The sequence below is a fragment of the Halarchaeum rubridurum genome, from assembly GCF_014647115.1.
Lineage (GTDB): Archaea > Halobacteriota > Halobacteria > Halobacteriales > Halobacteriaceae > Halarchaeum > Halarchaeum rubridurum.
Window position 1 is genome coordinate 378284 of the sequence record NZ_BMOO01000001.1, and the last position, 54965, is coordinate 433248.

Annotated in this window: 58 protein-coding genes and 1 tRNA gene (2 of these 59 running past the window's edge); 23 read left to right on the top strand and 36 right to left on the bottom strand. The window is 69.9% G+C overall.

The window, feature by feature from the left end; genetic code table 11:
- Positions 1-462 carry the 3' portion of a glucose-6-phosphate isomerase gene (locus IEX84_RS02085; RefSeq protein WP_188869314.1) on the top strand. It extends 822 nt beyond the left edge of the window, so 462 of the gene's 1284 nt are visible here — the last part of the coding sequence; its start codon lies off the left edge, out of view; it ends in the stop codon at positions 460-462.
- Positions 459-1193 carry a CPBP family intramembrane glutamic endopeptidase gene (locus tag IEX84_RS02090; RefSeq protein ID WP_188869315.1) on the top strand — a complete coding sequence of 245 codons (735 nt, stop codon included), beginning with the start codon at positions 459-461 and terminating at the stop codon, positions 1191-1193. Before IEX84_RS02085 ends, IEX84_RS02090 begins: the two co-directional genes overlap by 4 nt.
- Before the next feature lies 1 nt (position 1194).
- Here the strand turns inward: IEX84_RS02090 and IEX84_RS02095 are convergent, their stop codons facing one another.
- From IEX84_RS02095 to IEX84_RS02105, 3 genes are all read right to left on the bottom strand, one after another.
- Positions 1195-3066 (bottom strand): CocE/NonD family hydrolase, encoded by a 1872-nt coding sequence (locus IEX84_RS02095; RefSeq protein WP_188869316.1) that lies wholly within the window; start codon positions 3064-3066, stop codon positions 1195-1197.
- A 105-nt stretch (positions 3067-3171) separates the two neighbouring features.
- Positions 3172-3630 (bottom strand): NOB1 family endonuclease, encoded by a 459-nt coding sequence (locus IEX84_RS02100; RefSeq protein WP_188869317.1) that lies wholly within the window; start codon positions 3628-3630, stop codon positions 3172-3174.
- Complete coding sequence (locus IEX84_RS02105; protein ID WP_188869318.1) at positions 3630-3875, bottom strand: PRC-barrel domain-containing protein; 246 nt, start codon at positions 3873-3875, stop codon at positions 3630-3632. The genes IEX84_RS02100 and IEX84_RS02105 overlap by 1 nt, the downstream gene beginning before the upstream one ends.
- Before the next feature lie 169 nt (positions 3876-4044).
- Between IEX84_RS02105 and IEX84_RS02110 the strand changes: the two genes are divergently transcribed.
- Both IEX84_RS02110 and infB read left to right on the top strand, forming a co-directional pair.
- The gene (locus IEX84_RS02110; RefSeq protein WP_188869319.1) at positions 4045-4935 is read left to right on the top strand and encodes a DMT family transporter; all 891 of its coding nucleotides are present in this window, start codon (positions 4045-4047) and stop codon (positions 4933-4935) included.
- Positions 4936-5003: 68 nt separating this feature from the next.
- Entirely contained in the window at positions 5004-6797 is a 1794-nt protein-coding gene (gene infB, locus IEX84_RS02115; RefSeq protein WP_188869320.1) for a translation initiation factor IF-2, read from the top strand.
- Positions 6798-6889: 92 nt separating this feature from the next.
- Here infB and IEX84_RS02120 read toward each other — a convergent pair whose 3' ends face one another.
- Complete coding sequence (locus IEX84_RS02120; protein ID WP_188869321.1) at positions 6890-8224, bottom strand: DNA methyltransferase; 1335 nt, start codon at positions 8222-8224, stop codon at positions 6890-6892.
- 215 nt (positions 8225-8439) lie between these two features.
- On the opposite strand from IEX84_RS02120, the gene IEX84_RS02125 reads away from it, so the two are divergent.
- The 3 genes from IEX84_RS02125 (at position 8440) to IEX84_RS02135 (ending at position 10003) form a co-directional block, all read left to right on the top strand.
- The gene (locus IEX84_RS02125; RefSeq protein WP_188869323.1) at positions 8440-8790 is read left to right on the top strand and encodes an ArsR/SmtB family transcription factor; all 351 of its coding nucleotides are present in this window, start codon (positions 8440-8442) and stop codon (positions 8788-8790) included.
- Positions 8791-8904: 114 nt separating this feature from the next.
- Entirely contained in the window at positions 8905-9663 is a 759-nt protein-coding gene (locus IEX84_RS02130) for a hypothetical protein (RefSeq protein ID WP_188869325.1), read from the top strand.
- A 97-nt stretch (positions 9664-9760) separates the two neighbouring features.
- Complete coding sequence (locus IEX84_RS02135) at positions 9761-10003, top strand: hypothetical protein (protein ID WP_188869327.1); 243 nt, start codon at positions 9761-9763, stop codon at positions 10001-10003.
- Here the strand turns inward: IEX84_RS02135 and IEX84_RS02140 are convergent, their stop codons facing one another.
- From IEX84_RS02140 to IEX84_RS02185, 10 genes are all read right to left on the bottom strand, one after another.
- Positions 10004-10384 (bottom strand): DUF5811 family protein, encoded by a 381-nt coding sequence (locus IEX84_RS02140; protein WP_188869329.1) that lies wholly within the window; start codon positions 10382-10384, stop codon positions 10004-10006.
- A 51-nt stretch (positions 10385-10435) separates the two neighbouring features.
- Positions 10436-10912, bottom strand: a complete 477-nt coding sequence (locus IEX84_RS02145) for a pyruvoyl-dependent arginine decarboxylase (RefSeq protein ID WP_188869331.1) — start codon at positions 10910-10912, stop codon at positions 10436-10438.
- Between the two features lie 49 nt (positions 10913-10961).
- Positions 10962-12188, bottom strand: a complete 1227-nt coding sequence (gene pan2 / locus IEX84_RS02150; protein ID WP_188869333.1) for a proteasome-activating nucleotidase Pan2 — start codon at positions 12186-12188, stop codon at positions 10962-10964.
- 96 nt (positions 12189-12284) lie between these two features.
- The gene (gene pepF / locus IEX84_RS02155; RefSeq protein ID WP_188869335.1) at positions 12285-14078 is read right to left on the bottom strand and encodes an oligoendopeptidase F; all 1794 of its coding nucleotides are present in this window, start codon (positions 14076-14078) and stop codon (positions 12285-12287) included.
- A gap of 37 nt (positions 14079-14115) precedes the next feature.
- A complete protein-coding gene (truA, locus tag IEX84_RS02160; RefSeq protein ID WP_188869337.1) occupies positions 14116-14946 on the bottom strand; it encodes a tRNA pseudouridine(38-40) synthase TruA in 831 nt (276 codons plus the stop codon).
- 6 nt (positions 14947-14952) lie between these two features.
- Complete coding sequence (hisS, locus tag IEX84_RS02165) at positions 14953-16251, bottom strand: histidine--tRNA ligase (RefSeq protein ID WP_188869339.1); 1299 nt, start codon at positions 16249-16251, stop codon at positions 14953-14955.
- Between the two features lie 48 nt (positions 16252-16299).
- A complete protein-coding gene (locus IEX84_RS02170) occupies positions 16300-17172 on the bottom strand; it encodes an EamA family transporter (protein ID WP_188869341.1) in 873 nt (290 codons plus the stop codon).
- Positions 17173-17212: 40 nt separating this feature from the next.
- Entirely contained in the window at positions 17213-17578 is a 366-nt protein-coding gene (locus tag IEX84_RS02175) for a DNA-binding protein (RefSeq protein WP_188869343.1), read from the bottom strand.
- A 498-nt stretch (positions 17579-18076) separates the two neighbouring features.
- On the bottom strand, positions 18077-18532 hold the full coding sequence (locus tag IEX84_RS02180) for a 30S ribosomal protein S19e (protein WP_188869345.1): 456 nt from the start codon (positions 18530-18532) through the stop codon (positions 18077-18079).
- A 38-nt stretch (positions 18533-18570) separates the two neighbouring features.
- A complete protein-coding gene (locus IEX84_RS02185; RefSeq protein WP_188869347.1) occupies positions 18571-19596 on the bottom strand; it encodes a lysylphosphatidylglycerol synthase transmembrane domain-containing protein in 1026 nt (341 codons plus the stop codon).
- Positions 19597-19764: 168 nt separating this feature from the next.
- On the opposite strand from IEX84_RS02185, the gene thiL reads away from it, so the two are divergent.
- Positions 19765-20625: a thiamine-phosphate kinase gene (gene thiL, locus IEX84_RS02190; RefSeq protein WP_188869349.1), complete on the top strand. Its 861-nt coding sequence runs from the start codon at positions 19765-19767 to the stop codon at positions 20623-20625.
- A gap of 10 nt (positions 20626-20635) precedes the next feature.
- Here the strand turns inward: thiL and IEX84_RS02195 are convergent, their stop codons facing one another.
- From IEX84_RS02195 to IEX84_RS02210, 4 genes are all read right to left on the bottom strand, one after another.
- Positions 20636-21748: a site-2 protease family protein gene (locus tag IEX84_RS02195; RefSeq protein ID WP_188869350.1), complete on the bottom strand. Its 1113-nt coding sequence runs from the start codon at positions 21746-21748 to the stop codon at positions 20636-20638.
- A gap of 24 nt (positions 21749-21772) precedes the next feature.
- The gene (locus tag IEX84_RS02200; RefSeq protein ID WP_188869352.1) at positions 21773-22729 is read right to left on the bottom strand and encodes an AEC family transporter; all 957 of its coding nucleotides are present in this window, start codon (positions 22727-22729) and stop codon (positions 21773-21775) included.
- Positions 22730-22842: 113 nt separating this feature from the next.
- Positions 22843-23097 (bottom strand): DUF7123 family protein, encoded by a 255-nt coding sequence (locus IEX84_RS02205; protein ID WP_188869354.1) that lies wholly within the window; start codon positions 23095-23097, stop codon positions 22843-22845.
- A 275-nt stretch (positions 23098-23372) separates the two neighbouring features.
- Complete coding sequence (locus IEX84_RS02210; protein WP_188869356.1) at positions 23373-24164, bottom strand: molybdopterin synthase; 792 nt, start codon at positions 24162-24164, stop codon at positions 23373-23375.
- 99 nt (positions 24165-24263) lie between these two features.
- On the opposite strand from IEX84_RS02210, the gene pyrH reads away from it, so the two are divergent.
- Together pyrH and lysS are read left to right on the top strand one after the other, a co-directional pair.
- Positions 24264-24992, top strand: a complete 729-nt coding sequence (pyrH, locus tag IEX84_RS02215) for a UMP kinase (RefSeq protein WP_188869358.1) — start codon at positions 24264-24266, stop codon at positions 24990-24992.
- The gene (lysS, locus tag IEX84_RS02220) at positions 24989-26641 is read left to right on the top strand and encodes a lysine--tRNA ligase (RefSeq protein WP_188869361.1); all 1653 of its coding nucleotides are present in this window, start codon (positions 24989-24991) and stop codon (positions 26639-26641) included. The genes pyrH and lysS overlap by 4 nt, the downstream gene beginning before the upstream one ends.
- A 402-nt stretch (positions 26642-27043) precedes the next feature.
- On the opposite strand, the gene IEX84_RS02225 is transcribed toward lysS, so the two are convergent.
- The 4 genes from IEX84_RS02225 to twy1 are packed head-to-tail and all read right to left on the bottom strand — an operon-like array spanning position 27044 to position 30434.
- The gene (locus tag IEX84_RS02225; RefSeq protein ID WP_209590276.1) at positions 27044-27988 is read right to left on the bottom strand and encodes a branched-chain amino acid transaminase; all 945 of its coding nucleotides are present in this window, start codon (positions 27986-27988) and stop codon (positions 27044-27046) included.
- 39 nt (positions 27989-28027) lie between these two features.
- Positions 28028-28753, bottom strand: coding sequence for a 3,4-dihydroxy-2-butanone-4-phosphate synthase (gene ribB, locus IEX84_RS02230; protein WP_229732287.1), 726 nt, complete (start codon positions 28751-28753; stop codon positions 28028-28030).
- Positions 28740-29435, bottom strand: a complete 696-nt coding sequence (locus IEX84_RS02235; protein WP_188869363.1) for a DUF120 domain-containing protein — start codon at positions 29433-29435, stop codon at positions 28740-28742. The genes ribB and IEX84_RS02235 overlap by 14 nt, the downstream gene beginning before the upstream one ends.
- Before the next feature lie 57 nt (positions 29436-29492).
- Complete coding sequence (twy1, locus tag IEX84_RS02240; RefSeq protein ID WP_188869365.1) at positions 29493-30434, bottom strand: 4-demethylwyosine synthase TYW1; 942 nt, start codon at positions 30432-30434, stop codon at positions 29493-29495.
- A gap of 109 nt (positions 30435-30543) precedes the next feature.
- On the opposite strand from twy1, the gene IEX84_RS02245 reads away from it, so the two are divergent.
- From IEX84_RS02245 to prf1, 3 genes are all read left to right on the top strand, one after another.
- On the top strand, positions 30544-31257 hold the full coding sequence (locus tag IEX84_RS02245; RefSeq protein WP_188869368.1) for an MBL fold metallo-hydrolase: 714 nt from the start codon (positions 30544-30546) through the stop codon (positions 31255-31257).
- A gap of 55 nt (positions 31258-31312) precedes the next feature.
- A complete protein-coding gene (gene argS, locus IEX84_RS02250; protein WP_188869370.1) occupies positions 31313-33064 on the top strand; it encodes an arginine--tRNA ligase in 1752 nt (583 codons plus the stop codon).
- Positions 33065-33334: 270 nt separating this feature from the next.
- On the top strand, positions 33335-34591 hold the full coding sequence (prf1, locus tag IEX84_RS02255; protein WP_188869372.1) for a peptide chain release factor aRF-1: 1257 nt from the start codon (positions 33335-33337) through the stop codon (positions 34589-34591).
- Between the two features lie 263 nt (positions 34592-34854).
- On the opposite strand, the gene IEX84_RS02260 is transcribed toward prf1, so the two are convergent.
- Both IEX84_RS02260 and IEX84_RS02265 read right to left on the bottom strand, forming a co-directional pair.
- Entirely contained in the window at positions 34855-35100 is a 246-nt protein-coding gene (locus tag IEX84_RS02260) for a glutaredoxin family protein (protein WP_188869374.1), read from the bottom strand.
- Between the two features lie 48 nt (positions 35101-35148).
- The gene (locus IEX84_RS02265; RefSeq protein WP_188869376.1) at positions 35149-36123 is read right to left on the bottom strand and encodes a transcriptional regulator; all 975 of its coding nucleotides are present in this window, start codon (positions 36121-36123) and stop codon (positions 35149-35151) included.
- Positions 36124-36216: 93 nt separating this feature from the next.
- Here IEX84_RS02265 and IEX84_RS02270 point away from each other — a divergent pair, with 93 nt between their 5' ends.
- The gene (locus tag IEX84_RS02270) at positions 36217-37497 is read left to right on the top strand and encodes a tRNA(Ile)(2)-agmatinylcytidine synthase (RefSeq protein WP_188869378.1); all 1281 of its coding nucleotides are present in this window, start codon (positions 36217-36219) and stop codon (positions 37495-37497) included.
- A gap of 202 nt (positions 37498-37699) precedes the next feature.
- Positions 37700-37921, top strand: a complete 222-nt coding sequence (locus IEX84_RS02275; RefSeq protein WP_209590317.1) for a DUF7511 domain-containing protein — start codon at positions 37700-37702, stop codon at positions 37919-37921.
- Between the two features lie 78 nt (positions 37922-37999).
- Here the strand turns inward: IEX84_RS02275 and IEX84_RS02280 are convergent, their stop codons facing one another.
- The 3 genes from IEX84_RS02280 to IEX84_RS02290 all read right to left on the bottom strand — a co-directional run bounded on the left by IEX84_RS02280 (position 38000) and on the right by IEX84_RS02290 (position 40637).
- Positions 38000-38956: a succinylglutamate desuccinylase/aspartoacylase family protein gene (locus IEX84_RS02280; RefSeq protein ID WP_188869381.1), complete on the bottom strand. Its 957-nt coding sequence runs from the start codon at positions 38954-38956 to the stop codon at positions 38000-38002.
- An 88-nt stretch (positions 38957-39044) separates the two neighbouring features.
- Complete coding sequence (locus IEX84_RS02285) at positions 39045-39323, bottom strand: amphi-Trp domain-containing protein (RefSeq protein WP_188869383.1); 279 nt, start codon at positions 39321-39323, stop codon at positions 39045-39047.
- 75 nt (positions 39324-39398) lie between these two features.
- Entirely contained in the window at positions 39399-40637 is a 1239-nt protein-coding gene (locus IEX84_RS02290; protein ID WP_188869385.1) for a potassium channel family protein, read from the bottom strand.
- Between the two features lie 190 nt (positions 40638-40827).
- On the opposite strand from IEX84_RS02290, the gene citZ reads away from it, so the two are divergent.
- Positions 40828-41970, top strand: a complete 1143-nt coding sequence (citZ, locus tag IEX84_RS02295) for a citrate synthase (RefSeq protein ID WP_188869387.1) — start codon at positions 40828-40830, stop codon at positions 41968-41970.
- A 218-nt stretch (positions 41971-42188) separates the two neighbouring features.
- Here citZ and IEX84_RS02300 read toward each other — a convergent pair whose 3' ends face one another.
- A complete protein-coding gene (locus tag IEX84_RS02300; RefSeq protein WP_188869900.1) occupies positions 42189-43508 on the bottom strand; it encodes an MATE family efflux transporter in 1320 nt (439 codons plus the stop codon).
- Between the two features lie 236 nt (positions 43509-43744).
- On the opposite strand from IEX84_RS02300, the gene ilvA reads away from it, so the two are divergent.
- Positions 43745-44956, top strand: coding sequence for a threonine ammonia-lyase (ilvA, locus tag IEX84_RS02305; protein WP_188869389.1), 1212 nt, complete (start codon positions 43745-43747; stop codon positions 44954-44956).
- Here the strand turns inward: ilvA and IEX84_RS02310 are convergent.
- The gene (locus IEX84_RS02310; RefSeq protein ID WP_188869391.1) at positions 44945-45961 is read right to left on the bottom strand and encodes a hypothetical protein; all 1017 of its coding nucleotides are present in this window, start codon (positions 45959-45961) and stop codon (positions 44945-44947) included. The two genes, ilvA and IEX84_RS02310, sit on opposite strands and share 12 nt — an antisense overlap.
- 90 nt (positions 45962-46051) lie before the next feature.
- On the opposite strand from IEX84_RS02310, the gene IEX84_RS02315 reads away from it, so the two are divergent.
- From IEX84_RS02315 to IEX84_RS02325, 3 genes are all read left to right on the top strand, one after another.
- Positions 46052-46435 (top strand): Rid family detoxifying hydrolase, encoded by a 384-nt coding sequence (locus IEX84_RS02315; RefSeq protein WP_188869393.1) that lies wholly within the window; start codon positions 46052-46054, stop codon positions 46433-46435.
- 6 nt (positions 46436-46441) lie between these two features.
- Positions 46442-46624, top strand: coding sequence for a hypothetical protein (locus tag IEX84_RS02320; RefSeq protein ID WP_188869395.1), 183 nt, complete (start codon positions 46442-46444; stop codon positions 46622-46624).
- Positions 46625-46670: 46 nt separating this feature from the next.
- A tRNA-Ser gene (locus IEX84_RS02325) sits at positions 46671-46752 on the top strand.
- Between the two features lie 86 nt (positions 46753-46838).
- On the opposite strand, the gene IEX84_RS02330 is transcribed toward IEX84_RS02325, so the two are convergent.
- Together IEX84_RS02330 and IEX84_RS02335 are read right to left on the bottom strand one after the other, a co-directional pair.
- Complete coding sequence (locus IEX84_RS02330) at positions 46839-47711, bottom strand: transmembrane domain-containing protein (protein ID WP_188869397.1); 873 nt, start codon at positions 47709-47711, stop codon at positions 46839-46841.
- A 51-nt stretch (positions 47712-47762) separates the two neighbouring features.
- Entirely contained in the window at positions 47763-48002 is a 240-nt protein-coding gene (locus IEX84_RS02335) for a hypothetical protein (protein ID WP_188869399.1), read from the bottom strand.
- A 101-nt stretch (positions 48003-48103) separates the two neighbouring features.
- Here IEX84_RS02335 and IEX84_RS02340 point away from each other — a divergent pair, with 101 nt between their 5' ends.
- Both IEX84_RS02340 and thsB read left to right on the top strand, forming a co-directional pair.
- Positions 48104-48292, top strand: coding sequence for a hypothetical protein (locus tag IEX84_RS02340; RefSeq protein WP_188869401.1), 189 nt, complete (start codon positions 48104-48106; stop codon positions 48290-48292).
- A gap of 104 nt (positions 48293-48396) precedes the next feature.
- Positions 48397-50064: a thermosome subunit beta gene (thsB, locus tag IEX84_RS02345; protein ID WP_188869403.1), complete on the top strand. Its 1668-nt coding sequence runs from the start codon at positions 48397-48399 to the stop codon at positions 50062-50064.
- Positions 50065-50163: 99 nt separating this feature from the next.
- Here the strand turns inward: thsB and IEX84_RS02350 are convergent, their stop codons facing one another.
- Both IEX84_RS02350 and lrp read right to left on the bottom strand, forming a co-directional pair.
- Positions 50164-50451: a hypothetical protein gene (locus IEX84_RS02350; RefSeq protein WP_188869405.1), complete on the bottom strand. Its 288-nt coding sequence runs from the start codon at positions 50449-50451 to the stop codon at positions 50164-50166.
- A gap of 39 nt (positions 50452-50490) precedes the next feature.
- Positions 50491-50952 carry an HTH-type transcriptional regulator Lrp gene (gene lrp, locus IEX84_RS02355; protein WP_188869408.1) on the bottom strand — a complete coding sequence of 154 codons (462 nt, stop codon included), beginning with the start codon at positions 50950-50952 and terminating at the stop codon, positions 50491-50493.
- Positions 50953-51076: 124 nt separating this feature from the next.
- Between lrp and glnA the strand changes: the two genes are divergently transcribed.
- The gene (gene glnA / locus IEX84_RS02360; protein WP_188869410.1) at positions 51077-52447 is read left to right on the top strand and encodes a type I glutamate--ammonia ligase; all 1371 of its coding nucleotides are present in this window, start codon (positions 51077-51079) and stop codon (positions 52445-52447) included.
- An 18-nt stretch (positions 52448-52465) separates the two neighbouring features.
- Here glnA and IEX84_RS02365 read toward each other — a convergent pair whose 3' ends face one another.
- The 3 genes from IEX84_RS02365 to IEX84_RS02375 form a co-directional block, all read right to left on the bottom strand.
- Positions 52466-53296 (bottom strand): phosphatase PAP2 family protein, encoded by an 831-nt coding sequence (locus tag IEX84_RS02365; RefSeq protein ID WP_188869412.1) that lies wholly within the window; start codon positions 53294-53296, stop codon positions 52466-52468.
- A gap of 3 nt (positions 53297-53299) precedes the next feature.
- The gene (locus IEX84_RS02370) at positions 53300-54508 is read right to left on the bottom strand and encodes a YihY/virulence factor BrkB family protein (protein WP_188869414.1); all 1209 of its coding nucleotides are present in this window, start codon (positions 54506-54508) and stop codon (positions 53300-53302) included.
- Between the two features lie 74 nt (positions 54509-54582).
- Positions 54583-54965 carry the 3' portion of a tRNA (guanine(26)-N(2))-dimethyltransferase gene (locus tag IEX84_RS02375; protein ID WP_188869416.1) on the bottom strand. Its footprint extends 727 nt past the window's final position, so the window shows 383 of its 1110 coding nt (coding positions 728-1110); its start codon lies off the right edge, out of view; it ends in the stop codon at positions 54583-54585.

Sequence of the window (54965 nt, forward strand, 5' to 3'; positions counted from 1 at the left end):
AAGGAGGGCCTCGGCCAGACGCCGGTGCGCGCGCTCGGTGCGACCGACCAGCACAGCCAGCTCCAGCTCTATCGAGCCGGCCCGAACGACAAGCTCGTCACGTTCGTCCACGCGCGCGACGGCCCCGACGTCGACATCCCCGAGACGGAGCTGGCGGGCCTCGACTACCTCGCGGGCGCGTCGCTCGGCGACCTCCGCGACGCCGAGTTCGAAGCGACGGAGGCCAGCCTCGCCGACGTCGGCCTCCCGAACGTCCGCGTGGAGATAGAGCGCGTCGACGCCGCCTCGCTCGGCGGGTTGCTCTACGGCATGGAGGCCGCGACCGTCCTCGCCGGCGAGCTCTACGGCGTCGAGACGTTCACCCAGCCGGCCGTCGAGTGGGGCAAGGAGGTCGCCCGCGACCTCCTGGGCGGCGCGGAGGCGCTCGACGAAAAGGAGACCCTCCGCGTCACCCGCGAGTGAGCGCCGCCGCGTCGACCCCGGACCGGCGCGCGCGCCTCGGCGCGCTCTGCGTCGTCGTCGCCCTCGCCGTCACGGGCCTGCTCGCGGGAACGCTCGTCCAGCTCGTCGTGACGTCCATCCTGCGGGCGTTCGCCCCGCCCGACGCCCTCCGGCTCGCCGTCGCGCAGTCGGGGTTCGCGCTCGCGCTCGCGTTCACCGCGCTCGGCTACGTCGTCGTCACGCGCCGACCCCTGACGTACTTCGACGTCCGCCTCGATAAGCGCGGCGCGCTCTGGGCGGGCGGCGGCCTCCTCGCCATGTTCGGCGTCCTCGCCGCGACGGGCGTCCTCGCGGGCGCGCTCGGCGTCGGAAACGCGACGCACGGTACCGTCGCCGCGATACGCGAGACGCCGTGGCTCGGCCTCCTCCTCGTCCCCGTCTCCCTGCTGTTCGTCGGGCCGGGCGAGGAACTACTGATGCGCAACGTCGTCCAGAAGCGCCTCTACAGTGCCTTCTCGCGTCGCGGCGCGCTCTTCGTCGCCAGCGTCGTCTTCACGCTCGTCCACCTGCCCGCGTATGCGACGCCCGGCGCGGGCGCGCTCGCCCTCGGCGTCACGCTCGCGCGGCTCTGCTGTGTCGCGCTCGTCCTCGGCGTCGTCTACGAGCGCACCGACAGCGTCGTCGCGGCCGCGCTCGCCCACGGCGGCTACGACGCGGTCCAGTTCGGCGCTCTGTTCGTCGCCTCGGTCTGACTCAGAGCGTCCCCGCCGTCACCGGAATCTCGATCCGCGAGGGCCGGTCCTCGTCGTGGTAGACGCGCTGGTCGGCCGTCGTGAGGTCGCGCTCGCCCGCGGTCGCCGGCACCGCACCCGTGTTCGGGTTCCGGTCGAAACGCGGGAAGTTGCTGCTCGTGACGTCCAGCCGGATGCGGTGGCCGGCGTCGAAGGTGTGGGCCGTGTGGCGGATGCGGATCGAGAGCTCCTGCACCGAGCCGGGCTCCATGAGCTCGGGGTCGGTGAGCGAGTCGCGAAAACGCGTCCGCACGCCGCCCTCCGCGACGTTCAGCGCCGTGCCGTCCGGGTGGACGTCGACGAGCTTCGCCGTGAAGTCCGTGTCGGGCGCGGAGCTGGAGACGAACAGCGTCAGCTCGCTCCGGCCGGCGACGGAGACCGGGCCGTCGAGGGCCGGCGTGCTGTAGACGAGCACGTCCGGGCGCCCCTCGATGCCGGACTGGTCGCTGATACCCGGCGAATCCGCCTGCAGGAGGACGCTCGTTCCCCCGGTCGTCGGTACGGGGTCCCGGGGGTCGTAGGTGTACGCGTCGGCCGGCTGGCGTTCGAGGGGCATGTCCCGTTCGAGGGTCCCGTCGTCGGCGCTCGCGCCCGCGTCGCCCCCGCTGTTGAGGTAGAGGTCTGTGCGGGTGGGGGACGGTGGCCACTCGTCGGCCTCGCGCCACTCGTTCTCGCCCATCTGGAAGTAGCGTACCTTCGGGAGCGACGCGACGCGCTCGCTCGTCGAGTCGGTGAGCCAGTGGTCGAACCAGTCGAGCGCGAGGCCGGCGACGGCGGCCTGCGACGAGCTCCCCTCGCCGAACTCGTGTGCGCCGATGGCCGTCGCGTCCGTCCCGTAGGTGAGGTGCGTCCACGGCCCCATTATCATGTGGTGGTTCTCGCGGACGTCCTCGTCCGCCGCCGACTCGATGGCGTCGTAGACGTCGCTCATCCCGCCCTTGAAGGCGTCGTACCAGCCGCCGACGTGGAGAATCGGGACGGAGACGGAGCCGATCTGCTGGGGGATGCTCACCCGGTTCCAATACTCGTCCTTCGTGTAGTGGTGGAGGTAGCGCTTCCAGAACGGAACGACCTCGTTTATCTGGGAGACGTCGGTGAGCGGCAGCTGCTCGTACCCCTCCTCGTGGACGTTCGCCACGAGGTCGTCGAGGCCGTCGCGGAGCGCCGCCTTTCGCGCGTCGGGGACGTCCAGGCGGTCCACGGTGTCCGCGGAGTTCGTCGCCAACCACGAGAGGAGGTTCCCCATTTCGAGGAGGCCGCCGGACTGGTAGCCGAGTTGGTCGTAGTCGTACCAGGAGGGAATCTGGGGGAGGATTGCCTCCAGCGACGGCGGGTCCTCGACGGCCGCGAGCCACGTCGTCATCCCCATGTAGGAGAGCCCGAGCATCCCGACCGACCCCGTGCTCCACGGTTGGGCGGCCGCCCACTCGATGGTGTCGTAGCCGTCCGGCCCCTCCTCGAAGACCGGCTCCCAGTCCGCGCTCCCCTCCGAGGCGAAACGCCCGCGGACGTCCTGCACGACGACCGCGAACCCGCGCTCGACGGCGGGCCGGATACCCGTGACCGGGGCCGAGGCGTCCTTGCCGTACGGGGTGCGATAGACGAGCGTCGGGTACGAGCCGTCACCGCTCGGCCGGTAGACGTCGGTCGCCAGCCGGACGCCGTCGCGCATCTCGACCATGACGGTCTCCTGCGGGTCGGGTCGGTCCGAGGCGGCCTCGGCACCGCCCGTCAGTACGTCGCCGAACGCGGTTCCACCGACCGCGGCCGCCCCGGCACCGACGCCGAGGAGGTGGAGGAACCGCCGGCGGTCCATCGACAGCGAATCTGTCATGAACTATGTGCATTATTCTACCATGATAAGTGTTCGCCCGCAGTACGTAGTGAGCGCCGTCGGGACGAGCGCGGGAGAGCGGGCTGCGTCGATGGGGGACGGGGACTAGTTCGGGTTCTTCCGCGCGAGGTCGGAGCCACAGACCGGGCAGCGCTCGCGGTCCTCGTCGAACTCGCGGCCGCAGCCCTGACACTGGAAGTTCCAGTCGCGGCGCTCGGTGATGCCCTCCTTCGAGACGCCCTCGACGGCGAGGTCGAGGGCGTCCGCGACGTTCTGCATCGCGTAGTCGTCGGTGACGAGCACCGCGTCGAGTTCGAGCGCCGCGGCGAGGACGCGCACGTCCGTCTCGGAGAGGACGTCGGCGTCGCCGGTGCGCGTCGCGGCGTCCTCGACGCGCCGAACCGCGGCCTCGTCGGGGACGTGGACGCGCATCCCCGACCCTTCGAGGGCGGTGAGCCGGTAGCTCGCGGCGTCCTGCAGTTCCGCACGGACCTCGGGGACGGTCGCCGCCGGTCCGTCGACGTCGTACTCGTCGATGAACGCCGACGAATCGAGGACGTGCACTAGCGCTCGATGACGATGTAGTCCTTGACGGCCTGCACGCGCCCGACGGGGATGCGATAGCGTCCGTGGTCGTCCGTCGGGAAGTCGAGCGTGATCTGGTTCGTCTCCTCCGTCTGCTCGACGAGGAGGTCGGAGAGCGACCCGCTCTTGAGGTTCATCGTGATGTTGTACAGCATCCCGAGTTCGGTCCCGTCGGACCCCATGACTGCCTTCCCGGAGAGGTTCTCGGCGAGGATGTCGGCCATACCCGTGTCTGTGGCCGCGGGCGGTCTTAAAACCTCCACACCGTCGCGTCGCGGGGCGCCGCGGCGCGCGAGCGACGCGCGTCACCGGGCCGGCGTGCCGGCGCACCGAGTCGGTGGCGCGCGCCGTCGTCCGCGAGCGTTAAGCACCGCCGACACGCACGTCCGGCGAATGGCCGACACGCTCATCGGTGCCGCGTTCGCGGTGCTGGGCGCGCTCTGTCTCGCCGTCCAGAGCCTCACCATCAGGCTCGGCACGAAGACGCACCGCGTCACGGACGTCGTCGCGGCGATGTTCGCCGTCAACCTCCTCGTGCTCGTCCCCCTCGCGGGCGTCGCCGGGTACCCGGACTACGGGCTCACGCCCGGCGGCGTCGCCGCGTTCGCCGTCGCCGGCCTCCTCGGCTCGCTCCTCGCGCGCTTCTGTTACTTCCACGGCATCGCGCGCCTCGGGGCCAGCCGCGCCGAACCCCTCAAAGCGCTCTTCCCCGTCTTCGCCGGCGGCGTCGCGGTGCTCGCGCTCGGGGAGTCGCTCTCGCTCGCGCTCGCCGCGGGCGTCGCGCTCCTCGTCCTCGGCGGCGCGGTCGTCGCCCTCGATTCCCGGGCGACCTCGGCGACCGCGTCCGGCCAGCGGCTCCGGGCCGACCTCGCCTACCCGCTCGCCGCCGCGCTCCTCCTCGGCGTCGACCCCGTCTTCACCAAACTCGGGCTGGCGACGGGGACGACGCCGCTCGTCGGCCTCACCGTGCGCGTCGTCGCCGCGACGCTCGGCTTCCTCGCGTACCTCGGGTGGCGGCGCGTCCGCGACGGCGTCGGGTGGCGACCGCGCGCGAACCGCTGGCTCGTCGCCGCGAGCGTCGCCAACACCGGCTACCTCGGCGCGTACTACGCGGCGCTCGACCGCGCCCCCGTCGCCGTCGTCACGCCCCTGCTCGGCGTCAGCACGCTGTTCGTCGTCGCCGGCGCGGCGCTCTTCCTCCAACGCGAGGAGCGCGTGACGGCGCGCCTCGGCGTCGCGGCGGTGCTCGTCGTCGCCGGGGCCGCGCTCGTCGTGCGCGGGTGAGGGTATCGGGGGATTTACCTGTCCCTACCTGCTGCGTTCGGGTAACAGCCGTTCTGGCGTGGGTTTCAATGTCGGGAGATACACAACACGGGGGACTCAGAACCCCCATCGTCGCGGTTCTCGGGCACGTCGACCACGGGAAGACGAGCCTGCTGGACAAGATTCGGGGCTCCACCGTCATCGAGGGCGAAGCGGGGGCCATCACGCAACACATCGGCGCGACCGCCGTCCCCCTCGACGTCGTGAGCGAGGTCGCGGGGAGCCTCGTCGACCCCACGGAGTTCGACCTCCCCGGGCTCCTCTTCATCGACACGCCCGGCCACCACTCGTTCACGACGCTGCGCTCGCGCGGCGGCGCGCTCGCGGACATCGCCATCCTCGTCGTCGACGTGAACGACGGCTTCCAGCCCCAGACGGAGGAGGCGATCAAGATTCTCGCGGACTCCCAGACGCCGTTCGTCGTCGCCGCGAACAAGGTCGACACGGTCCCGGGCTGGCAGGTCCACGAGGACGCCCCCATCCAGCAGAGCCTGGAGGCCCAATCCGAGCGCGTCGAGCAGCAGTTCAACGAGAAGCTCTACGAGATAATCGGCGAGCTCTCCGACGCCGGCTTCACCTCCGACTTCTACTGGCGCGTCCAGGACTTCCGCTCGAACGTCGGCGTCGTCCCCGTCTCGGCGATGACGGGCGAGGGCATCCCCGACCTCCTCGCCGTCCTCATGGGCCTCGCGCAGCGCTACATGAAGGAGGACATGGAGATCGACGTGCAGGGCCCGGGCGCGGGCACCGTCCTCGAAGTGAAGGACGAACAGGGCTTCGGGACGACGCTCGACGTCATCCTCTACGACGGCACCGTCCGCGCCGACGACACCATCGTCGTCGGCGGCGTCAACGGCCCCATCGTCACGGACGTCCGCGCGCTCCTCAAGCCCCGACCGCTCGCCGAGATACGCACCGAGAGCCGCTTCGAGAAGGTCGAGGAGATCGCGGCCGCGGCCGGCGTGAAGATCGCCGCCCCGGACCTCGACGACGCCATCGCGGGCGCGCCGATCCGCGCCGTCCGCGGGCGCGACCTCGACGACGTCATCAGCGAGGTCCAGGCGGAACTCGCGGAGGTCGCCGTCGACACCGGCGAGGAGGGCGTCGTCGTGAAGGCCGACACCCTCGGGAGCCTGGAGGCGATGGCGAACGCCTTGGAGGAGGCCGAAATCCCGATCATGCGCGCCGAAGTCGGCGACATCGCCCCGCGCGACGTCGCGATGGCGACCACCGTCGAGGAGGAGGAGTACCGCGCCATCCTCGGCTTCAACGTCGACACGCTCGGCGACGCCGCCGACCGCGCCGAGCAGGACGACGTCGAGGTGTTCCGCAGCGACGTCATCTACCAGCTCGTCGAGGAGTACGAGGCGTTCGTCGAGGACATCGAGCGCCGCCAGAAGGAGGCCGTCTTCGAGAACGTGATGCGCCCCGCGCGCTTTCGCATCCTCACGGACCACGTCTTCCGCCAGTCCGACCCCGCCGTCGTCGGCGTCGAGGTCCTCTCGGGCACCCTCAAGCGCAACACGCCCGTTGGCTACTTCGACGGCAACGAGATCGAGCGCGTCGGCGTCGTGAAGGGCATCCAGGACCAGGGCGAGGACGTCGACGAGATTCGCGCCGGCAACGAGGCCGCCGTCAGCATCGACGGCCCCACCGTCGGCCGCGGCATCGACGAGGGCGACGAACTCTGGGTCGACCTCCCCGAGAAACACGCGAAGGTCCTCGAACAGGAGCTCTTGGAGGAAATCCCGATGGACGAACGCGAAGCCCTCCACCAGTACCTCGAAACCCAGCGCAAACGCGACCCCTTCTGGGGGAAGTAGAACCGGGAGATGGGCAGAAAGGTGTGCCCCGGCCGCGTCCCGGGAGACGGCGGGTGACGTGAGTGGGTGACACCGACACGCGATGGCGATGGCTACTCGTCGGGTTTCGTCAGGACGAGGATGTTCTCCTCGACGTCGTCGTAATCGGCGGTCGTCGCGGCCATGTTACGCCACAGTCGAATCTCGGGCGCTTCGAACCCGACCCGGTTCTCGGCGAGTTCGGCGAGTATCTCCGCCGTCTCGACTTCGACTTGCCAGTACGAACCCGAGTCGCCGACGACGTAGGCCGCCTTGCCGCCGGGAGCGAGCACGTCGTACACCTGCTCGAAGTGGTGTTGCATCCCCGCAAAGTACTCGGTGATGACTCGTGGGTAGTACTTCCCGAAGCCGTGTGAGATGTCCTCTTCCTCGAGAATCGTCTCCATCTCGCTGACGATGGCGTCCACTCGGTCGTTCGCTCGTATGTCGACCTGCTCGCCCTCGTCGTCGGCGACGTAGATGTTCTTCGTGTGCGAACGGATGTTCGCCTTCTTGATTCGCTGTAAGTCTTCGTTGTCGTCGGCGGCGTCGAGCCAGATGAGTTCGAGGCGCTGGTTTCGCGTGTAGTCGTGTTCGGCGGGATACGGGGGTGACGTGATAACGTAGTCCACTTCGCCGTCGTGTGCGTCCGCGTTCAGCAGTTCGGATTCGTCACGAAGGACGTCCGCGAGTTGACGAGCGTCCGCGCGGAGTATCTCGGTGTCGCCCGGCTCGATTTCACCCGACTCGACGGCTGCTTGAACACGCTCGAGGTCCGCTTCGATGTCGGCGAGCTTGTTCTTGAAGAAACGGAACACGTCCGTATCGCCTTCCTGTGTTCGGTCACGGGTCGCTTCGGGCCCGAAGCGGACGTTACCGACGTCCTCGGGGAGAACCGCGATCATCGCCAGCTCGAACAAGTCGGTCACGTCGTCGTCCGGCAGCTCCTCGACGTGGTATTTGAGCACCGTCATCTTCTGCAGCGGCTTCTCGGAGAGCCACCCCTTCGGCGTCTTCTCCGGTTCGCTGAAGTCGTACGTGCTCAAGTCGACGTCCGTGCCACCCGATTCTCCGAACGAGTCGAGCGTCGTATTACCCTGTGAGGATATCTCGTCGAAGACCGGTCGAATCGTGCGCAGGAGCTCGGAGCGGCGCTCGCGGAACGCATCGAGGTCGACGTCCCAGTTCGTCTTGCAACGCGCGCTCAGCACGCTCGCGGGCGAGGTGTCCGTACCGATGCTGTCGATACCGAGTTTCTTCGCGGTGAGCGTGGTCGTACCCGTGCCGTTGAACGGGTCGACGACGAGGTCGTCCTCGCCGATACCGAACTCGTCCGCGAGGCCCGTGACGAGACGGTCGCTGTACGCGTAGACGAATCGGTACCAATCGTGGATGTCTACATCGTCCAAGCGACCGATGTTCGATGTGTGCTTCAAGTCGGGTGCCCCGTTAAGTTGGTCAGTAGGCATCGTTCTCTTTTAACGTTGTGTGATCAGCGAGCGGATAGTGTCTTCGGTTATACTCGGTTCAAGAGTCGAGAATCTGCGAATCTATTTAGAGTACAAACTCTTGTTTATTCGTGCTACTGCGAGGTGTTTTACACGAAGCGTCTGGAGTCAGGGTCGTGAGCGACGATCTCGAAGCGGAGGATTTCAGAGAGCAAGCGAAGGTGTTCAAGGCCCTCCAGTCGGAAGTGCGATTGAAACTACTGAAAGAGGTGAGCGAACGCCAACCGGTTTCGGCACCCGAGCTACACGACGCGTTCGAAGTCACGAAGGAGAGTATCAAGAAGAACCTCAATCAACTGGAAGAAGCCGGATTGCTCCGGTCATCACGGGAACGAGGACCGGGGAACCGACCGCGGGACGAGTTCGTCCTCGCGTACGGAGAGAGCGGGGTGATGGTGCAACTCGACGTCGTCCCCGACGACTACGACTTCTATCTCGGCGAGTCCGACGTGGCGTCACCACTCTGACGTTCAGTCGGTGCATAGAACCGAGTATCTTCGAAGGTTAACCGTAGTCGACTACGAATACATATAACCTATGCGGTGGTTTTAGCTCTCACTCACGGAAAGCCACAGCCACCGATGGCGAAATACGAACCGATCATCACGTGGGTGTTCGAACAGCAAGCCGAAGAGTACGGGACGGACGAGGAGATTCCATTCCACAGGGACCACATCGAGCAGGCGATGGAGGCGTTGGACATCCACGTCGGTAACGTACCGGACATTCCGTACGCGTACCGGAGTCGTCGGCCACTTCCCGACCAGATCGCACAGTATGGGTACACGGCAGTCGTCATCGACGACAAGCGGGAGGGTGAAGACCCGACGTATCTGTTCACGAAGACGGAGCAGTTGATACCCGTACCCGAGGTCGTGGACGAGACACACCGGACGAGCATCGACGCGCTCCCGGACCCCGTCCACGAGTACATCGGAAAAGACGAACAAGGGGTGTTGACACAGGTCCGGTACGCCGGACTGCTCGACGACTTCACGGGACTCGACACCTACCACCTCCAGTCGCATCTCCGGATGCGCGTCCGTGGGCGTGAGGCCGAACTGGACGACCTGTACGTCGGCGTCGACCCCGACGGCGACCACGTCGCCCTCGCCATCGAGGCGAAAGGGGACGGAGAGACCCTCAACAGGAACCAACTGATTCGAAACACCCGGGGTATCGAGGACGAACCGCGGTATCCCGACTCGGTGCGGACACTCGCCGTGAAACTGGACGAGGAGGGGTACTTCTACCTGTTCGAGTTCGAGGTGTTCCGAGACGGCGACGAGGACAGAGTGGAGACCGACCGGGTGTGGAAGTACGAGTTCGAGTCCGAGTGAGAACGGAGACGCGCGCGTCGCCCACGACTTCAAAAGCGACGCGAGAGGCCGCCACAATTTTTTCGGGCGGCGGGACCGTATTGGCACTCGAACGACGATGCCGAGCGACGAACCGACGCCCATCGAGCGCACCGCGAGCGAACCGATGGCGACGCGCTACGACCTCGTGCTGGCCGCGATCCCGCTCGCGCTCCTCGCGGGGGCGCTCGCCGGGATGGCCGCCGGCGTCGGCACCCGACCGGGCGTGGCGGTCGGGGGTGTCGGCGCGCTCTGCGCGCTCGGCTACGCGATCTTCGGCGACCCCCCTATCGAGCGCGGCGGCGGTCGACGGACGAGCTGATCACTTGGCGACCGCGTCGTTCGAGCGCTTGCGGAACGCCTGTTTCACCTGGAGCGCGGCGGACGCCGCGAGTCCCTGTGCGACCTCGGCGCGTTCCTCGGCGGGGACGAGGTCGGAGTCGCCCTCGTCGAACTCGGGCGTGAACCCGGCGCTGACCGGGTTCCCCGCGGGCGGCCGGACGGCGACCGTCGCACGCGTCCCCTGCTGGCTCTGGCCGATCTCCGCACCGACGACGTACTCGTCGGGGAGGTACTCGCGGGTCTCGGCGGCGATCCGCGCGAGGCTGTCGCGGAGCGCGCGACGCTGCTCCGGCGTCAACGCCGCCTCCTCGTCGTCCGTCGGGTTCCCGCCCGGTCCGGCGTACGGCGTGTTGCCGTTCATACCCCCGAGTAGGGGCTACGCGGTTGAAAGGCCTTCCCCCACCGGCGACCCTCAGAGGATGGGGTCGCTGTCGCCGTAACAGGCGACGACGACCGCCGCGGCGTACTCGCCCGCGTCCGCCCTGACCGTCGCCGTCTCGACGCGCTCGCCGTCGAATTCCCAGTCGCGCAACTCGCGTCCGGCGTCGAGACCGGCACGCACCCGCGTCGCGACGTCGTCGGGGTCGGTCTCGTCGGCGACCTCGTAGAAGAGTCCGGGGCCGTCGGGGTCGCGCGACCACCCGAGTCCGGCGGAGACGTGTCGCGGGCCCGCGGCGTTCGCGTGCGCCTCCACGACCGTCAGGCGCTCGCCCGCCGGCCCGAGGTCGGGCGCGGTGCCGACCGCCTCGACGTCGGCGTCGGCGGGAATTACGGAGGAGACGGCGACGAGGTTGTAGTTGTGGACGTTCGCGTCCGCGAGCGCCGCGTCGTAGGCGGCCATCGCGGTGGGGGCCGTGCCCGTCCCCCAGACGACGCGTATCGTGGCCATACGGCGGCTATCGGACGAGGAGCGTGAAGAACTGTCGGTTCGGACGCGCCTACTGGACGTAGGCGGCGTAGCCCGGCGTCCCGTTCTCCTCCTCGCGCTGAATCTTCTCGAGGGCGTCCTCGAAGTCCGCCATCGTGACGGTCTCGCGGCCGTCGCGGATGGCGAACATCCCGGCCTCGGTGGTGAGGGATTCGAGCTCCGCGCCGCTGAAGCCCTCGGTGTCGCGCGCGAGCGCCGCGTAGTCGACGGCCTCCGCGAGGTTCATCCCGCGCGTGTGGATGTCGAGGATGCGCTCGCGGGCGGCCTGGTCGGGCTCGGGCACCTCGATGAGGCGGTCGAAGCGACCGGGGCGGAGGATGGCGGAGTCGAGCATGTCGAAGCGGTTGGTGGCGGCGATGATGCGGATGTCGCCGCGCTCGTCGAAGCCGTCCATCTCGTTGAGGAGCTGCATCATCGTCCGCTGGACCTCGGCGTCACCGCTCGTCTTCGAGTCCGTGCGCTCGGCGGCGACGGCGTCGATCTCGTCGATGAAGAGGATGGCGGGCTCCTCCTGCTCGGCGAGGTCGAAGAGGTCCCGGACGAGCCGGGAGCCCTCGCCGATGAACTTCTGGACGAGCTCCGAGCCGGCCATCTTGATGAACGTCGCGTCCGTCTCGTTGGCGACGGCCTTCGCCATCATCGTCTTCCCCGTCCCCGGCGGGCCGTGGAGGAGCACGCCGCTCGGCGGCTCGACGCCGACGTGCTCGAACTGGTCGGGGTTGACGAGGGGGTCCTCGACGGCCTCGCGGACCTCGCGGAGCTCCTCGTCGAGACCGCCGATGTCCTCGTACTCGACGGAGGGCGACTGATCGACCTCCATCGCCTGTGCACGGGCGTCCGTCTCGTCGTCGAGGACGTCCTGGATGCTGAACGAGTCGTTGATGGTGACGCGGTCGCCGACCTCGACGCGCTCGCGGGTCCGGTCGGAGACGTCCGTGAGGACCTCCTGGTTGTTCCCGTGTTGCTTGACGACCGCGCCGTCCTCGGAGAGGTCCTCGACGGTGGCGAGGTAGAGCGACGCCGTCTTCAGCGTCTCGTTCTCGCGCTGGAGGTCGTCGACTTCCTCGCGGAGGTCGGCGCGGTGGTCTCGCACCGCCGCCAACTGCTCTTCGAGCTGGTCGTTGACGTCGACCAGCTGGCGGAGGTGGTCTCTGAGCGCCGCCAACCGCTCTTCCGGGCTCGATTCGGGGTCGAGCTCGAGCGTCGGCCGGTCGGGGAGAGTGGGGCTGCGAGACATCCGTTGGGCGCGATAGGCACCCCATAAAGAAGTCCCTTTGGGTCACGGGCACACCCGCGGTGACCCCGGCCTCACCGGCGTTCCATCGGGCCGTCCTCAGAGCAGCAGGTCGTCTGCGCGGTCGAGGTAGTCGCGGTAGACGCCGATGGCGGACTCGATGGGGGCGGGCGAGGACATGTCGACGCCGGCGTCGCGCAGGAGGGCGAGCGGATACTCGGTCGACCCGCGCGTGAGGAAGTCGACGTACGCCTCGGCGGCGTCCCGGTCACCGTCGAGGATGTCCTGCGTGAGCGCGACGGCGGCGCTGATTCCCGTGCTGTACTGGTAGACGTAGTAGGAGTAGTAGAAGTGGGGGATGCGCATCCACTCGCGCGCGATGCGGTCGTCGACGTGCGCGGGCTCGTAGAACTCGCGTTTGAGGTCGCCGTAGGCCTCGTCGAGGGCGTCCGGCGTCAGCGGCTCGCCGCTCTCCTCCATCGTGTGGATGGTGTGCTCGAAGTCCGCGAACAGCGTCTGCCGATAGAGCGTCGAGCGGAAGCGTTCGAGGTACTGATCGAGGACGTGCGCGCGCAGCGCCTCGTCGTCCGTGTGCTCCAGCAGGTAGTGGGTCAGCAGGCTCTCGTTGACCGTCGAGGCGACCTCCGCGACGAATATCTCGTAGTCGTTGTAGACGTACGGCTGGTGCTCGCTCGACAGTTGGCTGTGCAGCGAGTGGCCGAGCTCGTGCGCGAGCGTGTAGACCGAGTCGAGGTCGCCCTGGTAGTTCATCAGGATGAACGGCTGGGTGTCGTACGTCCCGCCGGAGTACGCCCCCGAGCGCTTGCCCTTGTTCTCGTAGACGTCCACCCACCCCGAGTCGAGCCCCTCGGCGACGCGTTCCTGGTAGTCCTCGCCGAGCGGCGCGACGGCCTCGACGACGTAGTCGCAGGCCTCCTCGTAGGGGATTTCGGGCTCCTCGGCGTCCGTCAGCGGCATGTAGAGGTCCCACATCTCCAGCTCGTCGACGTCGAGGGCGCGGCGCTTCAGGTCGGCGTGCCGGTGGAGCGCGTCGAGGTTCTCGCGCACCGTCTCCACGAGGTTGTCGTAGACCTCGACGGGGATGTTCGGGCCGTCGAGCGCCGCCTCCCGCGCCGTGTCGTACCCCCGCACCTGCGCGCGCTTGACGTCCGCCTTCGTCGAGTACTGCAGGGAGGAGCCGATGGTGTTTCGCACCTCGGAGATGCGGTCGTAGAACGAGGCGTGGACCGTCTCGCGGAACGCGCGGTCGCGCTCCTGGAGGAGCGTCGTGAGGTTCGCCTGCGTGATCGTCACGTCCTCGCCGTCCGGACCCTCGACCGTCGGGAACTCCAGGTCGGCGTTCGTGAGCATCCCGTACACCTCGCCGGGCGCGCCCATCACCTCGCCGAACTCCGAGATGACCTCCTCGACCTCCGCCGAGCGCGTGTGGTCTTTCATCCGGAAGACGTCGTCGAGGTAGTGCTCGTAGAGGTCGAGGCCGTCGGTCGCGGCGACCATCTCGTCGAGCTCCGCCCGGTCGAGCGACTGGAGCTCGGGTTCGAGGAAGGACGTCGCCGAGGAGAGCTTCGAAGCGAGCGCGGAGCCCCGGGACTTCAGCGCCTGGGCCTCCTGGTCGCGCGTGTCCTCGTCGGCGCGCATCCGGGCGTACGCCGCGAGCGTCGAGACGGTGCGCGCGACGTCCTCGTACGCCGCCAGGAACTCGCGGAGCGTCTCGCCGTCCGCGGCGACGCGCCCCTCGTACTCGCGGAGCTCCTCGATACCCTCCTTCGCCGCCTCGAAGTCCTCCTCCCACGCCTCGGTGGAGTCGTAGACGCTCTCCAGGTCCCACTTGTCCGCCGCGTCGATCTCCTCGCGCTCAGGGACGGTACTCATTGGCGAACACAGGTGCCGCGGCGCTGTTAAGCGTTCCTCACCGGTCCGTGAGGCCGTCGACGACGGTGCCCGCGACCCGGGCGCTCGCGCGGCGCGCGGCACGCTCCTCCGCGAAGAACGCGCGAGTGTCCCGGACCGCGCGCGCGTCGCGCTCGAACGCGACGTCGAACCGCGGCCGGTCGTAGTCGACGCCCGCGAGGACGAGCGGGCCCGGCGGGGCTTCGGGGACACCCTCGGGACCCGGGAGCGGGTCGGGGGCGAGGACGCGCTCGACCTTCGACGGCGGGGCCGCGCCCGTCGCCACGCTCCGCACGAGCGACGCGACGCGGCGGACGAACCCCCGGGGGAAGCCGCCGGCGCGCGCCCGCAACGCGAGGAAGTCCCCGTCGCCGTCATCGTCGCGCTCGACGGCGAGCGAGAGGTCGCGCTCCGTCCCCGCGTCGTCGCTCGTCAGGTTGTGGAAGTCGTGCGCCCCCGAGAGTGCGCGGGCGGCGTCGCGGGCGAGGGCCGGGTCCGCCGCCGGCGCGTAGAGGTGGTAGACGTACTCGCGCGCGACGGCGTCGTGCGTCGCGTGGAAGTCCGCGGGGACGGCCGCGTGCGCCCACGCCCGGACGGCGTCGTGGAGTTCGGCGTTCAGCGCGCGCGGCGTCAGCCACTCCGGGCAGTCGAACGCGACCGTCTGGGCGAGGGCGGAGACGCCCGCGTCCGTCCGCCCCGCGGCCGCGTACCCCGGTGGCTTGTCGCCCTCGAAGACGCCGTGCGCGCGCAACGCGTCGAAGAGCGCGTCCTCAACCGTCGGGACGTCCGGTTGGCGCTGGAAGCCGCGGAAGGGGCGGCCGTCGTAGGCGAGGCGGAACGCGCGGCGCATCCGTGCCTACGCGACGTCGTCGTAGCGCGGTTCGTCGTGCTCGCCGGGGAACTCATCAACGGGGACCTGGGTCTGGTCGCCCGACGCCATGTCCTTCACCGTGACGTTGCCGTCTTCGAGGTCGCGCTCTCCCACGATGACGACCGTCTCGGCGTTGATCGAGTCCGCGTAGTTCATCTGCGACCCGAAGGAGCGCCCCGAGACGTCGGTCTCGACGACGTGCCCGCGCTCGCGGAGGTCGCGCGCGACCCGCGCGGCCTCCGGACGGACGTCACCCACTTGGAGGACGTAGTAGTCCGTCCGGACCGCCTCCTCGGGCCAGACGCCCGCGCGCTGACAGAGGAGCGGGAGCGTCGAGTAGCCCGTGGCGAACCCGACCGCGGGCGTAGGCTGCCCGCCGAAGGACTCGATGAGGTCGTCGTAGCGCCCGCCGCCGAAGACCGAGCGCCCGACCTCGCCCGTCGAGTCGAAGCACTCGAAGACGACGCCCGTGTAGTAGTCGAGGCCGCGCGCCGTCGTGAGCGAGACGGTGAGGTGGTCCCGGACGCCGTAATCCTCGGTCGCCCGCAGGACCGCGCGGAGGTTCTCGACGGCGTCCGTCACGCGCTCCGTGTCCGCGAAGTCGACGAGGTCGTCGAGGTCGTTCGACGCGATGACGTCGTCGAACGCCTCGGCCTGCGCGACCGAGAGTCCCGTGCCCGCGAGCCGCTCGACGTAGTCGTTGTCGTCGAGTTTCGCGCGCTTGTCCACGACGCGGATGGCCTCGCGGACGTCGACGTCCGCGTCGAAGCTGTTCAGCACGCCGCCGAGGACGTCTCGATGACTCACGCGGAGCTCGAAGTCCTCGGCCGTCAGCCCGAGGTCGGTGAGCGCGCTCGCCGCCGTCGCCAGCACCTCCGCGTCCGCCTCCGGCTCCGCGGAGCCGAAGAGGTCGACGTTCGTCTGGTAGAACTCCCGGTTGCGCCCCGACTGGGGCTCCTCGTAGCGCCAGAAGTCCCGCGTCGAATACCACTTGATGGGCTTACTGAGCGCCTGCTGTTTCGCCACGACCATCCGCGCCACCGTCGGCGTCAGTTCGGGCGTGAGCGTGACGTGCCGGCCGCCCTGGTCCTCGAAGTCGTAGAGCTCCGTGACGATGTCGCCGCCCGACTTGTCCGTCCACATCTCCGCGCGTTCGAGCGCCGGCGTCCCGATTTCGCGGAAGCCGTAGCGGCGGGCCGCGTCCTCGACGGCGTCCATCGCCTCCCGCCGAGCGCGCATCTCCCCGGGGTAGAAGTCCCGGAAGCCCTTGAGTCGGTCGTACATACGCCCGAATTGACCCGGGGCGCGCTTGAAGCCTGTCCTTCGACGCCGCTACTGCGCGAGCAACGCGATCCCCGCGACGGCGAGCGCCGACGCCGCCAACCGCGTCCGGAACCCCTCCTCCGCGAGGAGCACGCCACCGAGGACGACCGCGACGACCGACTGGGCGTTTATCACCGTCGCCGCCACGCTCGCCGACGTCACCGAGAACGACAGCGTCGTCGCCACGCGCGCGAGCGCGACGACGACCGCTATCCCGACGAACTTCGGGAGGGCCGCGCGTACCCCCGCGTCCGGCCAGTCGCGGAGCGCGAGCGGCGCGAGGAAGACCGCCGGCCCGAGGAGGCTCACGATGACCCAGTACGCCGCCGGGACGCCGACGTCCTGGAGGGCCACGCGCTTCGCCACGTCGCTCACGCCGTAACACGCCGCCGAGAACAGCGCGAGTTGCACCGCGCGCGACTCCGTGAGGTTCCGCAGCGGGTCGAGCAGTCGCCCGCCCTCGTAGTTGGCGAGGTAGACCGCCGCCGTCACGACGGCGATGCCCGCCACCTGGAGCGGCCCGAGCGCCACCGGGAGGAGGAGGACTTCGAGCGGCAGGACGAACACCGGCACGATCTTCGCCACCGGCGCGACGAGCGTCACGTCGCCCGCCGCGAGCGCGCGCGTCACCGTCAGAAATCCGAGCGCCGCAAAGCCGACCGTGACGAGGACGACCGCGATACCGAACGCGGAGAGCGACGGCACCGTGGGGAACCCCCCGAGGTACACGTACGCCCCCGGCAGGTACCACGCGGTCGCGATGCCGTTGACGACGACGGCGATGACCGCACCCGAATAGCCCGAGAAATAGCGTTTCAGGGAGTAGAGATAGCCGCCCCACAGCAACGCGGCCACGACGGCGGGGAGGAGACCGGGGACCATACAGGCCCGACCCCGCCGAGCGCGGAAAGCGTTCCGTCTCCTACCGACGCGAGATGTCGAAGGACTTCGAGTCCGGCTTCAGCTCGCGCAGCAGCTCCTTCATCTGCTCCTCGTCCAGCTGGTCCTGCAGGCGACCCGAGCGCCCGAGCGCCACGACCTGCTGTTCGACGCGCTCCGCGAGGTCTGGCTTGCTCATCTTCACGGAGTTCAGCCGCCGCCGCGCGCCGTCCGAGAGGTACTGGCGGAGAATGGCCTGCTTTTGCTCCTCGGCCTGCTGCTGGGCCTGCTGTTGGGCCTCCGCGTTCGCGGCCGCGTCGCCGCCGCCCTGCTGTTGTTGCTGTTTCAGCTGCTCGCGCTTCTGCTTTCGGAGCTCCTCCAGTCGGTCGTCGTCGGGGGTCTCGCTCATGCGTGACCGTAGGCGTTCGAGCGGGAAAAAGGCTTAGGACCCCCACCTTTTTCCAGGTCGGGTGCGCTTCGCGCACCCTCCCCGCAAAAAGCTGGACCAAAAAATCCCGCGAGCGCGAAGCGCTCGCGGACGAGAGCAGAAAACCACCACCGCAACCAAGAGCCGCCACCGCAGCCGCTTACCGTGAACCCTGCACGAAAAAATCCGCGAGCCGGTGGCTCGCGGCACGGGAACGGTAAGGGGCAAAAACGCGAACTCCCTCTACGAGCGGGGTGCCGCGACACGCGTCGTGTCGCGGGCCGACGCACGCGGGCTGACGAGGCCACGCGTCGGGAGCGATCAGGGGGCGATCAACCGAACACGGCTAGCGTCCGCGCACCGAGCGGGTCGAAGACCCCGGACGTGCGCGGTTCACTCGCGCGCGAGGCCCGAGTACCCCCGAAGGGGGTAGACGGGCTTTTGCCAGCCCCGGCTCCGCCGGGGCACAGCAAACGGTCGTTACGCGTAGCGTTCGAGCTCGGGGCGGTCGAGGTCTTCGAGGACGTCGCCGGCGGTGTCGTCGAGGAGGCTGCGGCCCTCGCCGGTGACGATGCGGCCCTCGGAGCCCTGCTGCTGCACGAGGTCGGCGTCCTCCAGCTGCTGGAGGATGGTCCGGATGACGTTCTTCGAGCCGTCGGTCTTCTGTCGCGGGGCGACGCGGTAGCGCGTCGAGCCCTTCGTCAGGGAGCCGTACTCGGTGCTGAGTCGCTCGACGCCGACGGGGCCGTCGACGGCGACCTTGCGCAGGAGGCTGGCGGCGCGGCGCGCCCAGAAGTCGTCCTGCTGGGGGGGCATCTCGCGGTCGTGGCCGGTCTTGGCGAACGCGGCCCACTCGGGGGCCTCGACGACGTCGTCGAGTTCCTCGGTCAGTGCGTCGATGAGCTCGTCCGTCGGGGCATCGTAGAGGGTTGCCATTACGCTGTTTTGGTCGGCCGCGAGGGTTAAAGGCATCGTTAGCGCCGCGCGCGGAGTTCGAGCCACGCGGCCGCGCCGCCGCCGGCGACGGTCGGGGCCCAGTAGACGGCGGCGCGGAAGACGAGCGCGGCGGAGGTGGCGGTGGCGGCGGTGACGCCCGTCGTGGGGACGAGGAGGAGGACGAGGGCGGCCTCGACGCCGCCCGCGCCGCCGGGGAGGGGCGTGACGCTGGCGATGGTGGCGACGGGGACGGCGATGAAGACGATGGCGGCGGCGACGTCGGTGGCGGGCGTGAGCGTCCAGAGGGAGAGGTAGAGGGCGGCGCAGAGACAGAGCCACCCGAGCGTGGACCACGTGACGGCGACGGCGAGGTCGCGGCGGCTGGTGGCGACGCGCTCGATGGAGCGCACGAAGCCGTCGACGCGCTCGCGGACGGCGTCGCGGCCGGGGGCGGAGACGCGGGGCAGGTGACGTCCGAGGCGCGCCCAGACGGGGTGGACGACGCCGACGAGGCGACGCTTGGTGGCGGTCCGGTAGCGCCACGCGAGCGCGGCGACGGCGGGGACGGCGACGGCGAGGGCGACGACGACGCCGAAGACGAACTGGACGCTGTCGCCGGCGGCGTAGCGGGCGACGTAGTAGGTGAGACCGACGAGCGCGAGGACGATGGAGGGGACGAAGTTGAGGGTGTCGACGCTGGCGATGGCGGCGAGGCCGGTCTCGTATTCGCTGTCGGTGGCGCGGGAGATGAGGAGGGCGCTGAAGGGTTCGCCGCCGGCCTGGCCGAACGGCGTGATGTTGTTGGCGAAGGCGGCGGCGGCGTAGAGGAGGAGGGCGTCCCACGCGCTCGTGGCGACGCCGAGGGCGTCGAGCACGCGCCGGAGGGCGAGCGACCACGCGACGAGCCACGCGAGGCCGACGGCGAGGATGACGGCGAACGCCCGGAGTTCGAGGAGCGCGAGCGTGCGGGCGATGTCGTCGACGCCGACGACCCAGAAGAGCAGGGCGAGGACGGCGGCGACGGCGGCGAACCCGACGCCGATTGCGCGGGAGTCGAACTCCATTCACCCGAGTCGACAGCGGGCGTGCGCGTAAAGGCACCGACCGTGCGGCGGCGTGCGGGGCGTGGCGACGGCGGCGCGACCCGAGCGACGCACGGGCGCGGCGACCGACGGCGGGGCTGACGGCGTGCGAAGCGGTGGCGTTTTGCCGGCGGCCGCCGGGGTGTCGGTATGGACGAACGGGCCGCGCTCGGCCTCGTCGGCGACCTCGTGGACGCGGCGGGCGACGACGCGGCGGTGCTCGGGGGGACGGTCGTGACCATCGACATGCTCCACGAGACGACGGACTTCCCGGCGGGGACGACGCGCTACACGGCGGGATGGCGCGCGGTCGGGGCGTCGCTCTCGGACGTCGCGGCGATGGGCGCGGCGGCGACGGGCGCGGTCGGCGTCTACGGTGCGCCGTCGTTCGAGCCGGACGACCTCGAAGGGTTCGTGCGCGGGGCGCTCGACGTCTGCGAACACGTCGGTGCGGAGTACGTCGGCGGCGACCTGGATGGGCACGACGAGTTCACGGTGGCGACGACGGCGCTCGGCGAGACGGACGCGCCGGTGTCGCGCGACGGGGCGAGCGCGGGCGAGGTCGTCGCGGTGACGGGCGCGCTCGGGCGGAGCGCGGCGGCGCTCGACGCCTTCGACGCGGGCGAGACCGAGCGCGCGAACGAGCTCTTTCGCTTCACGCCGCGCGTCCGGGCGGGCGTCTCGCTCCGCGAGCACGCGAGCGCGATGATGGATTCGAGCGACGGCCTCGCGCGCTCGCTCCACCAGCTCGCGGAGGCCTCGGACGTCGGCTTCGACGTCGAGGGCGCGGCCGTCCCGATTTACGACGCGCTCCGCGGAAAGGGGCGACTCGCGCGGGCGACGACGTTCGGCGAGGACTTCGAGTTGGTGTGTACGCTCCCGGCCGACGCGGTCGCGGCCGCGAAAGCGGCGCTCGACGTCCCGTTCACCGTCGTCGGCGACGTGACCGAGTCGGGCGTGCGACTGGACGGCGAGGCGCTCGCGGACCGGGGCTACACCCACGGCGAGTGAGGGGCGCGCTTCAGCCGACGAGCCGTATCGGGACCGGCATGAAGCAGAGCAGGCCCCCGAGGAGGGTGAGCGCGGCGACGGCGAGGCGACGCGTGTCGAGGTCGTTCTCCTCTATCGGGCGGGCGGAGCCCTGGAAGGCGAGGAAGGACGTGATGAGCCCCCACATCACCCAGACGACGGCGGCGTTGGTCGCGTCGCGGGCGACGTAGACGTACGCGGCGAGACCGAAGAGGACGGTGGGGACGAGCGGGGCGACGCGCTCGTAGATGGGGCCGAAGACGGCGCGCATCACGTGGCCGCCGTCGAGTTGGCCGGCGGGGAGGAGGTTGAGGAAGGTGACGAACATCCCGACCCAACCGCCGAAGACGACGGGGTTGACGGCGAGGCCCGCACCGTAGGAGAGGGGCTGGTCGAGCGCCCACGCGATGAGGCGGAGGAGCGGCGGGTTGCCAAAGCCGATGGCGATTCCGCCCGTCTGGACCGTCGGGACGCTAATCGGCGGGAGGAGCAGACCGACCGCGGTCACGACGACGGTGGCGACGAGGCCGGCGAGCGGGCCGGCGACGCCGATGTCGAAGAGCGCCTCGCGGTCCGGCATGACGCCCTTCATGCGGATGACCGCGCCGAGGGTGCCGATGGGCGAGAACGGGATGGGGATGAAGTAGGGGAGGGTGGCGTCGACACCGTGGTAGCGCGTCATGACGTAGTGACCGAGTTCGTGGACGCCGAGGACGCCCATCACGGCGAGGACGAACGGGACGGCGCGGAGGACGTCGACGGAGAAGATGTCGTCGACGTAGTACCACTGTGCGCCCGCGTAGAGCGTCGTGAGGACCGTCAAGCCGGCGAGGGCGACGTTCGTCCACGGGACCCCGGCGCTCGACTCCGCGTCGTCGCGTGCGGGCGTGGCCGCGAGGACGACCTCGCCCGGACGCTCCTCGATTCGGACGTCGTAGCCGTGGTCGCGGAAGAGGGGCAGGGCGGTGCGCTGGAGGGCGCTCCGGTCGACGAGCGGCTCACCGTAGTAGACGACCGTCTCGCCTTCGCGCACGACCTCGTAGACGGAGAACACCGACGAGAGCGCGCCGGCGGTGGGCGCGTCGTCGGGCGGGTCGGCGAACATACCGGGAGAAGGGGGTCCGACCGTTTAAATCCAGAGAAGCCCCCCGCGGAGTGCCCAGATCAGGGCGGCGAGGGTGGCGACGCTGCAGACGGTCGTGGTGAAGATGACGGTGCTGACGTACTCCGGGGCGGAGAACGACGTCTCGGCGTCGCCGGAGAACTCGATGGTGAGCACGAGCGGCGTGACGGCGGCGGGCATCGCGCACTCCAGGACGAAGACGCGCGCGACGTCGCTGTCGGCGAAGCCGAGACCGAGGGCGAGCGCGAGCGCGACGAGCGGCGCGACGCCGAGTTTCAGCGCCGTCGGGACGCCCGCGCGGGTGAGCGACGGCCCGGAGCGCGTGTTCGCGAGCTGGATGCCGAGCATGAGGAGCATGACCGGGATGGCGGCGTCGCCGACGAGCTGAATCGTCTCCATCAGCGCGGTGTCGGTCGGCGGGACGGCGTCGAAGTACCGCGCGAGTCCGGCCGCGAGGAGCCCGTAGAGGAGGGGAAGCCGGAAGACCTCCGTGGCGGCGTCGCGGAGGTCGGTCTCGCCGCCGCGGGCCGCGAGGAAGACCCCGAGCGTGTACTGGAGGACGTCCTGGGCGACGATGTAGAGGACGGCGACGCTCTGCCCGATGGGGCCGAACGCGAAGCGCGCGAGCGGGATGCCGTAGTTGCCGGCGTTCGGGAACGTCGAACTGAGGACGAACGCGCCGCGGTGGGGTTCCTCGAGGCCGAGGGCGCGCGCGGCGACCGATGCGACGACGGTCATGACGGCGACGTAGCCGAGGACGCCGGCCCCTATCTTGGCGACCGCGCCGCTGCCGAGCGACGTCGTGGCGAGGCTGTAGAAGACGAGGCAGGGCGTGAGAACGTAGACGGAGACCGTCCCGAGCGCGTCGACGCGGACGTCGCGGACCCGTCCGAGGACGAACCCGACGCCGGCGACGAGGAGGACCGGGAGGATCGCGGACGTCAGCGCGGAGACGAACGACACGACTGGACGTGTGGCGAACGCGAAGAAAGGGGCTTCGAATCGACGGCCACGCGGCCGTCGTGGAGGGCTGTCGGGCGGTCGGCGGTGCTCGTACTCGTGCTACGGAGTCAGTCCTACGCGCGCTGGACGCGCCACGTGGTCGCGGAGGTGTACGACCACTTCTCGATGTCGAGGTCGAGGTCGTCGGTCGAGTCGCTCAGCTTCGCCATCAGGGCGCCGATCTCCTTCGTCGAGAGCTCGACGTCGTCGGCGATGAACTTGCTCTTGAAGTAGAGCTCGCCGTCGGCCGCCTTCTCGCGCAGGTACGAGAGCAGCCGGGTTTCCTTGTCGTCGTCCGACGCGGTCGGGGACTGCGCGGTTGCGCTCATGGCTATCCCACGCTTGTCCCCGGACGACGGTATAAGGGGGGGAACGTTAGTGTGGTTTCGCGCTCTTTCCGGAGTCAAAATCGTCACCGATGCCATTTCACCGACCGTTTACTGAGCGTCGAAAGCGCTTTAGACGTTTTACGAATGGCCGAGAGAGTTTGTATTGTGTCACTCATATCAGAAAATATATTTGCCCCTCACCGGCCGATATCGGGGACAGATGCGGAGTCGCGCCCCCCATTTGGGACCGGTGCGGGCGGCGCGGGCGGCGCGCGTCAGGCGTCACGCTCGTGTCGCCAGAACTCGTCGTCGACCGTGACCTCCTTCTTGAAGATGGGGACCTCGTCCTTGAGCCGGTCGATACCGTCCTCGACGGCGCGGAAGGCCTCGCGGCGGTGGCCGGCGAGCACGACGACGAAGACGATGTCCTCGCCGGCCTCGATGCGGCCCGTCCGGTGGTGGAGCAGGACGTCGTGGACGCCGTCACGGGCCTCGAGGGTCGCACGAATGTCGTCGAGGCGCTCGGCCGCGACGTCCGCGTAGGTCTCGAACGTCAGAGCTTCGGTCGGGGCGTCGTCGGCGTTCTCCTGCGCGCGGACGCGCCCGGTGAACGTCGCAATCGCGCCCGCGAAGCGCTCGTCCGCGCTCCGCTTCGCGGCCGCGACGAGCGACCCCAGCGACTCGTGGGGTTCCGTCTCGCGGATGGCGGCCAGCACCACGTCGGGGTCGAGGTCGGCGGCGTCGGCGACGTGGGCGAGCGGATCGTCGACGGCGACGTCGCCGACGGCGAGGCGCGGGAGTGCGGCGTCGTCGAAGCCCACCGTGAGCGCGAAGTCGTGGTCGCGCGCGAGGTCGTCGAGGGTCCCCGGGAGCGACGCGCGCGAGTCGGTCGTGACGCGACGGCGGTCCCCGCCGAGACGGACGGTCGTGCGGTCGTCGGCGTCGGCGAGGGACGGGTCGCGCCGGACGACGGCGACGGCACCCTCGTCCGCGAACCGTTCGCGGAGCGCGTCGACGACGGCCGACGGGTCGTCCCCGGGCGGTGTCGCGACGTCGAGAACGTACATACGATACGGGAGGGTGGCGGGCGGTTTGTCCGTTTCGACGCCCCGAGCTATCGCCGCTTGACAACCCTTAAGGCCGCGACAGGGTTATTCCGCGGTAGTATGAGAGTCGTCGTTTCCGTCGGCGGGAGCGTGCTCGCGCCCGACTTGGCGCACGAACGGGTCGAGCAGTACGCCGACGTCATCGACCAGTTGGTCGATGCGGGGTGTTCGGTCGGCGTCGTCGTCGGCGGCGGCGGTGTCGCGCGCGACTACATCGAGACCGCCCGGGACCTCGGGGCGAACGAGATCGAACTCGACGACATCGGCATCTCGGTGACGCGCCTGAACGCGCAGCTCCTCATCGCCGCGCTCGGCGACGACGCCGCGCCCAGCCCGGCCGAGAGCTACGAGGAGGCCGGCGAGGCGATGCGTCGTGGCGACGTCGCCATCATGGGCGGCGTCACCGCCGGTCAGACCACCGACGCCGTGAGCGCCGCGCTCGCCGAGTACACGAACGCCGACCTGCTCGTCTACGCGACGAGCGTCCCCGGCGTGTTCAGCGCCGACCCGAAGACCGACGACACAGCGGAGCGATACGACCGCATCACGCCCGGCGAGCTCGTCGACGCCATCGCCGGCATCGAGATGAGCGCGGGGAGTTCCGCGCCCGTCGACCTGCTCGCCGCGAAGCTCATCGAGCGCTCGCGCGTCCGCGGCATCGTCCTCGACGGCACCGAGCCGACGGCCGTCCTCGACGCCGTCCTCCGCGGCGAACACGACGGCACCGACATCGTCCCGGACGGGCGCGCGGAGCGCGTCGACTACTGGGTCGAGGACGAGGGCGAATGAGCGACGACGAGTACGACCCGCACGCGACGCTCACCGGCGAGCGCGTCTTCTGGGCCGACGAGGCCGCCGACGCCGTCGAGGCGCGCGGCGGCGACGACCCCCTCGTCGTCAAGGGCGGCATCTCGCCCTCCGGCGTCCCCCACCTCGGGAACATGAACGAGGTGATGCGCGGACACTACGTCGCCGCGGTGCTCCGCGAGCGCGGCCACGAGGTCCGCCAGCTCTTCACGGCCGACGACCGCGACCCGCTCCGCGGACTCCCGCGGAAGCTCGCGGACCTCGACGGCGAGATCGTCGACCTCGGCGACGTGAACGCGGGCGCGCTCGGGCGAAACCTCGGACACCCCTACACCGACATACCGGACCCCTTCGGCTGCTGTGACTCCTACGGTGCGCACTTCTCGAACCTCATCGAGCGCTCCGCCGAGCTCCTCGGCGTCGACGTCGAGACCGTCTCCAACACCGCGCTCTACGAGGACGGCGAGCTGGCCGACGTCACCCGCTTCCTCCTCTCGAACGCCGAGGAAGCCCGCGACGTCCTCGGGAAGTACCAGGACAAAGTCGATTCGTCCTACGTCCCGTTCAACCCGATCTGCGAGCACTGCGGGAAGGTGACGGAGACGGTGACCGGGATCGACGCCGAGGCCGGCACGGTCGACTACGAGTGCACCGACATGGACGCGGGCGACCAGACCATCGAGGGCTGCGGGCACCGCGGAACGGCGACGCTCCGGGAGGGCAAGCTCCCGTGGCGCTTCGAGTGGCCGGCGCAGTGGCAGGTCCTGGGCGTGGACTTCGAGCCGTTCGGGAAGGACCACGCGGAGGGGTCGTGGCCCTCGGGCTCCGACATCGCCGCGACCCTCCTCGGAATCGAGCCGCCGACCCCGATGGTCTACGAGTGGTTCACGCTCGACGGCGAGCCCTTCAGCTCCTCCGCGGGGAACGTCGTCCTCGTCTCCGACGTCCTCGACCTCGTCGAGCGCGACGTCCTGCGGTACTTCTTCGCCAAGGACCCGAAGCGCGCGCGGGACTTCTCCACCGAGCGCATCGACCTGCTCGTCGACGAGTTCGACCGCTTCGAGCGTCTCTACTACGGCGAGGTCGAGGACGCGAGCGAGCGCGAGCGCGAGCGCGCCGAGCGCATCTACCCGTTCGTCGTCGATGAAGTGAGCGAGGAGCGGCCGGTCCGCCTCCCGTACACGTTCGCGGCCGTCCTCGGGATGACCGAGGACCCGGAGCTCCGCGAGGAGATCGCGCGCCGCGAGGGACACATCCCGGAGGACGCGAGCGAGGAAGCCGTCGAGGCCGCGCTGGCGCGCGTCGAGCGCGCCCGGACGTGGGCCGAGCGCACCGACAACCAGTACAACTACCGGATCGCGCGCCGCGAACTCCCGGACGTCGACGTCGACGCCGAGACCGCCGCGGCGCTCGACGAGCTCGCGGCCTTCATCGAGCGCGAGGACCCGGACGGCGAGACCCTCCAGGGCGAGGTCTACGAGACCGCGAAACGCCACGACATCGATATCGGCGACTTCTTCGCCGTCGGCTATCGGCTCTTCTTCGACGAGGAGCAGGGGCCGAAGCTCGGGCAGTTCCTCGCGGACCTCGACGAGACGTTCGTCGTGAAACGCCTGCGCCGCGAGGGGTAGGGCACGGCGCGCTCTCGGCGGACGAAATGGGCGAGCAGACGACGCTCGGGTTTCTCGCGGTTTCACCGCTCGCTCGTTCGGCGACTCCCGATGGTCGTCGCCACACGGGACGGCGCGTCGCCGTTTCTCCGGGCGTCCCGCGGCGGCTTTCAGCGCACGGGACAGCGTGGCGCCGGCTTCGGGTTTGAACGTTCGGGAGCGGGAAGACGAACCACGGGGCTCGCGTCCGTGGCCCGAGCGGCTCCTCAGAGCCCGGTAGGGTCACAGGTCACTCGCGGCTTCGCCGCGAGGCCGACGACTGAGGGGAGCGAAGCGGACTGAAGGAGGAGTGCGTTCGGCCGAGCTTGTACCGTGCGCCGGCGAAGCCGGCGCTCGGCAAACGGTCGAGTATAAAGGCCGCTTCTAGACGTATGTGAACCAGTCGTCGTGTTCGTCGGTGCGTCGGTCGACGAGGTCGAAGAAGGCGGACTGGAGTTCCTCGGTGACCGGACCCCGACTGCCGTCGCCGATGACGACGTTGTCAACCTTGCGGATGGGCGTGACCTCGGCGGCGCTCCCGGTGAAGAAGAGCTCGTCGGCGGTGTTGAGCTCGCCGCGGGAGATGGCGGTCTCGTGGACGGGGATATCGCGCTCCTCGGCGAGCGTGATGACGGTGTCGCGGGTGATACCGTCGAGGATGCTCTCGGAGAGCGAGGGGGTGTAGAGCTCGCCGTCCCGAACCATGAAGATGTTCTCGCCGGGGCCCTCGGCGACGTTGCCCTCCTTGTTGAGGACGATGGCCTCCTCGTAGCCGTTGCGCCGGGCTTCCTCGCCGGCGAGGAGGCTGTTGACGTAGAGGCCGTTCGTCTTGGCGTTCGTCGGGATTTGGCTGGAGGCGTGCTTGCGCCACGAGGAGATCATGACGTCGATGCCGTTCTGGAGGGCTTCCTCGCCGAGGTACGCGCCCCACGGCCAGGCGGCGATGGCGACGTCGGTCGGGCAGTCGCCGGGGGAGACGCCGAGCTGGTGGTAGCCGTAGTAGGCGACGGGGCGGATGTAGCAGGATTCGAGGTCGTTGCGGCGGATGACCTCGAGGGTGGCCTCGGTGAGTTCGTCCTTGGAGAAGGGAATCTCCATGTCGTAGGGTTTCGCGGAGTCGAAGAGCCGCTCGACGTGCGCGTCCCAGCGGAAGAGCGCGGGGCCGTTCTCGGTGTCGTAACACCGCGCGCCCTCGAAGACGCCGGTGCCGTAGTGGAGGCCGTGCGTGAGGACGTGCGTCGTCGCGTCCTCCCAGTCGGTGAACTCGCCGTTCATCCAGATGGTGTCGAGGGAGTCGCGTTCGGCACGCATCTCGTCGAAGCCGGGCATGGCGAAACGATGTTCGGCCGACGTAATGAACGTTCCTCGTTAGCGACGGAGCGCGTCGAGGACGTCGCGGCCCTCGACGTAGACGAATCCGTGCTCCTCGGCGTAGCGGCGGGCGTCCGCGGGGGTGCGCGCGCCGCCGGTCTCGGCGTCGAGCATCTCGCAGACGACGACGGCGGGCGGGCGTCCCGCGGCGTCGGCGAGCGCGAGGCCGAGTTCGGTGTGGCCCTCGCGGTCGGCGAGGCCGTCGGGCGCGCCGCGGAGGAGGTGGACGTGACCGGGCGCGCGGAACGTCGCCGCGAACTCCGTGCCGGCGGGGTCGGCGGCGGCGTCGGCGAGCGCCGTGATGGTGAGCGAGCGGTCGTCGTCCGTGATGCCCGTGTAGGTGTCGCGGTGGTTGACGGTGAGGCTGAACGACGCGCGTTCGTCGTAGCCGAGGTCGTCGTCCGTGACCGCGGGGTGATCGAGCGCGTCCGCGAGGAAGGGCAACTCGAAGGCCTCGCAGACGTCGTGGGAGAGGGCGGTGCAGATGAGGCCGCCGGCGTCGGTCCGCATGCGCGCGACGGCGGCGGGCGTGACGTCCGCGGCGTGGTAGATCAGGTCGACTTCGCCCTCGCGGTCGGCGGCGTCGTGAACGAGCACGGGGTCGCCGCGCTCGATGGCGGCGACGGCGGCCGCGACGTCACCGGTCGGGGCGTCCGCGCTCGCGTCCGTCGCGCCGGCCTCGGTTCCGGCGTCGGGGTCGCTCACGCCGTCACTGTGCGACACGGACGATCACCTCGTCGCCGTCGTCGAGGGCGAGTTCGTCGCGGAGTTTGTCCGCGGCGATGAGTTCGACCTTCGTCTCGTCGTGGTGGGTGCGGTCGGGGACGATGACGTGGACGGGGTCGTAGGCGTCACCGCCGGCCTCGAGCGTGGCGGGGTAGCACGTCGCGGAGCCGTACGTCCGCTCGTCGTCCTCCCACGCGTCGATGTCGATGCCGTCGAGGGACTCCATGGCGGAGCGCGCGCGCCGCGATGGCTCGTCGAGTTCGACGTTCAGCGTCCCCGCGAAGGGCTCGTAACCGAGTCGCTCCTCGAACTGGCGGTTGTAGCCGGGGAGGGAGATGTAGTGTCGCCCCTCGCCCATCCCGCTCGTGACGCGCCCGCTCAGCGCGAGCTCGGCGGGGTCCTCGAACACCCGCCGGTAGTCCTCGTACTCGCGCTGAAGGACGCGCTCGCCGTCGTCGGTGATGGTGACCCACTGGCCGTCGCTGACGACGTCTCGTTCGACGTAGCCGGCCTCCTCCAAGGCCTGGAGGCGTCGGGAGGCGGTCTGCGTGGAGGCGTCGAGCCGGTCGGCGAGGTCGCCACAGGAGGCCTTCACCTCGCCGTGGCGCGCGCCGTCGAGCGCGAGGAGCTTCAGCGCGGCGAGCTCGTCGTACCCGACCGCGAGCGTTGCCCGTGACATACCCGCGAATACGGGCGCGCCGAGCATAATGGTTGTGGGACGCGTCTCAGAACTGAGCTAGTCGTAGAAGCCGCCGCCGGGCGCGAGTTCGGGCACCCACGTTTCCTCGTCACGGGCGAGCAACGCGACCGACGAGGCCTCCTGGACCTTGACGACCGGGTGGTCGGGCATGTGCTCGCCGACGCGCTCCGCGAAGGCCGCGACGAATTCGGGCGAGGGCATCGAGTCCCGGTCGAGGCGGCCCCGCGAGTGCCCGACGTGCATGTACGCCTTCAGCTCCACGAAGTCGGGGTCCGCGCGCCGGTAGAGCCCCGCGTACCAGTCCGGGTTCGTCATGTTCTCGCCGTTCACGAGCGTCGTCCGCAGGACCGTGCGCGTCTCGTCCTTGTCGTGGAGGACGTCGAGCGTCTCTATCAGGGACTCCCACGCGTCGTCCTCCGTCGCGCCCACGACGTCGTCGAACGTCGCGCGCTCCGGGGCGTCCACGGAGACGTACAGCTGCGTGGGGTCGCACTCGCGCAGCACCTCGGGGCGCGTCCCGTTCGAGACGAGGAACGTCGTGAGCCCGCGGTCGTGGAAGGCCTCCAGGAGTTCGGGGAGGTATGGGTAGAGGGTGGGTTCGCCGTCGAGGCTGATGGCGACGTGCTTCGGGTCGAGGGCCTCCTCGAAGCGCTCGCGGGGGACGTTCTCGTTCCCGCCGAACCCGGAGAGGAGTTTCTTCTGCAACTCGATGGAGGCCTCGACGACCGCCTCCGGGTCGTCCCACTCGACGCCGTCGAGTTCGTACGCGTGACCGTTGTGGTCGCGCCAGCAGAAGACGCAGCGCTCGTTGCACCTGACCACGGGCGTCATCTGGATGCAACGATGGGAGCGAATCCCGTACCACGCGTGTTTGTAGCAGGTGCCCTCGCCGCGGAGGGCGTTCGCCGTCCACCCGCAGGTCTGGGCGGCCGTGTGGTTCTCGTGGTGGTAGCTCGGCGAATCCACCTGCTCGGGCATACCCACAAGCGGGTGGCGCGCGGGCAAAAGCGCAGCGGAACGCCCGCCGCGTAGCGGTAGACGAAACCGCCTCACGTACCTTCAACTCCCGGCGGGACGAGAGGTGGGTATGGACGTGACGCTCGCGCGGCACGCGACGCTCGTGGTGGCACTCGACGGCGTGCGGTTCCTCGTCGACCCGATGCTCTCCGAGGCGGGCACGAACCCGCCCGTCGAGGACACGCCGCGACAGCGGCGCAACCCCCTCGTCGACCTCCCGGACGTCGACCTCGCCCACGACGCCGTCCTCGTGACGCACCGCCACCCCGACCACTGGGACGCGTGGGCTGAGGCCGTCGACGCGGACACCCCCGTGTTCTGCAACCCCGCGGAGGCCGACGCCTTCCGCGAGGACGGCCTCACCGACGTCCGGCCGGTCGACGAACGCGAGACGTTCCGGGGTGTGACGATACACCGGACGCCCGCGCGCCACGGTCACGGCGAGACCGCCGAGGCGATGGCCCCCGTCTGCGGGTTCGTCCTCGACGGCGACGAGACGTGCTACCTCGCCGGCGACACCGTCTGGTACGACGCGGTCCCGGCGGCCATCGACGCCCACGACCCGGACGCCGTCGTCGTCAACGCCGGCGCGGCGCAGTTCCGCGACGGCGACCCGATCACGATGGACGCCGCGGACGTCCAACGCGTCGTCGAGCACGCGGACGCCCCGGTCGTCGCCGACCACATGGAGGCCATCAACCACTGCCTGCTCGACCGCGACGACCTCCGTGCGGCCGTCGACGACGTCGTGATTCCCGCGGACGGCGAGACCGTCTCGCTCTGACGGCGCGCCCCGCGGTTTCAGAACGCATTTTAGCCCGCGTAGCGCACACCGTAGCATGTTCCTCGCACTCCGCTCGGAGGTCGAGTCCGCCCTCACCGGGGCGCTCGAAACCCTCGACCTGCCGACGGACGACCTCGGTATCGAAGAACCCCCGGAAGGCGTGGACGCCGTCGTCGCCTCCAGCGTCGCGTTCCGCCTCGCGGGCGAACTCGGCGCGGCCCCGCCCGAAGTCGCCGCCCGCATCGCCGACGCCGTCGACGCCGAGGGCTACGAGTACGTCCGCGAGGTCCGCGCGCAGGGCCCCTACGTCAACGTCCTCCCGACGCCCGCCTACTACGCGGACACGCTCGACGCGGGGAGGGAGGACGACTACGGCGAACTCCCCGCGACCGGCGAGGACGTCCTCGTCGAGCACACCTCCGCGAACCCGACCGGCCCCGTCCACGTCGGACGCGCGCGCAACCCCATCGTCGGCGACGCCGTCGCGCGCCTCCTCGACTACGCCGGCCACGACGTCACCACCGAGTACTACGTGAACGACGCCGGCCGGCAGATGGCCGTCTTCACGTGGGCCTACGAGACCTTCGACGAGGCCGACCTCGATTCGGAGCCCGAGCGCGGGCGCGTCGAGTACGACCTCGTGCGCTACTACCGCAAGGGCAACGCCTACCTCGAAGACGCCGACGCCGACGCCGTCGAGGCCGCAGAGGACGAGATTCAGTCCATCCTCCAGGGCCTCGAGGCGGGCGACGAGGAGACCTACGAACGCGTCCAGCGCGTCGTCGATCAGGTCCTCGGCGGGATGCGAGAGTGTCTCCGTCGGCTCCCCGCGGAGTTCGACGAGTTCGTGAAGGAGACGTCGTTCATGCGCGACGGCCGGACGACGGCGCTCGCGGAGCGTCTCCAGGAGAGCGACGAAGCGGTGTTGGAGGAGGGCGCGTGGCAACTCGACCTCTCCGAGTGGGGGTACGAGAAGAAGCTCGTCTTCCTCCGCTCGGACGGCACGAGCCTCTACACGACGCGCGACCTCGCGCACCACGAGTGGAAGTTCGACGCCTACGACCGCTCGATCACCGTCCTCGGCGAGGACCACAAGCTCCAGGCCGGCCAGCTCCAGGCCGCCCTCGAACTCCTCGGGAACGACACCGACCAACTGGAGAACGTCATCTACTCCTACGTCAACCTCCCCGAGGGGAAGATGAGCACCCGGCGTGGCACCGGAATCGACCTCGACGACCTCCTCGACGAGGCCATCGGGCGCGCCCGCGAGGAAGTCGAGAAACGCCTCGACGACCGCATCCGCGAGGACGACATCGACGCCGACGACGTCGAGCGCATCGCCGAACAGGTCGGCGTCGGTGCCGTCCGCTACGACATCGTCTCCAAGCAACCCCAGAAGGCCATCACGTTCGAGTGGGACGAGGCGCTCGACTTCGAAGCGCAGAGCGCACCCTATATCCAGTACGCGCACGCGCGCACCTGCGGCATCCTCGACGACGCCGACGTCCCGGCCGAGGCCGACGCGAGCCTCCTCGAAGCCGACGCCGAAATCGAGCTCCTCCGCGAGACCGCGCGCTTCCCGGGCGTCATCGACGCCGCCGCCGAGGACTTAGAGCCCCACCAGATCGCCACCTTCGCCCGCGAGTACGCCGACGCGTTCAACACCTTCTACCGCGAGTGCCCCGTGCTCGCCGACGACGTCGACCCCGCCCTCCGGAGCGCGCGCCTCGCGCTCGTCGCGAGCGCACGCAACACGCTCGCCAACGCCCTCGACGTCCTCGGCATCGACGCGCCGACCTCGATGTAGGACTTTTTGCTGCGCTCGCTTCGCGCGCGGTGAACCGGCGACCTGCCGGGTCCTTCGGACCGCTCGGTCGCCGGACGCTAGCCAACGTGGAACGTTCGATAGAGCTAGCGTACGTACCGCGAACGACCTCAGGGAGCGAGCGGGCCAAGAGCCGACCAACGGGAGGCTCGCGGGCTTTTGGTCGAGCTTTTGCCAGCGAGGCGAAGGCGAGCGCAGGAAAAGGTCGTGGGTCGCAGGGTACTTACCGATACGTGCCCCTAGCTCTCCGTAATGAGCGAGCAGCAGGGCGAGCAGGCGTCCGAGGACCGCCGGAAGTACGAGTTCCGGAAGGTCATCGAGAAGCTCCAGGACTACTCCGGGAGCGGGACGCAACTCGTCTCCATCTACGTCCCCGAGGACAAGCAGGTCTCGGACGTGGTGGCCCACGTCACCCAGGAGCACTCGGAGGCCTCGAACATCAAGTCGAAGCAGACCCGGACGGCCGTCCAGGACGCCCTGACGTCCATAAAGGACCGGCTGCGCTACTACGACACCTATCCGCCGGAGAACGGGATGGTGCTCTTCTCGGGGTCAATCGACGTCGGCGGTGGCCAGACGGACATGGTGACGGAGGTCCTCGAATCGCCGCCCGAGCCCGTCCAGTCGTTCCGCTACCACTGTGACAGCGCCTTCCTCACGGAGCCCCTGGAGAACATGTTCGCGGACAAGGGCCTCTACGGGCTCATCGTCCTCGATCGGCGCGAGGCGAACGTCGGGTGGCTGAAGGGCAAACGCGTCGAGCCCGTGAAGTCCGCCTCCTCGCTCGTCCCCGGCAAACAGCGCAAAGGGGGGCAGTCCGCCCAGCGTTTCGCCCGCCTGCGCTTGGAGGCCATCGACAACTTCTACCAGGAGGTCGCGGGGATGGCGAACGACCTCTTCGTCGACCGCCGCCACGAGCTCGACGGCGTCCTCGTCGGCGGTCCCTCGCCGACGAAGGACGAGTTCCTCGACGGCGACTACCTCCACCACGAGATTCAGGACAAGGTCCTCGGGAAGTTCGACGTCTCCTACACGGACGAGTCCGGCCTCTACGACCTCGTCGACGCCGGCGGCGACGCGCTCGCCGAGGCCGCGCTCATGGAGGACAAGAACGCGATGGAGTCGTTCTTCAAGGAACTCCACGACGGCGACCTCGCCACCTACGGCTTCGAGGCGACCCGCCGCAACCTCGTGATGGGCTCCGTCGACGAACTCCTCCTGAGCGAGGACCTCCGACAGGACGTCGTCACCTACGAGTGCGAGAACGGCCACGAGGAGCGCGAACTCGTCGAGCGGCGCAAGAACGAGGTCCCCGAACACGAGTGCTCGGAGTGCGGCGCGACCGTCGCCGAGGGCGAGCGCGAGGACGTCATCGACCACCTCATGAACATCGCCGACCAGCGCGGCACCGAGACGACGTTCATCAGCACGGACTTCGAGAAGGGCGAACAGCTCCTCAACGCCTTCGGCGGCATCGCGGGTCTGCTGCGCTACTCCACGGGCGTCTAGAACACAAACCGTTCAGCCGACGTTTTTCATCCGACGAGCGACGCGGGTAGCGTCCGCGCGACGAGCGTTCACGAGACGGCCGTGCCGTCTCGTTCGCCAATCGGCACTCTCCGATCTCCGACGACGGCTCGCAGAGCCCGAGAAGCGGTTCACTCGCGGCGAAGCCGCGAGGCGACAAGACCACCGAAGGTGGTCGTAGTCGCTTTTGGCCGAGCTTTTGCAAGCGACGGCGCGCGTAGCGCGCCGAGCGCTGGAAAAGGTCGTCAGGCGTAGTGCTCGTCGAGATACTCGACGATGTCGTCGCTCTCGGGCATCCCCGCGATGTCGTTGGCGGGGTCGACGAGGACCGGGACGCCGGTCTGGCCGCTGACTTCCCTGACTTCCTCGCGCCGGTCGTGGGAGCGCGGGACGTCGTGTTCTTCGTATTCGAGGCCGAGCTCGTCGAGTTTGGACTGGACTTTCGCGCAGTAGGGACAGCCGGGGAGGACGTACAGTTCGAAGTCGCTCATGTCGTCGCGTAGAAGCCGGAGCAAGAAGAACGACGCGGAGGCGGAGAGTCAGGCTTCGGTCTCGGCGTCGTCGCCGCGCTCCTTGAGGAGGTCGCGGAAGGCGTCGGGGTCGTCGATGCGTTCGAGTTCCGCGCGTTCGATGATGGCGGTGCCGTCGATGGACTCCTGTTTGGCTTCGTCGACGAAGTAGACCGCCTGGGTGCGGGTGATGCGCCCGACGCTCGCCATGATGCGCGCGCGTTTGACGGCGGCGTCGGTGAGCGTGGAGTGGCCGGTGAGGAGGCCCTCGGGGCGGTGGCGGTTGGTGTCCTCGCCGACGGCGTTGAACGGGGCGCGGACGGTGGGGTGGACGTCGAAGCCGGCCCGGGTGAGGACGGCGACGATGGGTTCGTCCTCGGGGTCGGCTTCGGGGTCCTCCGGGGTGGGGTCGGCGTCGCGGACCTCGTCCGCGCCGTTCATCACGTCGACGGGGCTGGTGAGGTCGTCGCCGAAGACGTCTTCGAGTTTGACGGCGACGTCGATGCTGGCGTTCATGCCGTCCTCGTACTTCGAGACGGTGCGTCGGGAGACGCCGAGTTCGGTGGCGAGGCGACCGAGGCTCCAGCCGCGCTCCTCGCGTTCGTCGGCGAGGACGTCGCCGTCGATGTTGACGTAGAGGCCCCCGGGGGCGGCGTAGACGAGCGGCGGGACGCCCTCGACGAAGAAGTCGAGGGCGGTGTCGGGGCTGATGACGGGGACGCCGTGGCGGAAGTAGACGACACCGCGTTCGAGCTCCTCGTCGCGGGTGCGGAGCCCGACGACCATCGGGGTGCCGTGGAGGTAGTGGCCGAGCCGGCGCATCTCCGCGCCCGTCGGGCCGTCGAGCGCGTCGACGTTCCCGAGTATCTTGAGGAAGAGCAGGTCGTCGCCGCGGCGGGCGGCGACGTCGAAGCTCTTCGGGCGGATGACGCACCGGTCGCTCACCGCGAACCCCGCGTCCTCCAGCATCGCGGTAACGTTCTCGATGAGTGCCGACCGGGACATATCGGTCCCTAAGCCAGTATGCACATATATGTATTGTGCCGGCGGGAGGCGAACCCCGAAAGCCGTAGGTGAACGCGGCGGATAGGTGCGGGCGTGACGACGGTCGGCATCGACGACACGGACTCGCGGACGCGCGGGATGTGCACGACGTACGTCGCCCACCGGGTGGCGACGGCCCTCGAATCGCGGGGGTACGACGTCGCGCGCGTCCTCCTCGTGCGGCTGAACCCCGCGGTCGAGCACAAGACGCGGGGGAACGCGGCGCTCGCGCTCCACACGGAGGCACCCGTCGACGAGGCGTTCGAACTCGCGCGCGACGCCGTCGAGACGGCCGCCGAGGTGGGCGACGACCGGACGAACCCCGGGCTCGTCGTCGCGCCCGGCGACCCGGCCGACCCCGAGGCGGTCCCGGACGCAGTCGTCGACTTCGCGCGCGAGGCGGTGCGCGACCATCACGGCATCGACGACGCGCTGGCGTGCTGTGCGGCGTTCGGCTACCGGAGCGAGGGGTGGAAGAACGGGCGCGGGCGAATCGGCGCGCTCGCGGCGGTCGGCGCGTGGCGCGCGCTCGACGACTGGACGTACGAGCACATCGCGTATCGGGCGCGCGAGCGCTGGGGGAGCGAGCGAACGGTCGACCACGACTCGGTGTTCGCGGCCGCCGCCGACGCCTACCCGGCCGTCTGGGACACGGTCGACCGGGAGGCGGGGGAGACCGTTTGCGTGCCGCACACGCCGGGGCCGATTCTCTACGGCATCAGGGGCGACGACCCGGCGGCGTGTCGGGCCGTCGCGGACCGAATCGGGGGCGAGTCGGTCGCGTCGTCGCGGACGTTCGTGACGAACCAGGGGACGGACGCACACCTCCGCGACGCCGACGCGCTCGCCGACCTCGCCGACGGCCGGGCGTACCGCGTGGACGGGACGGTCGCCGCGCCGCCGGAGACGCGCCGCGGCGGCCACGTCTTCTTCGAAATCGAGGACGACACCGGGAGAGCGCGCTGTGCGGCGTTCGAGCCGACGAAGCGCTTCCGCGAGCGCGTGCGCGACCTCCGCGTCGGCGACGTGGTGACGGTCTGCGGGGAGGTGAGCGAGGGGACGCTCAAACTGGAGAAGTTCGCCCTCCGGGAGCGCGTGACGACGGAGCGGACGACGCCGACCTGCCCCGACTGCGAGCGGACGATGGAGTCCGCGGGCGCGGACCAGGGGTATCGGTGTCGGGACTGCAAGACGAGCGCCCCGGGGAAGGTCGCGGTGTCGATAGCGCGCGCGCTCGAACCCGGGTGGTACGAGGTGCCACCGCGCGCGCGCCGCCACGTCGCCCGCCCGCTCGTCCGGGGGTCGTGGGACGCACCGACGCATCCCGAGCGGTGACGGCCGGCGGTGTGGGAGGTCGTTCGAACGTGCACAGCCACTATCGCATATAGGCGTTGTGGCCGTCCACGCGTCCGTATTTGAAGGGTTTCGGTTTTAATTTCGCGTCAGATGGACGGCTATATATGTCGCGCGCGACTGCGTTCGAGGTACCGATGCGAACCGAGACTGCCGCGCCGGCGGCGAATCGGGAGGTGGTCGAATGACCCGCGGCTGCGTCGCGGACAGCGCCTCGACTGCCGACCTGCGGCTCGCGCGCGAGACAGAGACGTGGCCGGAGTTCGACCTCGCGTGTCGCGTCGAGGAGCACGACGACGGCGCGGAGTGTACGGTCTACCCCGCGGACGCCGACGACGACGCGCTCGTGACGACGTGGCTCACCGCCGCCGACGACGCGTTCGTCGACGTCGAGACCGTCCGCTGACGCGTTCGTCGCCACTCGTCTTCCGTTTTCACCCCCGTTTTCTCCGTTCGGTGGCCACTCCGACCGCGAGCGCGGCGTTCAGTACGTGTCGATGGTCGTCCCGACCGAGCAGACGTACTCGCCGGTGGCGACCTGCGGGAGCCGCCGGGAGCGCCAGAAGAGCCCGTCGTTGTCCGCCGTGATTTCGGCTTTCACCTGCCCGAAGGGGTCGACGACGCGAAAGAGCGTGTCGCCCCGCGAGACCTCGTCGCCGAGGTCGACCCGGTAGTCGACGAGGCCGCCCGCGGGCGCGCCGTAGCGGTCGAAGGCGTGCGCGCGGGTCTGCGGTCCCGGCTGGTGGTCGCCGTCGAGGTAGCCGTAGTGGCGCAGGACGTTGAAGAGGCCCGTGACGCCGTACTCGATGGACTCCTCGTCCCAGCCGACGCAGCCGCCGAGTTCGGGGTCGATGGTCGGGATGCCCTCGTCGGGCGCGGCGCGCGCGAGTTGGCCCTCCGGTCCCTTCTGGTCGAGGATGTGCCCGCAGTCGAAGACCTTCGCCAGTTCGAGGCACTTCCGGTGGAGCCGGTGGTGGCGACCGCACCGCACCCGGACCTCGTTGATCATCCGCGACGTCGAGCCCTGGTGGAGGTCGATGACCATGTCGGCGCGCGTCGCGGCCTCGAAGGTCGCGTGCGCGATCCGCTCCGAGGACGACCCGCGGTCGTCGCCCGGGTACGCCCGGTTCAGCTTCGTGTCGTCGATGGGGTTTCGGTGTTCGGCGACCTGGAAGGCGTGGTAGTTGGCGATGCCCGTCACGAGAACCGTGCCCGCGAGCTCCGCCGGGTCGACCCGTGGGACGAACCGCGAGACGACGCCGACGCCGTTGAGTTCGTCGCCGTCGCTCGCCGCCTGCACGTAGAGCGTGTCGCCCTCCGTCGCGCCGTTGATGACGGCGACCGGGAGGCCGACCGTCGTGCCGTCGCGCGTCTCACCGACCGTGAGCCGGCCCGTGTCGATTTCGCCCGGGGCCGCGCTCGCCGTGCCGAGACTCGTCATTACCTAGTGGGGGTCGGGCGCGCGTATTGAGTGTCCCGGAACGGCGGGACGGCGGCCGCGGCGCCGGACCGCCGGTGCGTCGTCCTCCTCACCCGACCTCCAGCGGTTCGTCCACACCGTCTCCGTCCTCGTCCCATTCGAGTTCGAACTCGACGCTGAGCTCGCCGGGCGCGTCTGTCGGGCCCTCGCGCTCGGCTTTGACCTCGAAGGTCGGGCGCGACGGCGGGGTGAGCGTCACGGACTCGCCGCCGGCGCTGAGCGTGAGGTCGCCGCCGCGTTCGAGGGCGTCCGCGACGCTGCGGAGGTAGGCCGCGATTTCGGTTCTCGTGTGTTCGCGCTCCGACTCGAACAGGACTTCTTCTGGCATACGGGAACGTAGGGCACGCGAGCGAATAAGTGCACCCGCGGAATCGGGTCGTGTCGCTTCGACGCGGGCGCGCCGTCACTCGGCGTCGTCGCCGGCGAGCGCGCGGAGTCGGTCCGCGCCGGCGCGGGTGCCCTTGGCGAGCAGGACGTCGCCGGCGCGCAGCGCGGTGTCGGGGCCGGGCTGGATGACCCACGCGTCGTCGCTCCCGGCGTCGAGGCCGTCCGCGGCGGCGTCGACCGGGCCGTCGGGTCGCCGGACGGCGATGACGCGCATCCCCGTCTCGGTCTTCACCGCGGCCGCGCCGAGCGTCGTCTCGTCGAGGTCGGCGCGCTCGGCGACCTGCACGCGGACGATGACCTCGTCCGACTCCTCAACGGCCTCGCGGACGACGACGTGCGTGTCCAACCCCCTGAGGACGCCCTCGGAAATCTCGACGGCGGCGTCGCTGATGACCTCGGTGGCGTTGGCGATCTGGACGAGTCCGCGCAGCGAGACGGGGTCGGCGACGTCCGCGGCGGCGCGGAGCGTCCACGCCTCGAAGCGGGCTTTGAGCGCATCGACTTCGGCTTCGAGTTCGACGACCTCCGCGGCGATGTCGTCGCTGTCGAAGAGGACGCTCCCGTAGGCGAGGTCGACGGCGAGCTCGCTCATGTTCTTCATGAGGACGAGGGAGTCGACGGCGCGCTCCAAGTCCGCGATGTCGGGGTCGGCGGGCTCGGCGGGGGTGTACGCCTCGCCGCTCGCGGTCTCGAAGACGTCGCCGACGGACTCCTCGGGGCCGCGCAACAGGAGGACGTCGCCGGCCTCGAGCGTCGTCGTCGGGCCGGGGTTCGGTATCCAGTCGCCGCCGCGCCGGACGGCGATGACGCGCACGCCCGTCTCGGTTTCGAGGTTGACGTCGGCGAGCGTCCGGTCCGTATACCTGGAGTCGGGGGCGAGTTCGGCGCGCACGAGGCGCTCGACGGCCTCGGGGAGCGCGCCGCGGATGGCGTCGGGGACGCCGACCTCCTCGATGACGACCTTGGCGATGTCGCCGCTGGCGTCGGAGACCTTCTCGGCCGCGCCGATGATGCCGAGGACGGGCGCGAGCGTCTCGGCGTCCTCGGGGTTGCGCGCCGCCATCAGGAGGCTCATCCGGGCGCGCAACTGGAGGACGTCCATGCGCTCTTCGAGTTCGAGGACCTCGCGGGCGATGGCCGGGCTCCCGTGGAGGACGGCGGAGTAGGAGAGGTCGATGAGGAGCTCGGCGGTGTCCTTCATCTCCGCGAGGAGGTCCTTGACGCTCGCGGGTTCGTATTCGACGCGGCCGGGCATACGTGATGCAACACCACGGCCGCGTAAAAAGTCACGCCCGCTCGGTAACCGTCACACGACGAACGGTGAGATAGACGGCCGTCGAAAAATACGGGAATATCGGGGCGGTCCGGACGGTGCTCGTGGCACGAGAGCAGGGAACGATTGACAATAGGCAATCCTTTTGGAACCCGATGAAGAACCGTGGTGTATGTCCGACGAACTCAAGAAGGGGCTCGAAGGTGTGCTCGTGGCTGAGTCCGGGCTCAGCCTAATCGACGGCGACGAGGGCCGGCTCGTCTATCGCGGCTACACCATCGAGGACCTCGCGCGTGGGGCGTCGTACGAGGAAGTCCTCTATCTCCTCTGGAACGGCGAACTCCCGACCGAGTCGGAGCTCGATGCGTTCGCGAGCGACATGGCGGCGGAACGCGCCGTCGACGACGACGTCCTCGGGACCGTCCGGGACCTCGCCGAGGCCGACGAAGTGCCGATGGCCGCCGTGCGGACCGCCGTCTCGGAGCTCTCCGCGTTCGACCCCGACGCGACCGAGGACACCGACCCGAAGGACCGCGAGGCGAACCTCGCGAAGGGCAAGCGCCTCACCGCGAAGCTCCCGACCATCGTCGCTGCGTTCACACGCCTGCGCAACGGCGAGGAGCCCGTCGCGCCCCGCGAGGACCTGAGCCACGCCGCGAACTTCCTCTACATGCTGAACGGCGAGGAGCCCGACGACGTGATGGAGGAGGTCTTCGACCAGGCGCTCGTCCTCCACGCGGACCACGGCCTGAACGCCTCGACGTTCTCCGCGATGGTGACGGCCTCGACGCTCGCCGACCTCCACTCCGCCATCACGTCCGCCATCGGGACGCTCTCCGGGAGCCTCCACGGCGGCGCGAACCAGAACGTCATGGAGATGCTGGAGGAGGTCGACGCCTCCGGGAAGGACCCCATCGAGTGGGTCGAGGACGCCCTCGACGACGGCCGGCGCGTCGCCGGCTTCGGCCACCGCGTCTACAACGTGAAGGACCCGCGCGCGAAGATTCTCAGCGAGCAATCGGAGGAGCTCGGCGAGGCCGCGGGCGACACGAAGTGGTACGAGATGAGCGTCGCCATCGAGGAGTACATGCGAGAGGAGAAGGGCCTCGCCCCGAACGTCGACTTCTACTCCGCCTCGACGTACTACCAGATGGGCATCCCGGTCGACATCTACACGCCCATCTTCGCCATGAGCCGCGTCGGCGGCTGGATCGCCCACGTCCTCGAACAGTACGACGACAACCGCCTCATCCGCCCCCGCGCACGCTACGTCGGTTCGACGGACGAAACGTTCGTCCCCCTCGACGAGCGGTAAGCGCCCCCGACCGGCCGAGCACGGCGAGGCCGGACTTTTTGGTCCAGCTTTTTCGAGGAGCGGGTCGCGCAGCGACCCCGACGAGGAAAAAGGTGGGACTGGACGTTCGTCCCCCTCGACGAGCGGTAAGCGCCCCCGACCGGCCGAGTACGGCGAGGCCGGACTTTTTGCTCCAGCTTTTTCGAGGAGTGGCGACGCGGGACGATTCGCTTTCGCTCTCAGTCGTCCGTCGCCTCGACGCTCCCCCGTTCGGCCATCATGTCGGCGGCGCGGGTCGCCCAGTCGGAGTGGCGGAAGCCGACGACGGCGACGGCGGCCATCCAGACGTACTGGGTGCCGAGGGCGACGTACGCGCCGAGGGGACCCCAGCCGAGCGCGACGCCGAGGACGTAGGTGAGGCCGACGAGACCGCCAAAGACGCCGGTGACGCGCGCGAAGAGCGGGATGCGGGTCTCGCTCGCGCCGCCGAGCGCGCCGGAGAGGACGGTGAAGACGGCGACGAAGACGGCGGTGAGGCCGTAGACGCGCGCGAACCCGGTGGCGTAGGGGAGGGCGTCGGGCGAGCCGGCGGCGAGGAGACGGACGACGTCGGGGGCGAGGGCGACGAGCGCGAGGCCGACGCCGCCGACGGTGAGGGCGGCGAGGCCGGTGGTCGCCCACCCCCGATAGCGGGCTTCGGCGGGGTCGCCGTCGCCGAGCGACTGGCCGACGAGGACGCCGACGGCGGTGCGGTAGCCGCGGGAGAGCGGTCCCGTGACCTGCTGGTAGACCCTGCGGCCGATCTGGAAGCCGGCGTTCACGGGCGTGCCGAAGCCGAGGAGGAGGGCGTTGAAGGGGAACTCGGCGAGGGTGGTGGCGAACCCCTCGGCGATCTTCGGGGCGGCGACGGTGACGAGCTGGCGGGCGACGACGAGGTCGCGGGGGCGGACGAGCGCGAGGTCGTCGGCGAAGACGACGATGGCGACGAGGAGGAGCGCGGCGGAGAGGACGTTCGAGACGGCGGTGGCGGCCCCGACGCCGAGGACGCCGTAGGAGGCGACGCCGAAGAGGCCGAGGCCGAAGACGAGCGAGCCCCCGATGTTGGTGACGTTGGCGAGGCCGGTGACGTACATCGGCGTGCGGGTGTCGCCGGTGCCCTGGAGGGCGCGGCTGGCGACGAGGGAGACGTGGCGGGCGGGCGCGGTGGCGAGGACGACGCCGAGGTACGTCGCGCCGAGGGTCACGGTGTCGCCGGTCGCGCCGAAGAGCCGGATGAGCGGCGGGCCGAGGAACACCCCGCAGAGGGCGATGGGAACGCCGGCGAGGAGGCCCATCAGGACGGCGCTGGAGACGGCTTCGGCGCGGTTGGCGTCGGCGTCCGCACCGGTGTCCTGGCTGGCGAGCGCGATGGCGGCGCTCCCGAACCCCATGCCGATGCGGAGCGGGACGCGCCCGTAGAGGTCGGCGAGCCCGACGGCGACGACGGCGGCGGGGGAGAACGTCGCGGTGACGAGGACGTCGACCGTCCGCATCAGGGTGCGGAGGGTCTGGGAGGCCATCACGGGCCACGCGAGGCCGAAGACGCGTCGCCACGTGTCGGCCAGGCGGCTGTCCACGTCCGTACTGCACGGCGACCCACCCTAAGGCGTGCGGTATCGGCACACGACCCCGTCAGTTTCACTTTCACTCCGCTTTCCGGGCACTTATTACCTCGCGGCGCGTCGGTCCAGTCGTCACACGCTCCCGTTCTGCGGTGCATCGAATCCCTTAGGCGACGCCTCGGCGTAGCGGGCGTATGCTCGAACTCGACGACATCCGCGAGGCCGTCGCCCCCGTCTCCGAGGTCGCGCGGCGGACGCCGCTTGAGCACTCGTACACGTTCTCCGCGATGACCGGGGCCGACGTCCACCTGAAGTTCGAGAACACCCAGCGGACCGGCTCGTTCAAGGTCCGCGGGGCCGCGAACCGCATCCAGCGCCTGAGCGACGCCGAACGCGAGGCCGGCGTCGTCACCGCGTCCGCGGGCAACCACGCGCAGGGCGTCGCGCTCGCGGCGACGCGCGCCGGCGTCGACGCGACGGTCGTGATGCCCGAGACCGCGCCCATCTCGAAGGTGAAGGCGACGCGGAGCTACGGCGCCGCGGTCGAGCTGTCCGGTATCGACTACGACGAGGCCCAGGCGCGCGCCCACGAAATCGAGGTCGAGGAGGAGCGGACGTACGTCCACGCCTTCGACGACGAGGCCGTCATGGCCGGGCAGGGCACCATCGGCGTCGAGCTCGTGGAGGACCTCCCCGCGGTCGACACCGTCGTCGTCCCGGTCGGTGGCGGCGGGCTTATCGGCGGCGTCGCGACCGCCGTGAAGGGAATCGCCCCCGACGTCCGCGTCGTCGGGGTGCAGGCCGAGGGCGCGTCGAGCGTCGCGGACAGCCTCCACAAGGGCCGCGTCACGGAGGCCGAGCAGGTCGACACCATCGCGGACGGAATCGCCGTGCGCGGCGTCGGCGAGCGGACGTTCCCCGTCATCCGCGAGCGCGTCGACGACGTCGTCACCGTGACGGACGCCGAAATCGCGAACGCGCTCGTTCTCCTGCTGGAGCGCGGGAAGACCCTCGTCGAGGGCGCGGGTGCGGCACCGCTCGCCGCCCTGCTCGCGGAGGCGTTCGACTACGAGGCGGACGAGACGGTCGTGCCCATCCTCTCCGGTGGGAACGTCGACCTCAACCTCCTCACGACCGTCATCCTGCGCGGCCTCGTCGACCAGGGTCGCTACGTCAAACTCCGGACGGTCCTCAAGGACCGCCCCGGGGCGCTCGACGACCTCCTCGACATCCTCACGGACGAGCGCGCGAACATCTACGCGATACAGCACGACCGGACGAACCGCGACGTCGCGCTGAACGCGGCGGAGGTCGAACTCGAACTGGAGACGCGCGGCGAGGACCACGTCGAGGGCCTGCTCGCGCGCCTCCGGGACGCCGGCTACGAGGTCGACCTACTCGTCTGAGTCGTCGTCGCGCACCGCCTCGTACTCGATGGTGAGGAAGGGGACGCCGCAGAGCCACATCGTCTGCGTCGCGGTGATGCCCGTCTCGGCGGGCCGGACGGCGAAGCGTTGCTCGACGGGGAGCGCGAACGCGCCGAGCGGCGTCACGAGGTAGAGACCGGCGAGGTCGCCCGCGCGCGTCGTCAGGTCGACGCCGGTCGCGTCCGGGTCACCGCCGGCGTGGGCGATGTGGAGCGCCGTCGAGACGTTCCCCCACGGAATCGGGACGGCGACGTTCACGTACCGCTCGGTCGCGGTACGTGAGCCAGTGGGGCCGTCAGGCTCCGCGTCGTTCACGTACCGCTCGGTCGCGGTACGTGAGCCAGCAGCGCCCCGCGCTGCGTCGTTCACGTACCGCTCGGTCGCGGTACGTGAGCCAGTGGGGCCGTCAGGCTCCGCGTCGTCGGCGTCGTGTTCGCCCTCGGCGTCCGCGTCGCCGCCCGCGCCCGCGTGGCTCCCGTAGAGCGCGACGAAGACGGCCTCGTCCGTCTCGGGGTTCGTCCGCACCCACGCCCGGACGTCGTCGCGCGGGTCGGCGTCCGCGCGGACCGTGGCGAACCGGCTTTCGAGGGGGACGGTCGACGCCTCGCGGGGGCCGGGGAGGTTCAACTGCTCGACGGTGCTCGTGGCGCGCGCGGCGAGCGCCGCGCCGAGGCGGAAACCGCGGTGCCACGTCGCGGTCGCCGTCATGCGGTAGTCGCTCGTCACCTCGTAGAAGGCCCGGACGGCGGGGTGGACGCGGTCGGGGTCGAAGTCCGCGCGGGCGTAGTGGGCCATGTCGTCCATCTCGCCGACGGGGGTCTCGCCCGTGGTCAGCCCGGCGCGCTCGGGGAAGTCGGGGCCGACGTAGCCGTCCGCGGTGACGGGGCTGAGCGGGACGGCGGCCGCACGGCGTCTCGCGCGCGCGAGGAGCGACGAGCAGACGAGGAGCGACGCGGCGGCGAGGAGTCGGAGGCGTCGGCGCACGACTTCCCTACGCGCGCCACCGAGTAAACGCCGGTGGTGGGCGACGAAAACGCGCCCACAATTAAGTCCCGCCCGGGCGACGATGGGCGTATGAAGCGGATCATCGAGACGCCGGACGCACCCGACGCCGTCGGGGCGTACAGTCAGGCGACGACCGACGGGAACGTCGTCTTCACCGCCGGACAGATTCCGCTGACCGCGGAGGGGGAGAGCCTCGTGGACGAGGACGTCGCCACGCAGACCCGCCAGTGTCTGGAGAACGTGAAGGCCATCCTCGAGGACGAGGGGCTGACGATGCAGGACGTCCTCAAGACGACCGTCCTGCTCGCTGACATCGACGACTTCGAGCAGATGAACGACGCCTACGGCGAGTACTTCGCGGACAACCCGCCCGCGCGGAGCGCGTTCGCCGTCGCCGACCTCCCGAAGGGAGCGGCAATCGAGGTCGAGGCCGTCGCCGCCCAGCGCGACTGACGCCGGATGGGCCTCGCGGACACGGCCGCGTGGGGCGGGGTCGCCGCCCTCGCCTTCCTGGTCGTCGCCGTCGCGTACCGCACCTTCGCGGCCGGCGGCCCCTCGCTCCCAGTGCTGCTCGCGCTCGCCGTCGTCGTCGGGAGTGCGGGGGCGGTCGGGGCGCGCGTCGCCGAACGCCGACCCCGGTAGCGAAAAGAAGGCTTTAAACCGTCGAGCGGGCTAGCGGGGAGTGCAGGCCGGGATGGCCGAATGGCAAAGCGCACGCCTGGAAAGCGTGTCCCCTTACGGGGTTCTGGGTTCAAATCCCAGTCCCGGCGTTTCTCTCAGCGAACTACTCCCGACGAGCGTCGCGTAGCGGCGGCGGAACCGTGTGAGGCGAAGCGGACTGAGGAGAGGAGGCCGCTCACACGACGCCGAGGCCGACGGCGAGCGCACCGAGACCGACGAGCGCGGCGACGGCGGCACCGGCGTACGCGTAGCGGTACGTGGCGAAGTCCGCGGCGAGTTCGCCCTCGGGCTTGTCCGAGACGATGAACGATTCGCCCGCGGCGGGTTCGACGACGACGTCCTCGGGTTTGAGCGGGTGAGTGGCGTCGGCGGCGGCGCGGACGTGTCCGAGCACGTAGACGTCGTCGCCGGGCGAGAGCGTCCCCTCGTAGTAGCGACGTTCGCCGTGCGCCGTCCCGAGGTCGACGACGTTCGTTATCGAGTCGGTCTGCTCGGCGAGGCCCGCTTCGTTGCGGACGAAGTCGGCGATGCGCGCGGGCGGGTCGGCGTCCGGGGGGACGCTGACGCCGACCGCGAAGTCGTCGAGGACGGCGAGGACGTCGCCGGCGGAGACGCCGACGTCGGTGAGACGGTCGACGTCGAGCGCGCCGACCTGTATCTCGTCGATGCCGGTACCCGAAGAGACGTCCTCGACGTGGTCGCCGACGTCGACGGTGACGGTGCCGGTGCCGTCGTCGAGGGCGAACGGCGTCGCGTAGACGCCCTCGGCGCGCGTCTCCCACATCTCGGAGTCACCGCGTTCGTCCCACTCCTCGACCTCCCACGCGGAGAGGACGGCGGGTTCACCGCCGATGGGGGAGTCGAACGGTTCGTCGGCGCGGACGGTGCCCTTCAGTTCGACGCGACCCTCCTCGCGGACGTCCCGGACGGCCGTCGTCTCGGTGGTCTCGACGAGCGCGTGTCGGCGGTGCTGGCGGCGGCCGTAGACGCCGGCGAACGCGGCGACGAGGAGGAGGGCGACGCCGACGACGGTCGGGAGGGCGGACATGCGTGTGCCCGTGTCGTCGAAGCGAGTGGATAAGGGTTCGGCTCGTGCGGCCTACAGGTCGGCGTTCACGCGCACTTCGCCCTCGGTGACGGTGTCGACGAGGTCGCCGTCGACGGTGTAGTCGTCCTCGTCCTTCTCGCTCCACCCGAGGGCGGCGAGGACGGCCTCGCCGAGGCCGGGGTCGGGGTCGACCCACGCGGTGTTCGACTCGACTTCGGTGACGACGCCGAGCTCCTCGCCCTCGACGTCGACGAGTATCTTCCCTTCGTCCTCGCTGGTGAGCGTGGCCATACGGTGTGCATGACGGCGCGCCGGCAAAGCGCTGGTGGCTGACGGACCCGGGTCGGCCGCGCGGGCGGCGGGGTTTTGCCCGTCGGGCGCGTCTCAGACGTGTGAACGAACCGACGACGCGGGACGACGAGCGCGACGGCGACGGGCGCGACGGTGACGGAATCGACGACCCGGTCGTCGTGGACGCGGAGGCGGTCGACCCCGAGGACGGCGGGCTCGCGCACTGCCACGACTTTGCGCTCGCGGGGCAGGGGGCGGCGACGCGTCGCCGAAGGGCCGACCGGGTGTGATAACCCCCACCATACGATTCGGTCGCGTCGAGCGCTCTCGCGTCACCTGACACCCTCTCACGCACAAATTTTATATAGAAGGGCAAACAATCGATGTGGTGACGATGTCTCAGCGACGTATGCAGGGCCAGCCGATGGTCATCATGGGCGACGACGCACAGCGCGTGAAGGACAAGGACGCGCAGGAGCACAACATCTCCGCGGCGCGCGCCGTCGCGGACGCCGTCCGCTCCACCCTCGGCCCCAAGGGGATGGACAAGATGCTCGTGGACGACATGGGTGACGTCACCATCACGAACGACGGCGTCACCATCCTCGAGAAGATGGACATCGACAACCCGACGGCCGAGATGATCGTCGAGGTCGCCGAGACCCAGGAGGACGAGGCCGGCGACGGGACGACGACCGCCGTCGCCATCGCGGGCGAACTCCTCAAGAACGCCGAGGACCTCCTCGAACAGGACATCCACCCGACCGCGGTCATCAAGGGGTACAACCTCGCGAGCGAGAAGGCCCGCGAGTTCGTCGACGAGGAAGCCGTCGACGTCGACCCCGACGACGAGGAACTCGTCCGCTCCGTCGCCGAGACCTCCATGACGGGCAAGAGCGCCGAAATCGACAAGGAGCAGCTCTCCGGGCTCCTCTACGAGGCGCTGCGCGCCGTCTCCGTCGACGCCGACGACGGCTCCACGGTCGTCGACGTCGCCAACATCAACATCGAGACACAGACCGGCCGCGCCGTCTCCGAGTCCGAGCTCCTCAAGGGCGCGACCGTCTCCAAGGACCCCGTCCTCGACTCGATGCCGACCGAGTTCGACGACGCGGACGTCCTCCTCCTCAACGAGGCCATCGAGGTCGAGGAGGCCAACGCCGACACGAGCGTCAGCATCGACAGCCCCGACCAGCTCCAGAGCTTCCTCGACCAGGAAGAGGAGCAGCTCAAGGAGAAGGTCGAGCAGATAAAGGCCTCGGGCGCGGACGTCGTCCTCTGTCAGAAGGGCATCGACGACATGGCCCAGCACTACCTCGCCAAGGAGGGCATCCTCGCCGTCCGCCGCGTGAAGAAGTCCGACATCGAGTTCCTCAAGGAGGTCCTCGGTGCCGCCATCGTCACGGACCTCGACTCCCTCGGCGCCGACGACCTCGGACGCGGGAGCATCCGCCGCGACGCCGAGGACGAGCTCTTCTACGTCGAGGGCCTCGACGAGACGGCCCACGGCGTCACGCTCATCCTTCGGGGCTCCACGGACCACGTCGTCGACGAGCTCGAACGCGGCGTCACGGACGCCCTCGACGTCGCCGCACAGACCATCTCGGACGGTCGCGTCCTCCCCGGCGGCGGCGCCATCGAGGTCGAGGTCGCCGACCAGCTCCGCAACTACGCGGACTCCGTCAGCGGCCGCGAGCAGCTCGCCGTCGAGGCCTTCGCTGACTCCCTCGAACTCGTCCCGCGCGTCCTCGCCGAGAACGCCGGGCTCGACCCCATCGACACCCTCGTGGACCTCCGCGCGGCCCACGAGTCCGGGAACAACCGCACGGGCCTGAACGTCCTCAGCGGCGACCTCGAGAACTCCCTCGACGCGGGCGTCGTCGAGACGGCGCACGCGAAGGAGCAGGCGATCAGTAGCGCCACCGAGGCCGCGAACCTCGTGCTCAAAATCGACGACATCATCTCCGCCGGCGACCTCTCCACCGACAAGGGCGACGACCAGGGCGGTGCCGGCGGCGCGGGCGGCATGGGCGGCATGGGCGGCATGGGCGGCATGATGTGAAGCCGGTCTGACGACGCCCACTCCCGACCCGACCCCGTTCTCGCATCGCTCGTCGACCGATTCCGTTCGGTTTCTTCGTACGTTACCGGCCAGTGGCCGCTACGTCCGCCACGCGCGCAGCCAGCGGAGGACGGTACGGTCGAGGTCGAACGTCGCGGCGAGGAAGTACGCGCCGGCACAGAAGAGAACGACGCCGACGGCGAGCGCGAGGACACCCCACGACCACGCGTCGCCGGCGAGGGTCGCGGCGGCGAACCCGCGGATACTGACGCGGACGAGTGCGATCCCGAGTACGAAATAGCCGACTTTCCACGCGAGGCGTTTCACCTCGGCGCGGGCGGCCCGTCGGGCGATTTCCTCGACGTCGTCATCGCGTCGGGAGGCCATAGCCGTCGCTACGCGGCGATTGCACAAAAAAGAGGGCGCCTACTCCTCGTCGACGTCGAGTTCGAACTGCTCGTTCTCGGCGGCGGCGTTGAGGACGACGCTCGTCGAGGACTCCTTGATGTCCTGGTCGCCGAGGAGTTCCTTGATGAGGTAGTTCATGTCGTCGGTGTCGATGAACTTCCCGATGGCGATGATGTCGTGGTCGCCGGTCACCTCGTAGACGGAGACCATCTGCTTGTGCGCGCGGAGGTGCTCGGCGAGGTCGGGGAGCGCGGTCCCCTCGACCTTCAACTGGAGGACGGCGGTGACGTCGTAGCCGAGCTTGTCGTAGTCGACGATGGGGGTATACCCCTGGATGACGCCCTCGTCCTCCAAATCCTTGAGGTGGTTGGAGATCGTCGTCACGGAGACGTCGAGTTCTTCGGCGAGGCTGCGGAGGCTCGCGCGGCCGTCGCCGAGGAGTGCGTTGATGAGTTTCGCGTCGAGGTTCTCGTAGGTCATAGCCCGACAGACGGGCCGGGGGCATTAGAATTTAACGAACGTCCACTTCCCCAGATACCGAAAAGATTTGCGAGGACCGCAACCGCTTTAGTAGTCCGTGCGTTTGCATCGAACGACGAAACCAATGACGAACGGGAAACCGGTCACTGATGGCGGTCTCAGCGAGACTGAACAGGAAGTGCTGGACGAGATCGAGGAGAAGAACGTCGACTTCCTCCGACTCCAGTTCACGGACATCCTCGGCACCGTGAAGAACGTCTCCGTGCCGGCGGAACAGGCCGAGAAGGCCTTCACGGACGGTATCTACTTCGACGGCTCCTCCATCGAGGGGTTCGTCCGTATCCAGGAGTCCGACATGCGTCTCAAGCCGGACCCCGAGACGTTCGCCATCCTCCCGTGGCGCCAGCGCGAGGAGACGGCGTCCGCGCGCCTCATCTGCGACGTCATCAACACGTCGACGAACGAGCCCTTCGAGGGCGACCCGCGCCGCGTGCTGAAGAACGTCCTCGAACGCGCCGACGACATGGGCTACACCGTCAACGCCGCGCCCGAGCCCGAGTTCTTCCTCTTCGAGGAGGACGAGCGCGGTCGCGCGACGACGGAGCTCTCGGACTTCGGCGGCTACTTCGACCTCGCGCCGAAGGACCCGGCCTCCGACGTGCGCCGTGACATCATCAAGGGACTCGAGGACATGGGCTTCGAGATCGAGGCCTCCCACCACGAGGTCGCGGAGTCCCAACACGAGATCAACTTCGAGTACGACGACGCGCTCACCACCGCGGACAACGTGGCCACGTTCCGCACGGTCGTCCGCGCCATCGCCGCGGAGCACGACCTGCACGCGACGTTCATGCCGAAGCCCATCGCGGAGATCAACGGCTCCGGGATGCACACGCACTTCTCGCTCTTCGAGGACGGCGAGAACGCGTTCCACGACGAGGACGACGAGTTCAACCTCTCCGAGACGGCCCACCAGTTCCTCGCGGGCATCCTCGAGCACGCGCCCGCCATCACGGCCGTCTCGAACCCGACCGTGAACTCCTACAAGCGCCTCGTTCCCGGCTACGAGGCCCCGGTGTACGTCGCGTGGTCCGACCGGAACCGCTCCGCGCTCATCCGCAAGCCCGCGGCGCGCGTCCCCGCCGCCTCCCGCATCGAGGCGCGCTTCCCCGACCCGTCCTGTAACCCGTACCTCGCCTTCGCCGCGCTCATCTCCGCGGGTCTCGACGGCATCGAACAGGGCCTCGACGCGCCCGACCCGGTCCGCGAGAACATCTACGAGTTCGACGCCGAGAAGCGCGAAGAGTACGGCATCGAGACGCTCCCGTCGAACCTCGGCGAGGCCGTCGACGCCCTCGAGGCGGACGACACCGTCCTCGACACGCTCGGCGACCACATCTCCGAGAAGTTCATCGAGGCCAAGCGCGAGGAGCACACGGGCTACCGCATCCAGGTCTCCGACTGGGAGAAGGAGCGCTACCTCGAGAAGTTCTAGCTCTAACGGCTCAGGCCGTTAGCGACGTCCGACCCGTCGGCGAACCGACCGGGTGACGGGGAGCGCGACGACCCCGGCGCCCGCGATTCCACTCGTTATCACGACACCGTACCACGGCAGCGGCGCGACCAGCGCCGCGAGGCCCAATCCGCCACAGACGGCGTACCCGAACAGCGTCGGGGCGGGCCCGAGCGCGCCCCGCGGGTGGCGCGCGACGCCGAGGGAGCCGAGGAGCGCGCCGAGGCCGAGGCCGGCGGCGGCGAGCGCCTCGACGGTCGGGCCCGCGAGGCTCACGGCGATGACGCCGAGGCCGGCGGTGAGGACGTAGCCGGCGACGAGTCGACGACGCGTGAGCGCGAGGACGAACGCGACGAGCGCGCCCCCGGCGAGGACGCCGGCGACGACGTCCACGAGGTAGTGGACGCCGAGGAGGAGGCGGGTGGCGCAGACGAGCGCGACGGCCGCGGCGGCGAGCCCCCAGCGGACGCGGCGACGCGGCCGCCGGAGAAGGGCGGCCGCCCCGCCGTAGAGGGCGGCGGACGAGATGGCGTGCCCGCTCGGGAAGCCGTGGCCGTCGGCGGCGACGAGCGCGACGCTGGCGGGCGGACGGCCGAGCGCGAAGAGCGCCTTCACGCCGACGACGGTGCCGAAGACGGCGAAGCCGAGCGCGACGTAGCGGGCGGCGTCGCGCTCGCTGACGAGGTCGTAGCGCGGGCCGAGCCAGTGGACGGTGGCGACGGCGAAGACGACGAACCACGCGTCGCCGAGCTGGGTGGCGGCGGAGAAGAGCGGGACGAGGCTCTCGGGAACGTGGTCGGTGAGCGCGCGGGTGATGCCGACGCCGCGCATGGGTTATCGCTTCGAGCGGAGCCAGCCGGCGACCTTCCCGGGGACGCCGAGGGCGTTCAGCGAGAGCCCGACGATGGTCATGAAGACGTAGAGGCCGAAGGTGGAGAACCCGACGACGAGCATGGCGAGGATGGCCCACCCGCCGTGGAGCCAGTGGAGCGCCCCGAGCGTCATGACGGTCCCGTAGAGGAGGACGAGGTAGGGGCCCCAGCCGCGGGCGTGGGTGCGTCGGACGCGCGAGCGGACGTACCCCTTCAGTTCGGTTTCGAGCGCGTCGCGGTCGGCGGTCTGCTCGTCGAGTTCGCGTTCGAGCGAATCGACGCGGCGCTGGAGCTCGGCGACGTCCGGCGTCGGCTCGTTCCGACCGCCGTCGGTCTCCGGGCGACCGCCGTCCGTCTCGACCCGCCGCTCGTCCGGTTCCGTCTCGGTGTCGTCCGTTCGTCCCGCGAGCACGGCGTTGAGTATCGCCCCGGCCATAATAACAGTCCCGGAGACGTACAGCCACGTGATGAGGAGGACGGCCGCACCGAGGACGCCGTAGAGGTCGGGGGGGCCGACGGCGGTGACGTAGAGGCGGAAGGCGTCGGCGAGCAGCGTCCAGCCGACGGCGGCGGCGAGCGCGCCCGGCCACACGTCGGCGAACGGGAGGTCGGCGTCGGGGAAGACGGCGTACACCGGCAGGAAGACGACGACGAGCGCGGCGGCGAGGCCGACGCTCCCGAGGAGGCCGCCGAAGACCCCACCGATGGCGCGCGGGAGGAAGACGCCGACGGCGGCGGCGAGCGCGGCGGCGACCCCGACCGCACAGAGGACGAGCGCGCCGTCGGCGAACTGCTCCGTCAGGGGCTCGTTCTCCCGGCGGCCGTAGACCCGCGAGAACGCGACGTCGAGGCCGCGGAAGACGCGGAGGCCGGACCACGCGAGGACGACGAGGCCGGCGAGCGTCGCGCCGCGCCGGCCGGCCGCCGAGCGGACGGTTTCGGTGACGACGCGCTGGCCGGCGGGCGTGAGGAACGACCCGACGGCGTCGACGACGTAGCGCGAGAGGGCGTCGCCGCCGAGCGCGGAGCCGAGGGCGAGCGCGAGGACGAGCAGGGGGACGAGGGAGACGAAGGCGTAGTAGGCGACGCCGGCGGCGAGGAACGTTATCTCGTGGCGGCGCGCGCCCGCGACGACGGCGCGGGCGACGCGGACGGCGTCGGGTCTGGACACGGCTGGTGGATGGGGGCCGCCGGCAAAAACCCCGCGTGTGGCGCGGAGGGCGGGGAGGTGACGCCTCGAATCCGTCAGGGCGCGGCGTCGCGTATCTCGGCGACGGACGCGTCCGTCTCGAACGTCGTGCCGCCGTAGTGAGTGCGCGAGGCCGCGTGGCCGGCGTCGCGGAGACTCGTGAGGAAGTCGTCCATGGCGACGGCGGGTTCGCTCCAGCGCTTGTAGAGTTTGTGCTGGTCGTAGTGCGTGGGTCGGTCGAGTTCGGCGTCGAGCGTGTCGAGGAGGGTCGTGGCGGTCTCCGCGGTCCCCATCCCCGCGTCGAGGCCGTCGCGGGTCGCGGCGAGGAAGGCGTCGTCGTGGGTCGCGCCGAGCCAGAGCGGCCCCGCGGCGAGGAGATTGGTGCCGTCGCAGTTCGGGCAGGCGTCCGGGCGGGCCGCGTGCAGGCCGTGCTCGTGGT

Coding starts and splice junctions, on each gene's coding strand:
- pyrH (WP_188869358.1), top strand. CDS start 24,264: ATGAGAGTCGTCGTTTCCGTCGGCGGGAGCGTGCTCGCGCCCGACTTG.
- argS (WP_188869370.1), top strand. CDS start 31,313: ATGTTCCTCGCACTCCGCTCGGAGGTCGAGTCCGCCCTCACCGGGGCG.
- IEX84_RS02095 (WP_188869316.1), bottom strand. CDS start 3,066: ATGACAGATTCGCTGTCGATGGACCGCCGGCGGTTCCTCCACCTCCTC.
- prf1 (WP_188869372.1), top strand. CDS start 33,335: ATGAGCGAGCAGCAGGGCGAGCAGGCGTCCGAGGACCGCCGGAAGTAC.
- IEX84_RS02235 (WP_188869363.1), bottom strand. CDS start 29,435: ATGTCACGGGCAACGCTCGCGGTCGGGTACGACGAGCTCGCCGCGCTG.
- IEX84_RS02130 (WP_188869325.1), top strand. CDS start 8,905: ATGGCGAAATACGAACCGATCATCACGTGGGTGTTCGAACAGCAAGCC.
- IEX84_RS02225 (WP_209590276.1), bottom strand. CDS start 27,988: ATGCCCGGCTTCGACGAGATGCGTGCCGAACGCGACTCCCTCGACACC.
- ilvA (WP_188869389.1), top strand. CDS start 43,745: ATGCTCGAACTCGACGACATCCGCGAGGCCGTCGCCCCCGTCTCCGAG.
- IEX84_RS02195 (WP_188869350.1), bottom strand. CDS start 21,748: ATGTTCGCCGACCCGCCCGACGACGCGCCCACCGCCGGCGCGCTCTCG.
- glnA (WP_188869410.1), top strand. CDS start 51,077: ATGACGAACGGGAAACCGGTCACTGATGGCGGTCTCAGCGAGACTGAA.
- IEX84_RS02170 (WP_188869341.1), bottom strand. CDS start 17,172: ATGGTCCCCGGTCTCCTCCCCGCCGTCGTGGCCGCGTTGCTGTGGGGC.
- twy1 (WP_188869365.1), bottom strand. CDS start 30,434: ATGCCCGAGCAGGTGGATTCGCCGAGCTACCACCACGAGAACCACACG.
- IEX84_RS02285 (WP_188869383.1), bottom strand. CDS start 39,323: ATGCCAGAAGAAGTCCTGTTCGAGTCGGAGCGCGAACACACGAGAACC.
- IEX84_RS02110 (WP_188869319.1), top strand. CDS start 4,045: ATGGCCGACACGCTCATCGGTGCCGCGTTCGCGGTGCTGGGCGCGCTC.
- IEX84_RS02320 (WP_188869395.1), top strand. CDS start 46,442: ATGGGCCTCGCGGACACGGCCGCGTGGGGCGGGGTCGCCGCCCTCGCC.
- IEX84_RS02315 (WP_188869393.1), top strand. CDS start 46,052: ATGAAGCGGATCATCGAGACGCCGGACGCACCCGACGCCGTCGGGGCG.
- IEX84_RS02185 (WP_188869347.1), bottom strand. CDS start 19,596: ATGGAGTTCGACTCCCGCGCAATCGGCGTCGGGTTCGCCGCCGTCGCC.
- infB (WP_188869320.1), top strand. CDS start 5,004: ATGTCGGGAGATACACAACACGGGGGACTCAGAACCCCCATCGTCGCG.
- IEX84_RS02335 (WP_188869399.1), bottom strand. CDS start 48,002: ATGGCCACGCTCACCAGCGAGGACGAAGGGAAGATACTCGTCGACGTC.
- pepF (WP_188869335.1), bottom strand. CDS start 14,078: ATGAGTACCGTCCCTGAGCGCGAGGAGATCGACGCGGCGGACAAGTGG.
- thsB (WP_188869403.1), top strand. CDS start 48,397: ATGTCTCAGCGACGTATGCAGGGCCAGCCGATGGTCATCATGGGCGAC.
- IEX84_RS02210 (WP_188869356.1), bottom strand. CDS start 24,164: ATGTACGTTCTCGACGTCGCGACACCGCCCGGGGACGACCCGTCGGCC.
- truA (WP_188869337.1), bottom strand. CDS start 14,946: ATGCGCCGCGCGTTCCGCCTCGCCTACGACGGCCGCCCCTTCCGCGGC.
- citZ (WP_188869387.1), top strand. CDS start 40,828: ATGTCCGACGAACTCAAGAAGGGGCTCGAAGGTGTGCTCGTGGCTGAG.
- IEX84_RS02300 (WP_188869900.1), bottom strand. CDS start 43,508: ATGGCCTCCCAGACCCTCCGCACCCTGATGCGGACGGTCGACGTCCTC.
- IEX84_RS02245 (WP_188869368.1), top strand. CDS start 30,544: ATGGACGTGACGCTCGCGCGGCACGCGACGCTCGTGGTGGCACTCGAC.
- IEX84_RS02350 (WP_188869405.1), bottom strand. CDS start 50,451: ATGGCCTCCCGACGCGATGACGACGTCGAGGAAATCGCCCGACGGGCC.
- IEX84_RS02145 (WP_188869331.1), bottom strand. CDS start 10,912: ATGGCCACGATACGCGTCGTCTGGGGGACGGGCACGGCCCCCACCGCG.
- IEX84_RS02175 (WP_188869343.1), bottom strand. CDS start 17,578: ATGAGCGAGACCCCCGACGACGACCGACTGGAGGAGCTCCGAAAGCAG.
- IEX84_RS02365 (WP_188869412.1), bottom strand. CDS start 53,296: ATGCGCGGCGTCGGCATCACCCGCGCGCTCACCGACCACGTTCCCGAG.
- hisS (WP_188869339.1), bottom strand. CDS start 16,251: ATGTACGACCGACTCAAGGGCTTCCGGGACTTCTACCCCGGGGAGATG.
- IEX84_RS02135 (WP_188869327.1), top strand. CDS start 9,761: ATGCCGAGCGACGAACCGACGCCCATCGAGCGCACCGCGAGCGAACCG.
- IEX84_RS02265 (WP_188869376.1), bottom strand. CDS start 36,123: ATGTCCCGGTCGGCACTCATCGAGAACGTTACCGCGATGCTGGAGGAC.
- IEX84_RS02290 (WP_188869385.1), bottom strand. CDS start 40,637: ATGCCCGGCCGCGTCGAATACGAACCCGCGAGCGTCAAGGACCTCCTC.
- IEX84_RS02105 (WP_188869318.1), bottom strand. CDS start 3,875: ATGGCCGACATCCTCGCCGAGAACCTCTCCGGGAAGGCAGTCATGGGG.
- IEX84_RS02205 (WP_188869354.1), bottom strand. CDS start 23,097: ATGAGCGCAACCGCGCAGTCCCCGACCGCGTCGGACGACGACAAGGAA.
- IEX84_RS02330 (WP_188869397.1), bottom strand. CDS start 47,711: ATGTCCGCCCTCCCGACCGTCGTCGGCGTCGCCCTCCTCCTCGTCGCC.
- lysS (WP_188869361.1), top strand. CDS start 24,989: ATGAGCGACGACGAGTACGACCCGCACGCGACGCTCACCGGCGAGCGC.
- IEX84_RS02140 (WP_188869329.1), bottom strand. CDS start 10,384: ATGAACGGCAACACGCCGTACGCCGGACCGGGCGGGAACCCGACGGAC.
- thiL (WP_188869349.1), top strand. CDS start 19,765: ATGGACGAACGGGCCGCGCTCGGCCTCGTCGGCGACCTCGTGGACGCG.
- IEX84_RS02275 (WP_209590317.1), top strand. CDS start 37,700: ATGACCCGCGGCTGCGTCGCGGACAGCGCCTCGACTGCCGACCTGCGG.
- lrp (WP_188869408.1), bottom strand. CDS start 50,952: ATGACCTACGAGAACCTCGACGCGAAACTCATCAACGCACTCCTCGGC.
- pan2 (WP_188869333.1), bottom strand. CDS start 12,188: ATGTCTCGCAGCCCCACTCTCCCCGACCGGCCGACGCTCGAGCTCGAC.
- IEX84_RS02280 (WP_188869381.1), bottom strand. CDS start 38,956: ATGACGAGTCTCGGCACGGCGAGCGCGGCCCCGGGCGAAATCGACACG.
- IEX84_RS02260 (WP_188869374.1), bottom strand. CDS start 35,100: ATGAGCGACTTCGAACTGTACGTCCTCCCCGGCTGTCCCTACTGCGCG.
- IEX84_RS02180 (WP_188869345.1), bottom strand. CDS start 18,532: ATGGCAACCCTCTACGATGCCCCGACGGACGAGCTCATCGACGCACTG.